Source organism: Cohnella boryungensis, assembly GCF_042651945.1.
GTDB lineage: Bacteria > Bacillota > Bacilli > Paenibacillales > Paenibacillaceae > Cohnella > Cohnella boryungensis.
The window spans coordinates 1-53,768 of record NZ_JBHSED010000020.1 but is presented as its reverse complement, the minus strand read 5'-3'; the positions used below and the strand labels follow the sequence as shown (position 1 = coordinate 53,768).

At 56.4% G+C, this 53,768-nt stretch carries 60 protein-coding genes and 1 riboswitch; of the genes, 51 read left to right on the top strand and 9 right to left on the bottom strand.

What is annotated here, in order from left to right; all coding sequences use genetic code 11:
- Nucleotides 1–108 precede the first annotated feature (108 nt).
- The 6 genes from ACFO1S_RS12530 to ACFO1S_RS12505 all read left to right on the top strand — a co-directional run bounded on the left by ACFO1S_RS12530 (nt 109) and on the right by ACFO1S_RS12505 (nt 8,473).
- Complete coding sequence (locus ACFO1S_RS12530) at nt 109–432, top strand: YflT domain-containing protein (protein ID WP_204606163.1); 324 nt, start codon at nt 109–111, stop codon at nt 430–432.
- A 123-nt stretch (nt 433–555) separates the two neighbouring features.
- On the top strand, nt 556–1,722 hold the full coding sequence (locus ACFO1S_RS12525) for a PP2C family protein-serine/threonine phosphatase (RefSeq protein ID WP_204606162.1): 1,167 nt from the start codon (nt 556–558) through the stop codon (nt 1,720–1,722).
- Entirely contained in the window at nt 1,700–5,392 is a 3,693-nt protein-coding gene (locus ACFO1S_RS12520; protein WP_204606161.1) for a response regulator, read from the top strand. The genes ACFO1S_RS12525 and ACFO1S_RS12520 overlap by 23 nt, the downstream gene beginning before the upstream one ends.
- The gene (locus ACFO1S_RS12515; RefSeq protein ID WP_204606160.1) at nt 5,389–6,228 is read left to right on the top strand and encodes a CheR family methyltransferase; all 840 of its coding nucleotides are present in this window, start codon (nt 5,389–5,391) and stop codon (nt 6,226–6,228) included. The genes ACFO1S_RS12520 and ACFO1S_RS12515 overlap by 4 nt, the downstream gene beginning before the upstream one ends.
- Nucleotides 6,229–6,250: 22 nt before the next feature.
- Nucleotides 6,251–7,933, top strand: coding sequence for a response regulator (locus ACFO1S_RS12510; protein ID WP_204606159.1), 1,683 nt, complete (start codon nt 6,251–6,253; stop codon nt 7,931–7,933).
- Between the two features lie 78 nt (nt 7,934–8,011).
- Entirely contained in the window at nt 8,012–8,473 is a 462-nt protein-coding gene (locus ACFO1S_RS12505) for a hypothetical protein (RefSeq protein ID WP_204606158.1), read from the top strand.
- 103 nt (nt 8,474–8,576) lie between these two features.
- On the opposite strand, the gene ACFO1S_RS12500 is transcribed toward ACFO1S_RS12505, so the two are convergent.
- The gene (locus ACFO1S_RS12500; protein ID WP_204606157.1) at nt 8,577–9,794 is read right to left on the bottom strand and encodes an NAD(P)/FAD-dependent oxidoreductase; all 1,218 of its coding nucleotides are present in this window, start codon (nt 9,792–9,794) and stop codon (nt 8,577–8,579) included.
- Nucleotides 9,795–10,132: 338 nt separating this feature from the next.
- Between ACFO1S_RS12500 and ACFO1S_RS12495 the strand changes: the two genes are divergently transcribed.
- The 4 genes from ACFO1S_RS12495 (at nt 10,133) to ACFO1S_RS12480 (ending at nt 12,138) form a co-directional block, all read left to right on the top strand.
- A complete protein-coding gene (locus ACFO1S_RS12495; RefSeq protein WP_204606156.1) occupies nt 10,133–10,462 on the top strand; it encodes an STAS domain-containing protein in 330 nt (109 codons plus the stop codon).
- Nucleotides 10,463–10,491: 29 nt separating this feature from the next.
- Nucleotides 10,492–10,932 (top strand): anti-sigma B factor RsbW, encoded by a 441-nt coding sequence (gene rsbW / locus ACFO1S_RS12490; RefSeq protein WP_204606155.1) that lies wholly within the window; start codon nt 10,492–10,494, stop codon nt 10,930–10,932.
- Nucleotides 10,929–11,705, top strand: a complete 777-nt coding sequence (locus tag ACFO1S_RS12485; protein WP_204606154.1) for a sigma-70 family RNA polymerase sigma factor — start codon at nt 10,929–10,931, stop codon at nt 11,703–11,705. The genes rsbW and ACFO1S_RS12485 overlap by 4 nt, the downstream gene beginning before the upstream one ends.
- Nucleotides 11,706–11,793: 88 nt before the next feature.
- On the top strand, nt 11,794–12,138 hold the full coding sequence (locus tag ACFO1S_RS12480) for a hypothetical protein (protein ID WP_204606153.1): 345 nt from the start codon (nt 11,794–11,796) through the stop codon (nt 12,136–12,138).
- 251 nt (nt 12,139–12,389) lie between these two features.
- Here ACFO1S_RS12480 and ACFO1S_RS12475 read toward each other — a convergent pair whose 3' ends face one another.
- Nucleotides 12,390–12,884: a hypothetical protein gene (locus tag ACFO1S_RS12475; RefSeq protein ID WP_204606152.1), complete on the bottom strand. Its 495-nt coding sequence runs from the start codon at nt 12,882–12,884 to the stop codon at nt 12,390–12,392.
- Between the two features lie 87 nt (nt 12,885–12,971).
- A complete protein-coding gene (locus ACFO1S_RS12470) occupies nt 12,972–13,304 on the bottom strand; it encodes a YtxH domain-containing protein (protein WP_204606151.1) in 333 nt (110 codons plus the stop codon).
- Between the two features lie 148 nt (nt 13,305–13,452).
- Here ACFO1S_RS12470 and ACFO1S_RS12465 point away from each other — a divergent pair, with 148 nt between their 5' ends.
- The 3 genes from ACFO1S_RS12465 to ACFO1S_RS12455 all read left to right on the top strand — a co-directional run bounded on the left by ACFO1S_RS12465 (nt 13,453) and on the right by ACFO1S_RS12455 (nt 17,398).
- On the top strand, nt 13,453–15,249 hold the full coding sequence (locus ACFO1S_RS12465; RefSeq protein ID WP_204606150.1) for a phospholipid carrier-dependent glycosyltransferase: 1,797 nt from the start codon (nt 13,453–13,455) through the stop codon (nt 15,247–15,249).
- Between the two features lie 15 nt (nt 15,250–15,264).
- Entirely contained in the window at nt 15,265–16,272 is a 1,008-nt protein-coding gene (locus tag ACFO1S_RS12460; RefSeq protein WP_204606149.1) for a glycosyltransferase family 2 protein, read from the top strand.
- 106 nt (nt 16,273–16,378) lie between these two features.
- A complete protein-coding gene (locus ACFO1S_RS12455; RefSeq protein WP_204606148.1) occupies nt 16,379–17,398 on the top strand; it encodes an asparaginase in 1,020 nt (339 codons plus the stop codon).
- Nucleotides 17,399–17,443: 45 nt separating this feature from the next.
- On the opposite strand, the gene ACFO1S_RS12450 is transcribed toward ACFO1S_RS12455, so the two are convergent.
- Nucleotides 17,444–18,322 carry an AraC family transcriptional regulator gene (locus tag ACFO1S_RS12450; protein ID WP_204606147.1) on the bottom strand — a complete coding sequence of 293 codons (879 nt, stop codon included), beginning with the start codon at nt 18,320–18,322 and terminating at the stop codon, nt 17,444–17,446.
- A gap of 235 nt (nt 18,323–18,557) precedes the next feature.
- On the opposite strand from ACFO1S_RS12450, the gene ACFO1S_RS12445 reads away from it, so the two are divergent.
- The 3 genes from ACFO1S_RS12445 to ACFO1S_RS12435 are packed head-to-tail and all read left to right on the top strand — an operon-like array spanning nt 18,558 to nt 22,337.
- Complete coding sequence (locus ACFO1S_RS12445; protein WP_204606146.1) at nt 18,558–19,739, top strand: galactokinase; 1,182 nt, start codon at nt 18,558–18,560, stop codon at nt 19,737–19,739.
- A 3-nt stretch (nt 19,740–19,742) separates the two neighbouring features.
- On the top strand, nt 19,743–20,729 hold the full coding sequence (galE, locus tag ACFO1S_RS12440; protein ID WP_204606145.1) for a UDP-glucose 4-epimerase GalE: 987 nt from the start codon (nt 19,743–19,745) through the stop codon (nt 20,727–20,729).
- A 15-nt stretch (nt 20,730–20,744) separates the two neighbouring features.
- On the top strand, nt 20,745–22,337 hold the full coding sequence (locus tag ACFO1S_RS12435; protein WP_204606144.1) for a UDP-glucose--hexose-1-phosphate uridylyltransferase: 1,593 nt from the start codon (nt 20,745–20,747) through the stop codon (nt 22,335–22,337).
- Nucleotides 22,338–22,531: 194 nt separating this feature from the next.
- Here ACFO1S_RS12435 and ACFO1S_RS12430 read toward each other — a convergent pair whose 3' ends face one another.
- Nucleotides 22,532–22,753 carry a DUF1128 domain-containing protein gene (locus ACFO1S_RS12430; RefSeq protein WP_204606143.1) on the bottom strand — a complete coding sequence of 74 codons (222 nt, stop codon included), beginning with the start codon at nt 22,751–22,753 and terminating at the stop codon, nt 22,532–22,534.
- A 166-nt stretch (nt 22,754–22,919) separates the two neighbouring features.
- On the opposite strand from ACFO1S_RS12430, the gene yyaC reads away from it, so the two are divergent.
- The 7 genes from yyaC to ACFO1S_RS12395 all read left to right on the top strand — a co-directional run bounded on the left by yyaC (nt 22,920) and on the right by ACFO1S_RS12395 (nt 29,389).
- On the top strand, nt 22,920–23,465 hold the full coding sequence (yyaC, locus tag ACFO1S_RS12425) for a spore protease YyaC (protein ID WP_204606142.1): 546 nt from the start codon (nt 22,920–22,922) through the stop codon (nt 23,463–23,465).
- Nucleotides 23,458–24,270 carry an alpha/beta fold hydrolase gene (locus tag ACFO1S_RS12420; protein WP_204606141.1) on the top strand — a complete coding sequence of 271 codons (813 nt, stop codon included), beginning with the start codon at nt 23,458–23,460 and terminating at the stop codon, nt 24,268–24,270. The genes yyaC and ACFO1S_RS12420 overlap by 8 nt, the downstream gene beginning before the upstream one ends.
- Entirely contained in the window at nt 24,263–24,925 is a 663-nt protein-coding gene (locus ACFO1S_RS12415; RefSeq protein WP_378126864.1) for a DUF6483 family protein, read from the top strand. The genes ACFO1S_RS12420 and ACFO1S_RS12415 overlap by 8 nt, the downstream gene beginning before the upstream one ends.
- A complete protein-coding gene (locus tag ACFO1S_RS12410; protein WP_378126860.1) occupies nt 24,922–26,109 on the top strand; it encodes a class I SAM-dependent methyltransferase in 1,188 nt (395 codons plus the stop codon). The genes ACFO1S_RS12415 and ACFO1S_RS12410 overlap by 4 nt, the downstream gene beginning before the upstream one ends.
- A 139-nt stretch (nt 26,110–26,248) precedes the next feature.
- Complete coding sequence (locus ACFO1S_RS12405) at nt 26,249–27,922, top strand: histidine kinase N-terminal 7TM domain-containing diguanylate cyclase (RefSeq protein WP_204606138.1); 1,674 nt, start codon at nt 26,249–26,251, stop codon at nt 27,920–27,922.
- Nucleotides 27,923–28,010: 88 nt separating this feature from the next.
- Nucleotides 28,011–28,097, top strand: a riboswitch (cyclic di-GMP riboswitch).
- Nucleotides 28,098–28,199: 102 nt separating this feature from the next.
- The gene (locus tag ACFO1S_RS12400; protein ID WP_204606137.1) at nt 28,200–28,898 is read left to right on the top strand and encodes a PilZ domain-containing protein; all 699 of its coding nucleotides are present in this window, start codon (nt 28,200–28,202) and stop codon (nt 28,896–28,898) included.
- A gap of 128 nt (nt 28,899–29,026) precedes the next feature.
- Entirely contained in the window at nt 29,027–29,389 is a 363-nt protein-coding gene (locus ACFO1S_RS12395; RefSeq protein WP_204606136.1) for a hypothetical protein, read from the top strand.
- Between the two features lie 77 nt (nt 29,390–29,466).
- Here the strand turns inward: ACFO1S_RS12395 and ACFO1S_RS12390 are convergent, their stop codons facing one another.
- The gene (locus ACFO1S_RS12390; RefSeq protein WP_204606135.1) at nt 29,467–29,772 is read right to left on the bottom strand and encodes a dehydrogenase; all 306 of its coding nucleotides are present in this window, start codon (nt 29,770–29,772) and stop codon (nt 29,467–29,469) included.
- 66 nt (nt 29,773–29,838) lie between these two features.
- On the bottom strand, nt 29,839–30,288 hold the full coding sequence (locus ACFO1S_RS12385) for a cupredoxin domain-containing protein (RefSeq protein WP_204606134.1): 450 nt from the start codon (nt 30,286–30,288) through the stop codon (nt 29,839–29,841).
- A 171-nt stretch (nt 30,289–30,459) separates the two neighbouring features.
- On the opposite strand from ACFO1S_RS12385, the gene uptA reads away from it, so the two are divergent.
- The 20 genes from uptA (at nt 30,460) to ACFO1S_RS12285 (ending at nt 43,491) form a co-directional block, all read left to right on the top strand.
- On the top strand, nt 30,460–31,071 hold the full coding sequence (gene uptA / locus ACFO1S_RS12380) for an undecaprenyl phosphate transporter UptA (protein WP_378126857.1): 612 nt from the start codon (nt 30,460–30,462) through the stop codon (nt 31,069–31,071).
- 35 nt (nt 31,072–31,106) lie between these two features.
- Nucleotides 31,107–31,673 (top strand): thioredoxin family protein, encoded by a 567-nt coding sequence (locus tag ACFO1S_RS12375; RefSeq protein ID WP_204606133.1) that lies wholly within the window; start codon nt 31,107–31,109, stop codon nt 31,671–31,673.
- A 10-nt stretch (nt 31,674–31,683) separates the two neighbouring features.
- Nucleotides 31,684–32,310 carry an MBL fold metallo-hydrolase gene (locus tag ACFO1S_RS12370; protein ID WP_204606132.1) on the top strand — a complete coding sequence of 209 codons (627 nt, stop codon included), beginning with the start codon at nt 31,684–31,686 and terminating at the stop codon, nt 32,308–32,310.
- Between the two features lie 184 nt (nt 32,311–32,494).
- Nucleotides 32,495–33,205 carry an SAF domain-containing protein gene (locus ACFO1S_RS12365; RefSeq protein ID WP_204606131.1) on the top strand — a complete coding sequence of 237 codons (711 nt, stop codon included), beginning with the start codon at nt 32,495–32,497 and terminating at the stop codon, nt 33,203–33,205.
- On the top strand, nt 33,202–34,038 hold the full coding sequence (locus ACFO1S_RS12360; protein ID WP_204606130.1) for a hypothetical protein: 837 nt from the start codon (nt 33,202–33,204) through the stop codon (nt 34,036–34,038). Before ACFO1S_RS12365 ends, ACFO1S_RS12360 begins: the two co-directional genes overlap by 4 nt.
- The gene (locus ACFO1S_RS12355) at nt 34,035–35,465 is read left to right on the top strand and encodes an ATPase, T2SS/T4P/T4SS family (RefSeq protein WP_378126854.1); all 1,431 of its coding nucleotides are present in this window, start codon (nt 34,035–34,037) and stop codon (nt 35,463–35,465) included. The genes ACFO1S_RS12360 and ACFO1S_RS12355 overlap by 4 nt, the downstream gene beginning before the upstream one ends.
- Entirely contained in the window at nt 35,459–36,397 is a 939-nt protein-coding gene (locus ACFO1S_RS12350) for a type II secretion system F family protein (protein ID WP_204606129.1), read from the top strand. Before ACFO1S_RS12355 ends, ACFO1S_RS12350 begins: the two co-directional genes overlap by 7 nt.
- Nucleotides 36,398–36,416: 19 nt before the next feature.
- On the top strand, nt 36,417–37,310 hold the full coding sequence (locus ACFO1S_RS12345) for a hypothetical protein (RefSeq protein WP_204606128.1): 894 nt from the start codon (nt 36,417–36,419) through the stop codon (nt 37,308–37,310).
- Between the two features lie 15 nt (nt 37,311–37,325).
- A complete protein-coding gene (locus ACFO1S_RS12340; protein WP_204606127.1) occupies nt 37,326–37,475 on the top strand; it encodes a hypothetical protein in 150 nt (49 codons plus the stop codon).
- Nucleotides 37,476–37,493: 18 nt separating this feature from the next.
- On the top strand, nt 37,494–37,640 hold the full coding sequence (locus ACFO1S_RS12335) for a hypothetical protein (RefSeq protein WP_204606126.1): 147 nt from the start codon (nt 37,494–37,496) through the stop codon (nt 37,638–37,640).
- Complete coding sequence (locus tag ACFO1S_RS12330) at nt 37,637–38,065, top strand: hypothetical protein (protein WP_204606125.1); 429 nt, start codon at nt 37,637–37,639, stop codon at nt 38,063–38,065. Before ACFO1S_RS12335 ends, ACFO1S_RS12330 begins: the two co-directional genes overlap by 4 nt.
- A 44-nt stretch (nt 38,066–38,109) precedes the next feature.
- Entirely contained in the window at nt 38,110–38,592 is a 483-nt protein-coding gene (locus ACFO1S_RS12325; RefSeq protein WP_204606124.1) for a hypothetical protein, read from the top strand.
- Nucleotides 38,593–38,690: 98 nt separating this feature from the next.
- The gene (locus ACFO1S_RS12320; RefSeq protein WP_204606123.1) at nt 38,691–39,896 is read left to right on the top strand and encodes a M24 family metallopeptidase; all 1,206 of its coding nucleotides are present in this window, start codon (nt 38,691–38,693) and stop codon (nt 39,894–39,896) included.
- Nucleotides 39,897–40,044: 148 nt separating this feature from the next.
- On the top strand, nt 40,045–40,593 hold the full coding sequence (locus tag ACFO1S_RS12315) for a sigma-70 family RNA polymerase sigma factor (protein ID WP_204606122.1): 549 nt from the start codon (nt 40,045–40,047) through the stop codon (nt 40,591–40,593).
- Nucleotides 40,562–40,909 carry a YxlC family protein gene (locus ACFO1S_RS12310; RefSeq protein ID WP_204606121.1) on the top strand — a complete coding sequence of 116 codons (348 nt, stop codon included), beginning with the start codon at nt 40,562–40,564 and terminating at the stop codon, nt 40,907–40,909. Before ACFO1S_RS12315 ends, ACFO1S_RS12310 begins: the two co-directional genes overlap by 32 nt.
- Nucleotides 40,893–41,129 (top strand): sigmaY antisigma factor component, encoded by a 237-nt coding sequence (locus tag ACFO1S_RS12305; protein ID WP_204606120.1) that lies wholly within the window; start codon nt 40,893–40,895, stop codon nt 41,127–41,129. The genes ACFO1S_RS12310 and ACFO1S_RS12305 overlap by 17 nt, the downstream gene beginning before the upstream one ends.
- A gap of 4 nt (nt 41,130–41,133) precedes the next feature.
- Nucleotides 41,134–41,328 (top strand): PLD nuclease N-terminal domain-containing protein, encoded by a 195-nt coding sequence (locus ACFO1S_RS12300; protein ID WP_204606119.1) that lies wholly within the window; start codon nt 41,134–41,136, stop codon nt 41,326–41,328.
- Nucleotides 41,329–41,330: 2 nt separating this feature from the next.
- Entirely contained in the window at nt 41,331–42,242 is a 912-nt protein-coding gene (locus ACFO1S_RS12295) for an ABC transporter ATP-binding protein (RefSeq protein ID WP_204606118.1), read from the top strand.
- On the top strand, nt 42,239–43,006 hold the full coding sequence (locus ACFO1S_RS12290; RefSeq protein WP_204606117.1) for an ABC transporter permease: 768 nt from the start codon (nt 42,239–42,241) through the stop codon (nt 43,004–43,006). The genes ACFO1S_RS12295 and ACFO1S_RS12290 overlap by 4 nt, the downstream gene beginning before the upstream one ends.
- Before the next feature lie 101 nt (nt 43,007–43,107).
- Nucleotides 43,108–43,491, top strand: a complete 384-nt coding sequence (locus ACFO1S_RS12285) for an ATPase (RefSeq protein WP_204606116.1) — start codon at nt 43,108–43,110, stop codon at nt 43,489–43,491.
- A gap of 122 nt (nt 43,492–43,613) precedes the next feature.
- On the opposite strand, the gene ACFO1S_RS12280 is transcribed toward ACFO1S_RS12285, so the two are convergent.
- Nucleotides 43,614–44,684, bottom strand: coding sequence for an EAL domain-containing protein (locus ACFO1S_RS12280; protein ID WP_204606115.1), 1,071 nt, complete (start codon nt 44,682–44,684; stop codon nt 43,614–43,616).
- A gap of 151 nt (nt 44,685–44,835) precedes the next feature.
- On the opposite strand from ACFO1S_RS12280, the gene gatC reads away from it, so the two are divergent.
- From gatC to ACFO1S_RS12245, 7 genes are all read left to right on the top strand, one after another.
- A complete protein-coding gene (gene gatC, locus ACFO1S_RS12275; RefSeq protein WP_204606114.1) occupies nt 44,836–45,123 on the top strand; it encodes an Asp-tRNA(Asn)/Glu-tRNA(Gln) amidotransferase subunit GatC in 288 nt (95 codons plus the stop codon).
- A 19-nt stretch (nt 45,124–45,142) separates the two neighbouring features.
- Entirely contained in the window at nt 45,143–46,603 is a 1,461-nt protein-coding gene (gene gatA, locus ACFO1S_RS12270) for an Asp-tRNA(Asn)/Glu-tRNA(Gln) amidotransferase subunit GatA (protein ID WP_204606113.1), read from the top strand.
- 12 nt (nt 46,604–46,615) lie between these two features.
- Nucleotides 46,616–48,049, top strand: coding sequence for an Asp-tRNA(Asn)/Glu-tRNA(Gln) amidotransferase subunit GatB (gatB, locus tag ACFO1S_RS12265; protein WP_204606112.1), 1,434 nt, complete (start codon nt 46,616–46,618; stop codon nt 48,047–48,049).
- 175 nt (nt 48,050–48,224) lie between these two features.
- Entirely contained in the window at nt 48,225–48,722 is a 498-nt protein-coding gene (locus tag ACFO1S_RS12260; RefSeq protein ID WP_204606111.1) for a GNAT family N-acetyltransferase, read from the top strand.
- A 123-nt stretch (nt 48,723–48,845) separates the two neighbouring features.
- Nucleotides 48,846–49,529, top strand: coding sequence for a DUF6677 family protein (locus tag ACFO1S_RS12255; RefSeq protein ID WP_204606110.1), 684 nt, complete (start codon nt 48,846–48,848; stop codon nt 49,527–49,529).
- A gap of 114 nt (nt 49,530–49,643) precedes the next feature.
- Nucleotides 49,644–50,075: a Fur family transcriptional regulator gene (locus ACFO1S_RS12250; protein ID WP_204606109.1), complete on the top strand. Its 432-nt coding sequence runs from the start codon at nt 49,644–49,646 to the stop codon at nt 50,073–50,075.
- A 250-nt stretch (nt 50,076–50,325) separates the two neighbouring features.
- Entirely contained in the window at nt 50,326–51,999 is a 1,674-nt protein-coding gene (locus ACFO1S_RS12245) for a glycosyl hydrolase family 18 protein (protein ID WP_378126845.1), read from the top strand.
- Nucleotides 52,000–52,056: 57 nt separating this feature from the next.
- On the opposite strand, the gene ACFO1S_RS12240 is transcribed toward ACFO1S_RS12245, so the two are convergent.
- Entirely contained in the window at nt 52,057–52,437 is a 381-nt protein-coding gene (locus ACFO1S_RS12240; RefSeq protein WP_204606107.1) for a YgzB family protein, read from the bottom strand.
- A 168-nt stretch (nt 52,438–52,605) separates the two neighbouring features.
- On the opposite strand from ACFO1S_RS12240, the gene ACFO1S_RS12235 reads away from it, so the two are divergent.
- Nucleotides 52,606–53,526, top strand: coding sequence for a nucleotidyltransferase-like protein (locus tag ACFO1S_RS12235; protein WP_378126842.1), 921 nt, complete (start codon nt 52,606–52,608; stop codon nt 53,524–53,526).
- Nucleotides 53,527–53,768 lie beyond the last annotated feature (242 nt).

Sequence of the window (53,768 nt, the reverse complement as noted above, 5' to 3'; positions counted from 1 at the left end):
TCAAGGAGCGATTCGCTGGAAATTTCAAAAGTTCCTTTCCAGCCCCTCGGGGACTGGAAACTGACTTAAAGATGCTTTCAAAAGATACTATACGAGGAGGAGAAAGCCATGAAAGCCTATGCTAAACTAGTAAACAACGGACTGGAAGCCTTCGATGTCGTGAACGATCTGCACCGGCAGGGATATACCGAGAAGGAAATCTACGTGCTGGCCCACGAGCGCGACCGTACGGATCGCCTGGCCGATGCCGCGGCCGCAAATACAGTAGGGGTCGCCGAGGAAGGGATGTTCGATACGGTTGCGAATCTGTTCCGCAAGCGGGGAGATGCTCTCCGCAGCAAGATCGAATCTATGGGCTTCGATGCCTACGAGGCCAGCATGTACGAAGCCGAGCTGGATAACGGCAAGGTTCTGGTCATGGCTCGTCACTAAGGCCGGGAGCATACGGGAATAAGGAATGAGGGCGAGAGGATCGCCGCTCATTCCTTATTCGCGTTTGTTGTTTGGCTTCACTCTGATCGTTATCCGATTATTCCGAGGAGACAAAGATAAAAAATGACCGTATTAATCGTTGACGATAACGCTATGAATGTTCTTGTGATACAGGAAATGCTCAAACGAGAAGGCTATGGGGATTTTCAGTTCGCTCACTCGGCGGAGGAAATGTTCGAGCTCCTGAAGGGAGAATGCGAAGCGAATCCGCCCAAGATCGATCTTATTCTGCTGGATCTGATGATGCCGGCCATGGATGGCATCGAAGCCTGCAGGAGGCTGCAAGCCGATGCTCGATACAAGGATATCCCCGTCATTATGGTTACGGCGATCGGAGATTCCAGGAAGCTGGCCGAGGCGCTCGATGCGGGGGCTAGCGATTTTGTCACCAAGCCGATCAACAAGACGGAGCTGCTCGCGCGAATCCGTTCCGCCCTTCGGCTCAAGCGGGAGCTCGACTGGCATAAGGAACGGGACGCCCGTCTGCGCCAGGAGCTCATGCTGGCCAGGCAAGTGCAGGAGTCTGTGCTTCCCGACGAGGTCGACGATTCCCGCGTTCGGATCAGAGCCTATTATCAAGCCTCCGAAGAGCTGGCCGGCGATCTGTACGCTTGGCACAGAATCGACGACAACCGCTGGGCCATCGCGATCATCGACGCGATGGGTCACGGCATTTCTTCATCGCTCGTCAGCATGTTCATCGCATCTATTCTCAAGGAGTCCATGCGGACGCTGTGGTCCCCGGAGCGGGTGTTTAACGAGCTGAACCGTCGCCTGATGGGGCTGCAGTGGGAGAATGAGCTGATCCACTACTATTGCACGGGCATCTATGTGACGATCGATCTGGAGCAGCTGAAGCTGGAGTATATTAATGCGGGACATCCGTCGGGCTTCGTATTTCGTTCGGACAAGGGCTCGCCGGAGAAGCTTGCGGTCAGCTGCCCGCCCTTGGGGCTGTTCGACAAAATCGAGCTGACGCCGACAATCGTTTCTTTGTCCCCCGGAGATCGTCTGTACCTGTTTACGGATGGGATTCTCGGTTCCTTCATCGGGACTGACGAGGCTCAGCTGGAGCAGCTGACGGTTTTCCTGCATCAGCATACGGATGAAGGAAATCTGGAGCAGCTCGTGGTACGCAATCCGCTCGATGGAAGATCCGACGATCGTTGCTTGGTGGAAGTCGAGTTGAAATCCGGAGGAGCGAATTATGAAAATCAAACGGAAGCTTAGCATCGGCTACGCGCTGCTGCTGGCGCTCCTTGTAGGCATTACTTCTTTTGGCTATTCGCAGCTCAGTCAAATGAATCATTCCTTGAATCAGTTTTACGAGAACCGCTTCGAGAAGGTCCGCATCGCGCTGGCGGTGCGCGGCGAAGTGAATTCCGCGGGACGAATCATGAACGATATCATGATCGGCGATCAGGATCCGCTCCAAGGAATAGGCGAGGTATCGGCGAGAATGTCTACGGCAGTGGAGCAATACGGCATGCTGTCCGAGATGAAGCTCAGCGCCTCCGAACTGGAGCTTGAGGATCGAATCAGCAGGCTTAACGACAGCTACATCCTATCGGTGAAGCAATTTGTCGCTTTCATCAACGAGGACAAGCTGGAGGAGGCCAAGACGCTGTATGCCGACAAGCTTCGCGGGCAGCAGCGGGAAGTCATCGATTCGATGGATGAGCTCGTTCGCCTGCAAGAGAACGTCATGAAGGAAGAAATGGCGAGCTCCAAGGAAACCTACGATTGGTCCGTGCGAATGGTAGCGCTGTTGACGATTGCCGGCCTGCTGCTTGGAGGGCTGATCGTTCTATGGGTGTTCCCAAGCATTACGAAGGGGCTTAACCTGCTGGGCCGAATGGCGGATCGTTTCGCCAAGGGACGTCTGAGAGGATTCGCTCGTATGGAGGTCGACTCCAAGGATGAGCTTGGAGAGCTGGCCCGGTTATTCAAGCAAATTGCGCTGGATCTGCAGGAGAAGAACGACCGGGAAGCGATGATGGCCGGGGTCCAGCAGCGGCAAGGCAGATTGAACGAGCAATTGGCCAGAGTGACGGAATTGCTGGAGAAGGGCGCGGACACGAAAGCCGTCGCGCAGTCGTTTATTTCGGAGTTTGCGCCGATCCTAGGCGCGTCTCATGGCCTTATTTATTTATCCGCTTCTTCGCGAAGCGTTCAATTGGAGCTGTCAGGGGCTTATGCACTGCAGGACGGTGAGGTTCAAGGGTCGGCCGCTCCGAATATTCTCCGTCCGGGAGACGGCTTGGCGGGGCAGTGCTTCATGGATGCCAGGCCGATCTATCTTCAGGAAATCCCGCCCGGATATTTCCGAATCGGCTCGGGATTGGGCGAGGTCGAGCCCAAATCGTTAATGATTCATCCGATCGTCTTCGATAACGCCGTTGTAGGCGTCATCGAGCTGGCCTCCATCGCCGGCTTCAGCCCGGAGAACAAGGAATTGCTGGCGGCGCTGAGCGAGAAGCTCGGAACGATCGTCAACAACATCCTGTCGCGTCAGCGGGTGGAGGAATTGCTGCGGGAATCCCAGGCCATGACCGAGGAGCTTCAGGTTCAATCGGAAGAGTTGACTTGTCAGCAGGAGGAGCTGAGAGAAACGAACGATAAGCTGGAGCAGCAGCGGAGCGACCTTAAGAAATCCGAGCAGCGCTTACAGCAGCAGCAAGAGGAGCTGGAGCATGCGAACCAGGAGCTTACGGTTAAGCAGCTCTCCCTGGAGCAGCACGTCGATCGCGTGGAGATGCAGAACAAGCAGATCGCGCAAGCCAACTCCGAGCTGGAGCGGCAAGCGCTGCAGCTGGCTCTGACAACGAAGTACAAATCGGAGTTTCTGGCCAATATGTCGCATGAGCTTCGGACGCCGCTCAATAGCTTGCTGATTCTGTCCGAGTTTCTGGCGGAGAACAAAGAAGGCAACCTGACGGACAAGCAAAGGGAATATATGCATACGATCCACTTGTCGGGGAATGACCTGTTGAAAATGATCGACGAAATTCTCGACTTGTCCAAGGTGGATGCCGGAAGGATGGATATTCACCCGGAGTGGATGGTGCTGGACGATATTTCGAATTTCTTGGACAACCTGTACATGCCGATGGCCGAATCGAAGCAGCTGAACCTATCCATCACGCGCAGCGAGGAAATTCCGGATACGATTCGAACCGACGGACACCGGCTTAAGCAAATCATGCGCAATCTGTTATCCAATGCGATCAAGTTCACCGATAAGGGCTCCGTGACGCTGACGATGCGCAGGCCGACGGAGAAGGAGCTGAGCTCTTCCCGGAGAGCGGAGGGCGTCTCCTATATCGCCTTGTCCGTTGCGGACAGCGGCATCGGCATCTCCGAGGACAAGAGCGAGTTGATCTTCGAAGCCTTCCGCCAAGCCGACGGTACGACCAGCCGCAAGTACGGCGGAACGGGTCTCGGCCTTACGATCAGCCGCGAGCTGGCTCATTTGCTCGGAGGCTGGATTCATCTGGAGAGCAAGCCGGGAAGCGGCAGCACGTTCACGCTGGTCGTCCCGGAACGAATGGCCCAGCGAGCCGACGCCTTCGACATCGGCAACGCGCCCGCGCCGGAGGCCGGCGCGTTCTCTGCGGAGCCTCCCATGGCCTACTCCGGAGGTTACTCCGCAACGGCGGCGGAACGAGCCTACGGCTTGCAGGCGGAAGCTCGGCCGGAGGATGACAGCGCCGTACTTACCCCGGATGACAAGGTGCTTCTGATCGTAGAGGACGATGTCCACTTCGCCAAGGTGCTGCTGGAGATGGCGCATTCGCGCGGCTTTAAGGCCGTCGTTGCGCTGAAAGGCGACGAAGGCCTGGAGAAGGCCAAAGCCTTGAAGCCCGACGCCATCATTCTCGACATCCAGCTGCCGGTAACGGACGGCTGGTCCGTGCTGAACGCACTGAAGAGCGATTCGGAGACGAGGCACATTCCGGTGCACGTCATTTCCGTCACCGAGCATTCTCCGCAAGGTTTGCGCATGGGCGCCATCGATCATCTGCAGAAGCCGGCTACCGGGGAGCAGCTGGAGACGGCATTCGAGAAAATTTCCAAGGTGCTCGATCTCAAGCCCAAGCGCCTGCTGCTTGTCGAGCAGGACGAGGACATGCGCCAGATCTTGACTGAACTGATCATGCACGACGACGTCGGCGTAACGGCGGTCGGCGATGCGGCGGCAGCCTGGGAGCGGCTGCAGGAGGAGCCTTTCGATTGCATCGTGCTGGACTCCGGCTTGCCGGAAGGCTCGGGCATCGAGCTCCTGAAGCGAATGCAGCAGTCCGCCCAGGCGCGGCGCATCCCGGTCATTGTTCACGTGGGCGGGGAGGAGGACGATCTTACGGTCAGGAAAATGAAGTATTTTGCCGATACGATTATTCTCAAGGACGTCAAATCCCCCGAACGCCTGCTGGAGGAAACCGCGCTGTTCCTGCACCGGGTAGAGTCCGAGCTGCCGGAGGACAAGCGCAAGCTGCTAAGCAAGCTGCACAAGGGCGGGGACACGTTCGAGAACAAGAAAATATTGCTCGTGGACGATGACGTCCGCAACGTATTCGCCTTGTCCAGCGTTCTGGAGCATCGGGACATGAAGGTCATCTATGCGGAGAACGGCAGGGAAGCGCTGGACAAGCTGGAGGAGGAGCAGGACATCGATCTGGTGCTCATGGACATTATGATGCCGGAGATGGACGGCTATGAAGCGATGAGACGCATACGGGAAAATACGCGCTGGAGCCATCTTCCGGTTATCGCGCTTACGGCGAAGGCAATGAAGGACGATCGCAATAAATGCATCGAGGCCGGAGCCTCGGATTATATCGCCAAACCCGTGAACACCGATCAGCTCCTCTCGCTGATGAGGGTGTGGCTGCACCGATGAACGAACGCGAAGGAACCGACTGCGAGCTGGAAAGGATCGAAACCGCTCTGCTGCTGGAAGGCATCTATCAGCGGTACGGCTACGATTTTCGCAACTATTCCTATCCGTCGATTCGGCGCCGCATCGGGCATCGGATGGGCATTGAGGGCATCAAAAGCATCTCTTCGCTGCTTGAGCGGGTGCTGCACGAGCCGGAGGTGTTTCACCGCTTGCTGGGCGATCTCGTCATCCCGGTTACCGAAATGTTTCGCGACCCGGAGATGTTCCGGGTTTTCCGCCGGGACATCGTGCCGGAGCTTCGCAAGCTGCCGTATATCCGCATCTGGCACGCGGGCTGCTCGACGGGCGAAGAGGTCTATTCGATGGCCATTCTGCTCCACGAGGAGGGCTTGCTGGAGCGCACGCGGATCTATGCGACCGACATCAGCGAGAACGCTTTGCAGCGAGCCAAGGACGGCATCATCCCGATCGATCGGATGAAGCAATACACGAAAAATTATCAGACTGCGGACGGAAAGCATGCGTTCTCCAATTACTACGCGTCGGATCACGGGATGGTGATGCTGAAGCCGTTCCTGCAGAGCAATATCGTATTCGCGCGCCACAATCTCGTGACGGACAGTTCGTTTAACGAATTTCACGTCATCTTGTGCCGCAACGTCATGATCTACTTCAATTCGGACCTTCGCAATCAGGTTCATCGGCTGTTCTACGAAAGCTTGGCGCACGACGGCTTCCTTATTCTAGGAGGCAAGGAGTCGGTATTCTTTACGCCGATGGCGGACAGCTATGAAACGTGCAACGACGCGAACCGGATATACCGTAAAGTGCTATAGCGGCAAGAAAGGAGGAAGGCAAGTGCCCAAGAGTCAACCCGTGTCATTGCTCATCGTGGACGATCATATCGAAAATTTGCTTGCCCTGGAAGCGACCTTGGCGGGAGAGGGCTATCGACTCGTCCGAGCGCAGTCGGGCGACGAGGCGCTGCGTCATCTGCTGCGCGAGGACTTTGCCGTGATCGTGCTGGACGTTCAAATGCCGGGAATGGACGGCTTCGAGACGGCGCGGCTGATTAAAGCAAGGGACAGAACGAAGGATACACCGATTCTGTTCATCTCGGCGACAAGCAAGGAAGCCGTTCATCAGTTCGAGGGCTATTCCGCCGGAGCGATCGATTATCTGGTCAAGCCGATTACGTCGTCCATTGTCAAAGCGAAAATCGCAGCCTTCGTAAGGCTATACCAGAGCAATCGCGAGCTTGAAAACAAACAGGTCGAGCTGCGCAAGCAGAAAGCCGAGCTGGAAGCGTTAAACGGCGAGCTGCTTCGCGTGACCTACGAGCTGACGACGGAAGAGGCCAAGTCCAGAATGATCTTCGATACGTCGATTGACGGGATGTTTACGTTCGATGAAGAGGGTGTCATTCTTTCGGTCAACCCTGCCATGGAGAGGCTGTTTGGATATCCGGCGGAAGAAATGGTCGGCTCCAACGCGCAGAAGGTGCTGCCGGATTTGCCGGGAATGAGGCGGCCCGGCGCTGACGGAGATTCGAATATTCGCTATTTGACCGGGCTGGTCAGCGAGATGAGGGCGATGCGGAGCAACGGCGGCGCCTTCGAAGCGGAGATCCAGCTTGGGGAATCGGTGATCAATCTGCAGCGTCTGTTCGCCTGTACGGTTCGGGACATTACGGAGCGGAAGAGAACGCTTCGCCAGCTGACCGACGCCAAGAATGAGGCAGAGCGGGCGTCCCGCGCCAAGAGCGAGTTTCTGGCGATGATCAGCCACGAGATCCGTACGCCTCTGAATGGCGTGATTGGAATGAGCGAGCTGCTGACGGAGGCATCGCTTCCGGAGGAGCAAAGCAAGCTTTCTCAAGCGGTCAGAAGCAACGCGGGCCGGCTGCTCGGCATCATGAACGACATTCTGGAATTTTCCCGGCTGGATGCGGGGAAGCAGGAGCTTGATTCGCAGCCCTTCTCCGTAGAGGAGACGATTGCCCAGGCAATCGCGGAATTCAAGCCGGCCGCCGCTCGAAAGGGATTGGCATTCACCTGTGACATTCGTTCCAGCGTGCCGGGGTGCGTCGTGGGCGATCCGCTGAAATACCGGGAGATTGTCCGAAGGCTGGTGGATAACGCAATTAAATTCACGGATACGGGAAGCGTCGACATTGTTGTTCAGGCCGAGCGCTCGGGACGTGCCGAGGAGGCAGACATCCGGCTGTCCACCGCGATTGCGGACACGGGTATAGGCATCCCCGAGAACAAGAAGGATTTGCTGTTCCTGCCCTTCTCTCAACTGGATTCTTCCCTGGCCCGCAGGTTCGAGGGATTGGGGATGGGGCTGGCGATGTGCCAAGCGCTGGCCAAGGCGATGGACGGGGAAATCCGCCTCGAAACGAAAGAAGGCCCCGGCGCGAAGTTCGTATGCGTCGTCGGGGTAGCGCCGTTCGATTGGAGCCCGCCTTCGACCTACTCCGAGTTGCCGCTAACGCGGGAGTACGGCGAGGAGTATGAGGAGGATGCGGCCAGTCCGTAACCCTCTCCGGTTCAAAGGCTTGCGTTCGGGGTATACCAATGATGTAGGTAAACGCGAGCTTGAATGGAGGGAATCGCGATGTCGGTAACCGTTGGCATATTCGAGCAAGAGGACCGGGTTCTGGAGGCCATCGGGCTGCTAAGAGATGCCGGAGCCTTGCAGGAAGAAATCCGGGTTGTCGTGAGCAGCCGGGAGGGGGCGCCTTTGCTTGCTTCCCGTCCGGAGGTCAATCTGGAGGAATTGTACGAGATTCAGGAAACCCGTCAAGGGCGGGACAGGGGAGCCGCCCCGGCAGCTTTGGCTTACCCGTTCGGCACCAGCACAATGATCGGCGGCGGCATGGTCGGCGCAGTATTCGAAGGAAGCGGCGAGGGAGCCGATGCGGAGAGGGTGCTGGAGGAGATCGGCATTCCCGGACGTCTTTCCGATCTTTGCGCGAATGCGGTGGAGAACGGACGTTACGTTGTCGTGGCCGATACGGCCTCCGAGATTGAAGCCCGTCCCGCGATGGAGAACGCGGGAGCCGTCGAGATCGGATAAGGTAAATCCGAATGAAGATTCAACCAATAAAGCGCCCCTTGGGTTGTACGCTCTGTGGAGCGGGACAATCCAAGGGGCTCTTGCTTGTGTACGGGGCAGCCCGTTAACCGACGACAACCGGACGGCTCGGCCGGACGATGCGGGCGACGGGATTATCCGCTCCGAGCAGCCGGTCGCGGATAATCTCGGCTCCCAGCAAGCTATAGATCGTGCCGTTGCCTCCGTAGCCGAGACAATAGTGCTGGCCCGGGCGATCAGGGTCTTCTCCCAGCCAAGGAAGTCCGTCCGCCGATTCTCCGAAGGTGGCGCACCATTGGCAGCGGATGTCCGGGGACAATTCCGGGAACAGCAGACGGAGCTCGGAGAGCAGCCGCTGGGAATGCGCGGCAAGCTCCATCCCGGATAGCACCGGCTGCCGAACGTTCTCGTCCAAGCCCCCGGCCACAATCCGATTGTCGTCCGTCGTTCTTAAGTAGAGATAGGGCCTGGCGGTTTCCCACAGCAGGAAACGTTCATGCCAGGAGGACAAGGAAGGAATCGGCTCGGTCACGATGGCATAGGAACGGTTCAGCGAAGACTGAATCCAACGTCCTCCGGCTTGTTCGGGGGTATATCCGACTGCATATATGACATGCTCGGCTTCGATTTCTCCGTCTGTCGTCTTGACTGCATAGCGGCCCGCACGCGGCTCGACGGCCAGCATTGCCGTACGCTCGTAGATTTGCAAGCCGTTATTCGCGGCATCCTCAGCCATGGCGTGAACGAACCGAAAGGGGTTCAGCTCGGCATCGCCGTGCGTCACGATCGCGGCTGCGCGGCGAAACGGTAAATGGGCGGCAATGCGTTCCTCGTCCCACCATTCCGAGCCAAAGCCGTTCCGCTCGAGCATCTCGTATTCCTTGCGAAGCGCGGGAACATCGTCGGCCGTTGAAGCATAGTAAAGGCTGCTTCGCCGCTTGAAATCGGAATCGCGGAGAAGCCCTTCGGCAATCAGGCCAAGCTTCTCGGCGGCATGCTTGCAGGCCCGATAGAACAGAACGGCGTTCCGCTCTCCCAGCGTGACGGCAAACTCGCTCAGCATCTTGTCGTTCGAGTATTGCAGCAGCCCTGTATTGGCGCTTGTGCTGCCTGAGGCGATCTGACCCTGCTCGATCAAGACGGCATCGATACCGCTTTTCGCAAGCGTATACCCGCATACGACGCCGGACATTCCGCCTCCGATAATGACGGCGCGAGCAGATATTGGCGCGTTCAAAACGGGATATCGCACAGGGGACGGGTAGGTTGTCGGCCAGAATAAAGATCCGTAATGTAACGGCATGGGGGTCTCCCTCTCCAATTTATCTTATGAACGCCCTGGATCCTGCTGCTGGCTGCGGTTGCTTGGCGGTCCTGCGGTCCTCAATGGGGATTAGCATTCCGCAAAAAAAAGCGGATATGCAACAATGGACGACGGCCAAGCAACGGCGTTCGCGGCAATCCGAGCCGTGTTCGATTACCCGGGCTTGCCGGGAATGAAACTTTTATCGTGCTGAATAACATTTCGTGTTTCAATCCGCTTAAATTCGGGTTATAACAGCATTGGAGAGTAGAATGAGACTAACGACAATGGGACGACTCTATGCCGTCCTCTTTCTAGATAATGGAGGGAGATTGGTTATGACAATGGATAAGCTTACGATTCGAACGGAGCATATGGACGGACAAGTGATCGTATACGTCTCCGGAGAATTCGATCTGGAGGTTGCCGGCCAGGTGCGCTCGGCCGTGGAGCCGCTGATTGAGCTTGCGGACCGCAGACTGACCTTGAACCTGCAGGATTTGAAATATATCGACAGCACGGGAATCGGCATTCTGATCTCTATCGTGAAAGCCCGCCATGCGCGAAGAGCCCCATTCGATGTCGAGCATGTTCCTGCCCATATCAAGAAGCTGTTCGATATGACCGGCATTACCCAATTCCTAACGAAGTCGGAATCGTCGATATGAAACCCAAGAAAGGAATGAGTAAAGATTCCATGACAAAAGAAAGAGTCGTAACGTTGACCGTTCCCGCTTCGCCGGAGTATGTCGACCTGATCCGGCTGACGTTATACGGAATTGCAAGCAAGCTTAAATTCAGCTTCGAGGATATCGAGGATATGAAGGTTGCGGTATCGGAGGCTTGCAACAATGCCGTTCTTCACGCTTACGGCGGAGAAGACGGGAAAATCGAGGTTCAATTCACGACCGACAACGAACAGCTGTCCATCTCGGTCAAGGATTTCGGAAGAAGCTTTACGGTGGAAGAAAGCAAGGAATCGCCTGCGATGCACGGGAAATCGATAGATGAAATCCAGTCGGGCGGATTGGGACTCTATCTGATGCAGGCATTGATGGATCACGTGGAGGTCACCCAAGAGGGCGGCACCACGGTCACCCTGACGAAGAAACGGATGAAGACAGAAGAGACCGCATGAGCCTATCCCATTTCGAGCGTTCGCCCGACGACGCGATTGAGATTTTGCTCGAATATCAGAAGACGATGAACAACGACCTGGCCGAAAGCCTGATCCGAAATTATCAGCCGATGGTGAAGATGGCGGCTAACAAGATGTCCCGCAACCGGCCGGATTTATACGACGATCTGTTTCAGGTGGGCCAGATGTCGCTGTTCAGGCTGCTGAAGCAATTTGATCCAGGGCTTGGCATGCCCTTCGAGCCTTATGCCATGAAAAGCATTATCGGTCATATGAAGAACTATTTGCGTGACAAATCGTGGTATATCCAAGTGCCTCGGCGCATCAAAGAAAAGGGGCTGGTTGTCCAGCAGGCGATTGACGAGCTCATGACCCGGCTTGAACGCTCGCCCAACATCGAGGAGATCGCTCTGCACCTGGACCTCTCCGTCGAGGAGACGCTGGAGATTCTGGCAGGAAGGGACTTGTATCACTACGTTTCGCTGGATACTCCGATCTCGGAGGATGACAATGCGGCGATTCTGGGGGAGCTGATCGGTTCGCCTGCCGATGATTACGGAGATCTGGAGCGCAAGCTCGACCTGCAGGAGGCGATGGACCAGCTCAAGCCCGAGGAGCGCAAGGTGCTCAAGCTGGTGTTCGAGAACGGACTGTCCCAGCGCTCGATCGCCGACGAGCTCGGCGTCTCCCAGATGAGCATCTCCCGTATTCAGAAGCGGGCGATCGACAAGCTCAAGCTGCTGATCCGCAACGCCAATGAAGCGCTCGAATAACGCATGACCCGGCCGTTTCAACTCCTTCGGCCGGGTTTAATAATGGATAACGGAAGTTCATCCTTTCCGTACAAAGGAGCTGGTTAAGATGACGGTCAAATATCAAATCGAGTTTTCTGGAAGCGACGTTCTCGTATTGGAGAAGGCGGACGGATTCCACCTTACGATTCGTTCCCGCGTCAATCCGTTAAGCTTCGGAAATAAACTGGCCGTTTATGTGACGCTCGGCAAGGCGATCGACGCCGCCGAGAAGTTCTGCAAGATGTACGCCTTAACAAAGGAGTACGGTTACCATCTTGAAGAGGACTGTTTCCATAAGGAGGGCATGCGCCCCATCTGCGTGCCGGAGCTTCTGGAGAAGGATCAATTTACCGTCGAAGCCATGAGGGAAGCTTTGGAGCATAACGCCAAGCTTCACGAAGCGAGAAGGTAAGCGCAGCGAAACGCCCAATAAATACGCTATAAGTTGCAAGCGACTGCCGCAAGCAAACGCCTTCCGACAGCCGGAGAAGCTTTGCGGAGACGGTTCAGAGGAGGATATGCGTGCAACTTATAAAGCCTGCATCGTTCAAAAAGGTTGAACAGCGAAGGGAGCTGTTCAACCTTTTACTGCGAAAACGTAAGCACGGCAAAAAAGCTCCCAAGCTCAGATTGCGGCTTGGGAGAGGAGAGGCTGCCGCCCGATCAATGCTGGCTCGGGTCGCTGACGAGCCCTTCTTCGTTCAGCTCCTGCTCGGTTTTCATCCGGTCCATCTCTCGTCCCAGCCTGCGCAAATCCGCGAAATCCTGCACCATGGAGCCGTTCATTGCCGTTTCGACCGGTCTGGAACGGAGCGGGGAGGACGGCTTGCGGTCGCCCCGCTCGGGCGAATAGGGCCGCGGCTTTCCGCTCTCGATTCGGGCGCGGAGGGCAAGCCATCTGTCCATGGCGTCGCCGATGATTTTCTCCGGCACGTCGCTGTCCGCAATTCCATCGAAGAAAGCCATCTCGCCATAGAGAGCCAGCACCCCGTCCGTCTCCTCGTACGGAACCTGAAAGATGTAAATTCCCGCGGCAGAATCCAGCTCCACGCGATAGGTCGAGCGGTGGACGTAATCCGGGAAAAACCCCGCTTGGGACAAAGCTTCCTTAATCGACAGAGCGGGACCGGAAATGAGCATCAGATGTTTGGTTTTCATGTTCCCTTCTCCCTTCGTGAGCGAATGAAGCCGTCATCGGCGAATAACGCCTAGACGGCTTGCGACTTTTATTAATAGACAAGCGGATCAATTGACCTTCTGGGCCTGCTTCGCTTCATCCTTGATCTCGGACTTGACCTCTTCCTTCCAGGATTGCGCCTCTTCCTTGGCGGTAGCCAGCACATTGCGCGTTTTGTCGACGATATCGGACGTTTTCTGCCCGACCTGTCTGGCCATCTCCTGTGTTTTGCTGCTGGCGTCCGAGATCATTTGCTTCGTACGGTCGCTCATGGAGGCGTAACGGTCGCGAATATCGCCGCGAAGCTCCTTGCCGGATTTGGGGGCCAGCAGCAGGGCCGCAGCCGCTCCGATGACTCCGCCGATGATAGCGCCTTTTATCGTTCCACGTGTTTCAGCCATTTGTCATTCCTCCTAGAAAGTTCATTGCGTCCTTGATTTCAAATTACCCGATTCGGGCAAATTGAAACGCGCTCTTTCCAGAGAACGGCGCTTCGACTACAATAGGGACAGGAAAAACGTGGACAACGAGGCGAAAGTGAGGACGGACATGGACTATCATGAGACCACTCGATCGGCTCCGCTGCAGTGGGGAAATGCGTCCCGGCACAGTCGGGAAGATCGACGGTGGACACCGTTAGATATCGTATGGGTGATTCTGTTGACGGCGGTTTCGGCCATCCTGACGTTTACGGATCTCGGCAACCGGACAGCGCCGCAAACGTATTGGATGCCGGACAAGGCGGGGGATCACTTTACCGTCGATTTCGGCGAGCTGAGGCAGGTTGACCGGCTTAATCTGTACGAGGGACCCGGAGCGAAGGGAGAAACTAAGATCGAGGCGTCGAAAGACGGCCAAACTTGGGAATCCTATGCAGAGGTCGAGCATAAGACCAATCGCGTATTTACATGGAAATCCGAAGATAAAACGGTAGAGGCGCGGTATATGCGGTTCACCACGGTACGTCCGGGTTACCGCTTGTACGAGGCGGCGTTTTTTACGAAGGGAATACAATCGAATCCGATTCCGGTCATGAATCTCGAAGCCGGCAGCGCCAACTCGGCCGCCTCGATCGGAAGCGGAGCGGAAGCGTTCGACGAGCAGGAGCTGGCGCCGTATCGCCCCGATTACCGCAACGGGATGTATTTCGACGAGATCTACCACGGGCGTACCGCTTATGAGTTCGTAGAACGGATGGAGCCTTACGAGAACACTCATCCTCCGCTGGGCAAGATCGTGCTGGAGCTCGGCGTCCGGATGTTCGACATGACCCCGTACGGCTGGCGCTTCATGGCGGGCGTGGTCGGCACGCTGATGGTATCGGTGTTCTACGCCGTGGCCAAGGGTATGTTCATGAGAACGAGATATGCTTTCCTGGCGACGCTGTTGCTTATTCTTGAAGGCTTCCATCTCGTGCATTCCCGCTCGGCGAATGTGGACATTACGGGAGTCACCTTCACGATCATTATGTTCTATGCGATGTATCGCTACGGAGAGATGCAGTGGCGCAACGGAGGGTTCAGGCGAAGCTTCGGCTATCTGGCGCTTAGCGGCTTGTTCTTCGGGGCGGCCGCAGCGGTAAAGTGGAACTACCTCTACGGAGGAGCGGGACTCGCGATTTTGCTGGCGTTCGCGCTGCTTCGCAGATGGCGGGAAGGGCGAATGGCCGGAGACTTCGACACCGCCAAGCGCATCGTTCTGACGCTAATGTCCTGCATTATATTATTCGTAGCCGTCCCGGCGGTCGTATACACGGCGACGTATGAGCCTTTTATCGCGTCGACGAAAGCGGAGGATAGCTACAAGGATGTGTGGCAATACCAGAAAAACATGTACGACTATCATAAGGGCGTGAAGGAAGAGCACCCTTACGGCTCCAAATGGTATACGTGGCCGCTCATGCTGAGGCCGGTCTGGTACTACGGAGGCAAGGATCTGGAGCAAGGGGAAGCGCAAAGCATCGCGGCGATCGGCAATCCGCTCATATGGTGGGGCGGGCTGGCGGCTCTGCTGGCTTCCTGGTGGCTGGGCTGGCGCAGAAGAGATCGGGTCGTGCTGACGCTTGCCGTCGCCTATCTGTCCTTCTATGTGCCGTGGATGGTGGCGCCAAGAAGCGTCACGTTCCTCTATCACTATTTTCCGATGGTGCCGCTTCTCATTCTTTCGATCGTATGGATGCTTCGCTGGTTCGAGGAACGGAGCTATAAGGGACGCCGCATTACGCTGGCGTTCGGAATTGTCGCAGCGGGCTTGTTCATCTGGTTCTATCCGATCTACACCGGGATAACCATCAGCCGCGAATGGATGAATATCGCCATCCGCTGGCTGCCTAGCTGGGGCTTCTAGAAGGGAGTTTCAATCGTGCAGAAGGGTTGTTTTCTTTCCGTCGTCGTACCGATGTACAACGAGGAAGAAGTCATTGAAGTTACCTACCGCCGCTTGAAGGCGGTATTGGACAAGCTTGGGGAGACCTACGAGATCGTGTTCGTGAACGACGGCAGCCGGGACAAAACCTCGGACATCGTGAGGGGGCTGTGCGCCGCGGACGAGAGCGTGAAGCTGGTGGAGTTCTCCCGCAATTTCGGTCATCAAATCGCGGTGACGGCGGGCATGGACCATGCCGGCGGACGAACGGTCGTGCTAATCGATGCGGATCTTCAGGACCCTCCGGAGCTTATCGCCGATATGGTGGCCAAGTGGCGGCAAGGGTATGACGTGGTGTACGGGAAGCGGATCGAACGCAAGGGAGAGTCCTGGTTCAAGAAAATGACGGCGGCGGCGTTCTACAGACTGCTGCGTTCGATGACATCGGTTAACATTCCCGTAGATACGGGAGACTTCCGTCTGATGGACCGCAAGGTGTGCGACGCGCTGACTTCGATGCGCGAGCGCAGCCGGTTCATTCGCGGAATGGTCAGCTGGGCGGGGTTCAAGCAGACCTCGGTCGATTACGTCAGGGACGAGCGCTTCGCGGGGGAGACGAAATATCCGCTTCGCAAAATGGTTCGCCTGTCGCTGGACGCGATGACCTCCTTCTCGACGAAACCGCTCAAGATCGCCAGCGTTCTCGGATTCGTGCTGTCGGCGGTCGGCTTCGTCTATCTGTTCGTCGTGCTCTATCAGCGGCTGTTCACCGATACGACCATGCAAGGCTGGACCTCTATGATTGCGATCAGCTTGCTCTTCCACGGAATTACGCTGTCTCTTCTGGGCGTGTTGGGGGAGTATATCGGGCGAACGTATGAAGAAGCTAAGGGGAGGCCGTTGTATCTGGTTTCGGATGCGGTGAATTTTCAGGAGAGCCGGGACGCTTCCCGCGAGCGCGTACAGGAGCGGGAGCGGGTCGCCGCAGGCACCGACAAGAACTGAGCGGCCGGTCTTCCGGCCGCTTGCCTGTTCGCAGGGAGGATTCCCTCTGCGGGGTTGCTCGAAGCGACGGCTTACAACATGCGAACGTAGAAGGAGCTAAACGATAATGGTGGCTAACGCGATGCCGGCAGACATCCCGCTCGCGCTGATGCGCAGGGGCGGGAAGGCGGAGAACGAGCACAGGGGAAGGATAAGCGTCGTATCGGCGGAAGACGGAAAGTCGCTCTATGCCTGCGGCGATGCGGCAGCTCCGGCTTATGTGCGTTCCACGGCCAAGCCGATTCAGGCTATTGCGTCCTTGCTCGACGGTATGGCCGAGGCCTATGGCTTCGAGACCCGCCATCTGGCGCTGCTGGCCGCTTCCCATCGCGGAAGCCGGGAGCAGATCGAGACGCTGGAGGAAATTCTGAGGCTTACGGGACTGAATGAGGACCTGCTTGCAGTTCAGCCGACTCTGCCGGTCGGAAGGCGCTCTAGGGACGAGTGGATCGCCTCGGGAGGCAAGCCGCGCAAGCTGCTTCACACCTGCGCGGGAAAGCACCTCGGCGTATTGGCCTGGAGCAAGCTGAAGGGCTGGCCGCTTGAAGGCTACATCCATGCCGAGCATCCGGCGCAGCGGGAAATCGTTCGCAGAATCAAGCTGTGGTCTCAAGCGGACAATGAGTCCGTTACTCTCGGCAAGGACGGCTGCGGCTTTCCGGTTGCAGCGATGCCGCTAAGCAGCCTGGCTCTCGCGTATGGCCGGCTGGCCGCTCCCAAGCTCGCAGAGGATCGCCTCTCCGCGGCAGCGGCGGGCCGAATGGCGGCGGCGATGAACGCCTGCCCCGACCTGGTCGAAGGCCGGGGCAGGCTTGCCAGCCTGCTGCTTCAGGACGAGAATGTCGTCGCCAAGAGCGGAGCCCACGGCGTATTCGCCTTCGGCTTGCGCAAGGAACGGCTTGGGGTAGCTCTGGCGGTATCGGACGGGTCGGAAGTCGCCTGGCCGCATATCGTCAAGGCGTTGCTGGAGCGGCTCGGGGGGATTTCGGACAAGACGCGGCGCAGCCTGGAGCAGGCGTTTCCCCGCGAATTCCGCAACGATGCGCTGGAGGCGGCGGGCTCGTGGGAGACTGTGTTTGAATTGTAGGCGCATCGGCATCCGGCGGCAGCAGCCGGAGCGGCTGTCCCGCTCTCAGGTGTTCATAGGATTCAAAGCGTCGCCCACGGTCATTCGATAAGCCGTGGGCGATTGTCCGTACCAGCGGCGGAATTGCTTGGAGAAATAGAGGGCATCCTGGAATCCGACCGATGAGGCGACCTGCTCCACGGTAAGCTCGGGACGCTCCCGAAGCAGAAGTCTCCCCCGATCGACGCGCAGCTTCGCAAGGAAAGTCGCCGGAGAAACGCCCGCGTGCTGTTTGAACATTCGCGACAAATACGCGCGGTTGTATCCGAGGGTTTCCGCCATGCCTTCGATGGTGATCGGCTCGGCGTATTGCGTAGACAAATAGCCGATGACTTGCCGGGCCAGCTCCTCGCTGTGCGTATCCGGGCGGGACGGAGCCGGAGTCCCGCCCGCCGCCGCTTCGCGCAAGCTCGCAAGCAGCAGGTGCAGGTGGCCGCTGGCAGCGAGGGAGGCCGAGGCGGACCGCTCCCGCAAAGCTTCGAAGACGGCCCGGCAGCTATCGCCGGGAACCGCGCTCCGCCCTGTGTGCGCGACGGGGCTCTCCAGACGAAGCCCCGCCTCTCTGACTAGCTCGTCCGAGCCCGTGCCGGTGAAGGCGACCCACCGGTAACGCCAAGGCGCATTCTCATCGGAGACGTAATGAAACAGCTGGCCGGGACAGATAAGGAAGCTGTCGCCTTGGCCCAGCTCCGCATCGGTTTCGCCCATGCGAAACCGCCCTCGTCCGGACAGAATATGATGCAGCAAGTAGTAATTGACAACCTTCGGCCCTATACGATGGAGAGGGTTTGTTTGGCTTTCTCCCGCGAACAGCACCTTAAGCCTGCTGTTCTGATCGCCGACGACAGGGTTGGAGACGATGCGGTATGTTGCGGCAACGCCCATGGACGGGGCCTCCTGCATTCGGGAATTGTGATCGAGTCGCGCGCAATACGATTGGCTTTGCGGCCTATTGATCGTTAAGCGGCTTTGACTTGATTATAGCACGAAGCCTCGCAGCTCATCCTCTCTATAGTCACATTTCTCCATGTCCTAAGCACTTCATGCCATTTCTTAGCTTGAGCGGTATTCGTTATAATGGGATCAACTACGAAGCAATCCAAAGGGAGATGAACTTCATATGGCACAGCTTGCACAGTTGAAGCAGCGGTTTATCGAGCAGTTCGGAGGGAATGAAGCCGATCTGTCGGCTTTCCAGGCGCCGGGAAGGGTTAACCTGATCGGCGAGCATACGGACTACAACGGCGGAGCGGTATTTCCCGCCGCGCTTACTTTCGGCACGACGCTGATTATTGCGCCGAGGGCGGACCGCAAGCTCGGCTTCGCTTCGACGAATTTTCCCGCGACGAAAGAAATTCCGCTCGACGGCGTCTCGTTCGCCGAAGAGGACGACTGGGCGAACTATCCGAAGGGGATCGTGTGGGAGCTTAAGCAGCAAGGAATCGAACTGAGCCGGGGATATAATCTCCTCTTCCACGGGGAAATCCCGAACGGAGCGGGCTTGTCCTCTTCCGCTTCCATCGAGGTCGTGACGGCTTACGCGCTGTTGACGCTCGAAGGAAAGCCGACGGATACGGTGAAGATCGCGCTCTGGTCCCAGCATGCGGAGAACGAATTCATCGGCGTAAAATGCGGAATCATGGATCAGTTCGCCGTTGCCAACGGACGCAAGGACCATGCCATTCATCTCGATTGCGATACGCTGAAATACGAGCTTGTGCCGTTCCGCTCCGGGGAGTACAAGCTGGTCATCGGCAATACGAACAAGCGCCGCGGATTGGTGGATTCCAAATATAACGAACGCCGCGCCCAATGCGATCAAGCGGTGCGCGAGCTTCAAGCGGCGTTTCCCGAGCTGACGCTGCTCGGCCAATTAACGCTGCAGCAGTTCGAAGCCAATGAGCAGCTTATCTCGGACGAGACGGTCCGTAGTCGCGCGCGCCATGTCGTCGAGGAGATCGACCGCGTCGAGCGCTCGATCGAGGTGCTGAAGAACAACGATCTGGCCGCCTTCGGCCAGCTGATGAACGCCTCCCACGACTCGCTGCGCGATTTGTACGAGGTGACGGGAGCGGAGCTTGACGCGATGGTTGACGCCGCGCGCTCCGTGCCGGGCGTGCTCGGCTCGCGCATGACGGGAGCCGGCTTCGGCGGGTGCACCGTATCGCTCGTGCATCAGGATTCCGTGGAGCGCTTCATCGTCGACGTAGGCGACAAGTACGAAGCGGCGACGGGGCTTAAGGCGGAGTTCTACGTGTGCGATATTGGCAACGGCGTAGGGGAATTGAAGGGGGAGGCGTAACCTATGGCGGTACTTGTTACGGGCGGAGCGGGCTATATCGGCTCGCATGCGGTTGCGGCGTTGCTTGAAAAGGGAGAGCAGGTCGTTGTGGTCGACAATCTGTATCAAGGCCATCGGGCCTCGGTGCTCGGAGGCAAGCTGTATGAGGGCGATCTGCGCGATGCGGAGTTTCTGGCCGGCGTATTCCGCGAGAACGACATTGACGGCGTCATCCATTTCGCGGCCAACTCCCTGGTCGGGGAAAGCATGAAGGACCCGGGTAAATATTATCACAACAACGTGTACGGCACGCTCTGCCTGCTGGAGCAGATGCAGAAGGCGGGAGTGTCGCGCATCGTATTCTCTTCGACGGCGGCGACCTATGGCGAACCGGAACGGGTGCCGATCGACGAATACGACCGCACCGTGCCTACGAATGCATACGGCGAAACGAAGCTGTCCATGGAGAAGATGATCGGCTGGTTCGATGTTGCCCACGGCATCAAATACGTCTCGCTGCGATATTTCAATGCGGCCGGAGCCCATGAGTCGGGCAAAATCGGGGAGGATCACAGCCCGGAAACGCACCTGGTTCCGCTCGTGCTGCAGGTCGCTCTCGGTCAACGGGAGTTCATCTCGGTATTCGGCGACGATTACGGCACCGAGGACGGCACTTGCATTCGCGATTATATCCATGTCAGTGATCTGGCGGACGCTCACATTCTGGCTCTGGAGCGGCTTCGCCAAGGGGGCGACAGCGGCATTTACAATCTGGGCAGCGGCAACGGCTATTCCGTAAAGCAGGTAATCGACGTTTCCCGGGAAGTCACGGGACATCCGATTCCGGCCAAGATCGAGGCGCGCAGAGCGGGAGACCCGGCCGTGCTGATCGCTTCCTCGGAACGCGCCCGCAAGGAATTGGGCTGGGCTCCCAAGCGGGAGAAGCTGGAGGACATCGTCAAGAGCGCTTGGGAGTGGCATCGCGCCAACCCGAACGGTTACGAGAAGTAAGGGGAGGCTTGCCGCATGAATGAAACGACAACAATCCAAGCGCAGGCTGCCGAGGAATCGCTTGCGCTGGCGATAGAGAGGCTGCTGCTCTTCGCGCTTCGTCAAGGCATGATCGAAGGGCTGGATGTGGACGACGCTCGCAATCGGCTGTTGGATCTATACGGGCTGAAGGAGCCCGCGAATGAACAGCCGGACGACCGGGAGGGGCTGCCCGAAAGCCCGGTGCCGTTGCTGGAGCCGCTGCTGGATGCCGCCGTATCGAAGGGACTTGTTCCGGATGATACGTTGACCTATCGGGACTTGTTCGACGCCCGGATTATGGGGATGCTGATGCCTCGGCCCTCGGACACGTATCGCCGCTTTTTCCAACTGGCAGAGGAACGGGGCATCGCGAGCGCTACCGATTGGTTTTATCAATTGAATATAGATTCCAACTACATTCGTATGGATCGCATCCAGAAAAACGGCTATTGGAAGCATCGTACGCCGGACGGCGAGTTGGAGATTACGGTTAATCTGTCCAAGCCGGAGAAGGATCCGAGAGAGATCGCGCTGCTCAAGACGCTGCCGCAGTCGAATTATCCCAAATGCCTGCTATGCAAGGAGAACGTCGGTTACGCCGGGCGTCCCGATCATCCGGCGAGGCAGAATCTGCGGATACTGCCCGTGCCGTTGAAGGGAGAGGTATGGTACTTCCAGTATTCTCCCTACGTCTATTACAACGAACACAGCATCGTGTTCCGTGGCGAGCATATTCCGATGAAGATCACTCCGGACACCTTCGTCCGGCTGCTGGATTTCGTCGAGCAGTATCCGCATTATTTTATCGGCTCGAACGCCGATCTGCCGATTGTGGGCGGTTCGATTCTGAATCATGACCATTTTCAGGCAGGACGCCACGTCTTCCCGATGGAAACCGCTCCCGTCGCCGATTGGAGACGCTGCGACGCGCAGCCGGAGGTCTCCGCGGGTATCGTTCAATGGCCGATGTCCGTCTTGCGTCTGCAATCCGCAAGCAAGGAAGCCATCTTGGGCGCGGCTTCCGAGATCCTGGCCAAGTGGCGGGGATACAGCGATCCTGCGGCTGATCTGCTCGCCTTCAGCGAGAAGGAGGGCGAACGGATTGAGCATAATACGATCACTCCGATCGCCAGGCTTAAGAAGGACGGCGGCTACGAGCTGGACCTCGTCCTTCGCAACAACCGGACGAGCGCCGAGCATCCGGACGGCATCTTCCACCCGCACCGCGAGCTTCATCATATCAAGAAGGAAAATATCGGCTTGATCGAGGTGATGGGGCTGGCCGTGCTTCCGGGCCGGCTGCAGACCGAGCTGGAGCAGATCGCCGACATTCTCGCGGGACGCGCCGCTTACGACGAAGCTGCGCTGACGGCGGCGGAGCATCCGCTGAACAAGCACGCGGACTGGATTGCCGCTTTAGTCGATCTGTATGGAACGGACGGTCCCGACGAATCCGTGCGCTTGCTGCTGCAGGCGGAGGTCGGAGATAAGTTCTACGCCGTGCTGCGGGACGCCGGAGTGTACAAGGCGGACGACGCGGGACGGGCGGCGTTCGATCGGTTCCTTTCGTCCTTCGCTTCAAAGTAGATGGGATGGCCGCAGGCCATTGCTATTGCGGTCTTCAAATGCAAATGGAGGTGCAGAGTTTAATCTGCACCTCCATTTGCATTGCTTGAACGATCAGATAATAAAAGGTCTAGATCTCCTTATCCTTATCTGATAGCCCGATACAAAACGCCCGCCGCCAAGTCAAGGGCGTAAGAGCCGTTTTTACTTGGCCGTCAGCCTCTAAGCTTGCCGAGCTCGGATACCAAAGCCTCCACTTCGCTGATGCTGAAGCGCTCCTTGGAATTGACCATGTCGTAAATATCCTTCAGATCCTCGTATTTATCGACCGTAAAGCTCGAAGCCTGCATGGCCGAGCCGGTAGCCATGCGGAGCTTGGTTTTGATGGTTTCAATCATATACTCCACGTTTTGTTGCGTCGGTTGATTCAAGTCCATTCGGCTTCTTCCTCTCCTGCGTCATAAGGGATGGGGTTATTGTACCATAGCGGCTCCCATTACGCTCGTATTGAAGCAGGGCTTAGCCGAATTGGCATTTCGCTTGCCGGAATGTTAACCTTGAGGAAACAGCCGGAAATAGATACATAGACAGGGGGGGAGCCGGATGATCGACCTGAAGCCGACGGAGGCCGAGCGGGTTGACAGTCGGGAGCTTCTGACTTTCCTGAAGGACATTGTCTCCAGCCATGCCGGGGAGCAGCTTCTGTTCCTGTGCATCGGTACGGACCGTTCCACGGGAGACAGCCTGGGGCCCTGGGTCGGCACCTTGCTAGAGGAGCGGGGGCTTGATGGCGTGATCGGCACCTTGAGAAATCCTTGCGATGCCAACACGCTTGCCAAGATTGTGCGCGAGCTGCCGGAGAAAGCCGTTGTCGTCGCAATCGACGCTTGTCTCGGACGCGCGGAGAATATCGGGACCTTCCTCGTCAGGCGAGGACCGCTCGTGCCCGCCCGCTCGGTGAATCGTTCCTTCGGTCCGGTAGGAGCCTACAGCATCGCCGGCATCGTGAATGCCAATAGTTTAAAGCCTTACTGGACGCTGCAATCGACATCTCTTTACCAGGTCATGGAGATGGCCAGGGAGATCGCGAACGCCATCATTGGCGCGATGAATCCGACAAACGAGGAGAGGATGAACGAAGATGAATAAAATACAGCTGTCAACGGGAATTGTCGCCGCTTACGAGGAAGAAGGGAACGGGGAGCCGATCGTGCTGCTTCACGGCTTTTGCGGGAGTCGGCTTTATTGGGAGAGCGTCATTCCTTCTCTTGCACCCTATGGCCGCGTGATCGCTCCTGATTTGAGAGGCCACGGGGAATCCTCTTCGGCGGGCAGCGAAACGGAGTATGACATGGAGCGATTAGCGGACGATGTCGCGGCGTTGCTGGATGCGCTGGACATTGAGCGCGCGACGATATTCGGCCATTCTCTCGGCGGCTATGTCGCTTTGGCGTTCGCGGAGAAATATCCGGCACGGCTCCAATCGCTCGGGCTGGTGCACTCGACGGCTTACGGAGATACCGAGCAAGCGAAGGACAATCGCCTGAAGGCGGTCGATACGATAAGAGAGCAGGGCGTCGTCGCTTTTGTGGACGGGCTTGTTCCGAAGCTGTTCGCTCCCGCCAATCGGGAGAACCGTCCGGAATGGGTTGAGCAAGCGAAGCGGATCGGCTACGGAACGTCGGCAGAGGGAGCGGCGGGCTGCGCGCTTGGCATGCGGGCAAGACCCGACCGGGTGTCGGTTCTGGAGAAGCTGGAAGTGCCGGTCCTTCTCCTGGCAGGGCAATCGGACGAGGTCATTGCTCCCGAGAAACGGTTTCCCGTTGCGGGGCCGAACGTGACGGCCGTCACGCTGGAGGCTGTCGGCCATATGAGCATGCTGGAGGATGCAGCCGCTCTGGTCGACAGCTTGGGCGCATTCCTGAAGGGGGACCGGGGTGGGAAGGATGTTTGAACGGGACTATCTGATTCGGCTGCTGACGCAAGCCGGGCTTGTTCTGGGCAAGGCGATGAGGCTGAGAGAGCAGCAGAAGCAGCAGGAGGCGCTTGATCTGGTCGACGAATTTCTCGGCAGGGAGCTGCGGCTTCGCTCCCGTCTGGCAGTGGGGCTGAGCGATGAGGATTTGCTGGCGATGCTGTCGGTGACGGGCAGTCCGAACGCGGAGTCGGTCGCCGTCGTAGCGGCGTTCCTGCAGCAGGAGGCCGACTTGCTGGACGATCTCGGACAGCCGGAAGAAAGCGTGCCGAGATATGCGAAGGCTCTTCGGCTTAACTTGTATCTCATTCGTCACGGGATGGAATTCGAAGGCTGGGACGTACGCAGCAGGGTCGATGAATTGCTGAAGGCGCTGGAGCGCTACGAGCTCGATCCCGAGACGAAAAAGGCGCTTTGGCTGTGGCACGAATTCGAAGGTAGATGGGCCGAAGCGGAGGATGCGCTTTACGAGCTCGCGGACGAGGACGCCGTTACCCGGACCGAAGGAGAGGCGTTCTACGACAGGCTCTCCGCCAGCGAGGATACGGCGCTGGAAGCCGGAGGTCTGTCGCGCGAGGAGTTGGAGGAAGGCCGCAAGCAATGGGCGACGTTAATGAAGGAGAATGTATCGTGAACGGAAAGATCACTCGGGAGCAATGGGAACGGTTCCTGGAAAGTCTCGCGGCGGACGGAAGTCTGCTTCAGGCTTCCTTCAGCGCTCCTCGAAGCAAGGACGGGACCCTCTCCCGCAAGCTGAGCGTCAGGCCCGTCAAGCTGAAGAACGGGCTTCATTATCAATTCGAACGATTGCTGGATAACAAGGCTTATCATGAGAACGTCGGACCGGAGGAGCTGAAGGAGCGTCTTGCGACGGCGATGCAAAGCTATAAGCAGGCGCTGATCAAAACCTCGGACGAGGATATTCAGGTGCTGGCGAACAAGAAGGGCGAGCTTGCGCTGATGAGCCGTGCCAGCGGAGGGAAGCGGGAGTCCGAGCCCCAGACGCACAATCGCAGCAAGCGCTATATCCTGCCGGAAGGCGTTCCGGTTCCTTATCTCGTCTCGCTGGGCGTCATGACGGAGGACGGCAAGGTGCTTAAGGCGAAATACGATAAGTTTCGCCAAATCAATCGTTTCCTCGAGATGATCGCGGATGTCGTCCCCGATTTGCCGCAAGGCAAGCCGCTGACGATCGTCGACTTCGGCTGCGGCAAATCCTATCTGACGTTCGCTTTGTATCACGACTTGGCCATTCAGCGGAAGCTTCCCGTTCGAATAATTGGTCTGGACCTCAAAAGGGATGTCATCGAGACGTGCGCCAAGCTGGCCGAGAAGCTGGGATGGGACAATCTCACGTTCTCCGTCGGCGATATTTCGGATTACGACGGGCGGGATTCGGTGGATATGGTCGTTACGCTGCACGCCTGCGATACCGCAACGGATGCCGCATTGCTTAAAGCGGTCGGCTGGGACGCGAGCGTGATTTTGTCCGTTCCCTGCTGCCAGCACGAATTGTTCCGTCAGATTTCCCAGCCCGCGCTGGAGCCGCTGCTGAAGCACGGCATTCTCAAGGAGCGATTCGCGGCGCTTGTCACGGACGCCGCCCGGGCGAATTTGCTGGAGCTGGCGGGGTATAGAACGCAGCTTCTCGAGTTTATCGATCTGGAGCATACGCCCAAAAACCTGCTCATTCGCGCGGTCAAAACCGGCAAGCCGGACAGGGAAGCGCTGAGTGCCGAGTACGAGCGCTTTCGCGACTTTTTATCTATCTCGCCGTACATGGAAAGGAACTCGCGATTAATGAGTCCAAAGTCCTAACAAAATGAGGATTAAAGACCTTGCTTCAAGTGAGTAAATTTATAAAATAAAGTCTTTTGGTGGATATTCGGTTGTCTGAAAAAGCGGCGATATGGTAAAATCAAACATGTCCTACCGCGTGTTTGAATAAAGCCCTTTTATGAAAAAGGTGAATGCCTTGGGAACGCAATGGATTGATTTTTCCCTCTTTATTTTGCTCTTTATCTTATTTGTTTGCGTCATCGCAATGAATAGAATTACGACGACTCACAAGGTTTATTTGGCCTTTCACTTTATTATGATGCTGTGGCCGCTCGGGCAATTTTCGGTAAAGCTTACGGACTTCCCCGACGTTCAATTGTTTTTGATCAACCTGTCGTTCGTGGCTATGGGGATGCTCGGACCGGGATGGCTTTTCTTCGTCTTCTTCCTGACGAACAGGTCGCTGCAGTTGAAGGGCCTTCGAGTATTCGCTTATATCGTTCCTGCGGCGCTTTGCGTAGTGGCGGCATTGTGGAACCCCGACGGACTATTCATGACCCCCGTCGGGGACAATTACGTTGAGCGGGTATACGGGCCGTTGTTCTGGCTGCTCGTGCTCGTCCAATTCGCTTACCTGTTCGTGGCGCTGATGAACATGTTCCATGCGCTGAAAACGGTCAGTTCCATTAACTTGCGCAAGCAACTTGCAACCGCTTTAATCGGCATGTTCGTGCTGACGGGATTCGGCCTGCTCGATGTGATGGTGAACGTGCTGCTTACGGAATGGCTGCCCGTGATCCCCGGAATGCTGGCGCTCGGCATTCTGCTGTCCGATCTCTGCTTCGTCATCGCCATCTATCGCTATGGCATGCTGGACATTCTCAGTCTCGCCCAAAGGGATATCATCGATCATATGACGACCGGCGTCATCGTGGTGGACGAGAACGACAAGGTGCTCGAAGTGAACCGCGGCGCTTCTCCGCTGGTGCAGGTTGTGCAGGGGGAAACGTTCGAGATGGAGAGATTTCTGGCTCCGCTTCAGGTGAGGGGCGAGGTCTACGAGTTTCTATATCGCTACAACAATCATCCGCAAGAGAAAATGCAAATGGAGTTCTCCATGCAGGACCCCGTCGGCCGGCATATTTCGATTCAAATCTCGCCGGTGCTGGACAATCGAAAAACCTTGCTCGGCCGCATTATTACGTTTCATGACGTCAGCGAGCTTCGCAAGCTGGTCGTGGAGATGAATCGCAAGAACGAGGCGCTGCACGAGCGGAACCTGGAGCTGATCACGATTCAGGAGGAGCTGTTCCGGGTCAACCAGAAGCTGGAGCAAATGGCCGTCACGGATGGGCTGACCGGATGCTTCAACCGCCGGTACCTGATGCAGCAGCTGGAGCATGAAGTGCTGCTGAATATGAGATATCAGATTCCATTCTCCATCTTCCTGTTCGATATCGATCATTTTAAGCAAATCAACGACAAATACGGTCATCTCGTCGGGGACGAGGTCATTCGCAGCACGGCCAACATCGTTCGTTCGATGCTGCGCAGGACGGACATTCTGGCGCGCTATGGGGGCGAGGAGTTTACGGTATATTTGCCTCATACCAATCGCGAGCAATCCGAGCTGCTTGCAGAAAAAATCATGCAGGCCGTGGGGGAGAATCGCGTAGATGCGGGTTCGGAGAAGGTTCATGTGACGATCAGCATGGGGGTTCTGTCCGAATCTAGCGAGGATTTGCGGTTCAACGATCCGAAGGAATACTTGCGCGAGGTGTTCTCCAGCGCGGATTCCGCCCTGTATAAAGCGAAGAACGAAGGACGCAACCGCGTCGTGATGGCCCTATAACGAACGGGGAGGGTAGGGGCTGTCCGGCCAAAAAAGAAGTTACGTCCCTTGTCGAAATATGGTACAATCGACGCAACAGACAATGTGATCGAGGCAAGGGCAAACTTGCTGAAAAGCAGGGACGCAAAGCTACAGGGTCTAATGTCCACAGGACGATGACAGCCTGGCTGCCGGTTGTCCCTACATGGATGAATCAGGCGAAACAGGCTGTCCCTATCGGGATGTGCCTGTTTTTTGGTATCAGGATCAAGCAGAACGAAAGGTGGTTGTGGCGGAAATGTCTCAAGCAGGCGACAACAATACCGGATTATCCGATCTGGAAAAGGATTTGCTGCCATTAAACGTGCTGCTGCACTGCCGAACCGTCGTAGAAGGAAAAAACTTCGTTACTACCGGCGTCATGACCCATGTGGAAGGCGAGCTGTTCGAGGTAGAGCTGCATGAATTTGACCAGTTCGAGCTGGGAGAGCCCGTCAAGCTGACGGTGTATTCCCCGGCGGGCATCCAACCGATGTCTTCGATCGTCTTCGCCAAATACGAGGGAGCGATCGCGGTTCTCCAGCCGCCTGACATGCATAAGCGCTTTAAGGAGAGGCGCGAGCATCCCCGGGTCGACATCGAGGGCAGCGCCGAGATCGTGAGAATATTGAACGCGGCGGGGGAAGAGATGCCGCTCGGAGACTCCGTCAGCCTCGCCGTTCATGATATCAGCATCTCAGGGCTCAGCTTCTCCGGGCCGGAAGCCCCGCACTTTATGAACAAATCAAGGCTGACGGCCAGAGTGGAGATCGGATTTGCGTTCGAATGCGAGCTGGAGATTGTCCGGCGCGAGCGTCAGGATAATCTCCTCCATTGCGGGGCCAAAATGCACGTGCTCGAACCCGAGATGCTGCGTCCGCTCCGCGCCTTGATCCTGCGTCAGCAGGTTCAGAAGAACGCGAAGACGCGTCAAAGCATAGGCAAGAAACGTACATAGCCGGCACTGCCCGATCATCAGCAGACCGGCCGAGCACAAAGTTGGGCGAAGCGCTGGGAAGCTGTCCGGAGAGTCAAGCTCGAATGCCGCATACACTGGAGCAAAAGCGGCAAAGGAGTGATGAATGGATGGCAATCCTGTATCCTCCGCCACCCAAAGGAGACTCGAAGCGTTCCCGCGTTCTGAAGCGGATCAAGCTTTCTTCCAGGAGCAGGCGGATTATTAGCGGACCCACCTTTAGCCGATTGACCGTCGTTTGGGTTCAGAACAACGGCGTGCCGTTCGATACGACGGGATTTTTCGCCCGCCTCTCGCGGGGCGGCGTTCTGGTCAGCACGGCCAGCTTTGATCGTTTCGGAGTCGTTCGATTCAACAATATCCGCACGCTGACGAACGCCACGTTTACGATTAGAGTATTCAACTTCAATGGCGTGCTGTTCCGCACGCGCACCATTCCTGCGGGCGTGCAGACGTTCGCGATTATTGGCTGAGTTCCCGACATACAAGACGTTGAAAGAAGGGAAAGGCACCGCATGCGGCGCCTTTCCCTTCTTTGTCGGTATGGCGATCAGCCCCCGAAGGCGTCGCGAAAAGCTTTGGACAGCCGATCCCGGTCGACGCCCCACAGCTCGGCGATGTCGCCGCAGATTTCCTGATCCCACCAATCGGCGAGCAGCTTGCGATTGCTTCGGTTTTCCGCGATCCAGATCAGATGGCCGATTACCCGCTTGTAGTAAAGTTCCTCGGCTTGCCGAACGAGAGCTGCGGGAACGTGGCGCTTCAGCCTCTTGAGGGTGCGATAGAGCTCGTTGGAGCACGTTCTGCGGATGCTGCGAGGCGTCGGCAGGGCGGAGGAATGCTTTTCCTGAAACATCTTCAAAGGCTTCACCTGCCTTTCTTTTCCCACCTTATGCACAGGAAAAGAAAGAGGTCACCTTATTTATTGAACGACGAGATATCCGACCATCGGGCCTCCGGACTTCGGATCGGCATGCGTCTGACAGACGATAGAATAGATGCCGGCTTGTTCGGGAGTAAACCGGACGACCGTCGTTTTGCCTTTGTTGATAGTGCCGCTGATGTTAAGCCCCTCGATGACGAAAGGATGGGATTGCCCGTTGATACCCGAAATTCTCAGCTCAACGGGTACGCCCTTCTTGGCCACGACGGTGCCCGGAGAGAAGAGATACGTTTCCAGCTTTTTGCCGCTGTCGGAGGTTGCCGTGAATTCTCCGGTCACGAGATGGAACACCTGCGCGTTCTCGCCGATCGGCGCCGTGGCCGGCTTCGTCTGCTGCCAGCCGATATAAGCGCCGGCAAGGATCACTACTGCTGCAATTACTGCGTACAACTGAATTTTTTTGCGGTTCAGGATCACGATTTTATTCATCACGTTCGCTCCTCTTCAACTTTGTCCACCTATCGCAGTCTATGCCGGGGCCCGTCCGGTCATGACAAGCCTGCAACGATTTTGCGGGAAGTTCGTATAACTGGAAGAAAGCCGTGAAATTGTGCTAGAATGAAGACGGTTTATCAAGGGGGAGAAGGCGGGTTACATACGATGATGGATACATTGCACGAGTGGCTGGGGCAGCTTCTGACCTGGATGGAGAGCTTGGGGTATTGGGGCATTATTATCGGACTTGCCATTGAAGTCATCCCAAGCGAGATTGTGCTCGGTTACGCGGGTTATCTCGTCTATCAGGACATTATCTCATTCCCGGTGGCCGTCCTGTGCGGCACGATCGGGGCGATTCTGCAGCAATGGCTGTTGTATGCGATCGGCAGGTACGGGGGAAGGCCGTTCGTTGACAGGTTCGGCAAGTATTTGCATTTGAAAGCCAAGCATATCGACCTGGCGGAAAGATGGTTCGAGAAATACGGTTCGATTATCGTGTTCACGGGGCGATTCGTTCCCGTTATGCGTCAGGTGGTGTCCATTCCGGCCGGCATGGCGAGGATGAATCTGTGGAGATTCACCTGGCTGACGACGCTCGCTTCCATCCCGTGGTCGATTCTGTTTGTTTGGCTCGGCTCCTCGCTGGGCGAGAACTGGGAGAAGATTGACGAGAAGGCGTCGCCTTACGTGCAGCCGGTCATTCTGATCGCCCTTGCGCTGCTCGTCGTTTTTTTCCTGTATCAATATTTGCGCAAAAGAGGCAAGAGCATCTAAAATAAAGACCATGCGAATAGGAAAGGGGCTTGAACATGAGTCAATTAATCGCCGGAAAATTAAATAAGGGGCTATCCCCTCGCGAGTTTATTGAGAAAATGACCAAGAACCAGGATCAGTTCCAATCCTGGCTGCAACGCTTCCAGTGGGACGGCGCGGAGCTGGAGGAGTTCTACGACTCCTTGAACAACCGGGATGATCTGCGTTGCCTGATTATCGCCGCAGACTGGTGCGGGGATGTCGTCCGCAACGTGCCTGTCGTGTTCCAGGCGATGGAGAAGGCCGGCATACCGACGGAGGTACTCATTATGGAGGAGCATCTGGATCTGATGGATCAGCATCTGACGATGGGCGGCCGCGCGATTCCCGTGGTGCTGTTCACGGATACCGGCGGACACCTGCTCGGCAAGTGGGGAGCGCGTCCGAAGTACGTCCAGGAGGTCATGAACGCGTTCAAGGCCGAGAATCCGGACCGGGAAGCGCCCGACTATCAGGAGAAGATCGCGATTGCCAGACAAGAGATGGGACGCCGTTACGGGGAAGATACGGGCTATCAAACGGTCATTTTGCAGGAAATCCGCGATATTCTGTCCGGAGTGTGAGGCTGCTCCGATGCTGACATTTCAAAGATTCGCGCTCGGCGCGCTGCAGACGAACGCTTATGTAGTCGTGAATTCGGAGAAGACGGGCGCCGTAATTATCGATCCGGGCACAGCTGACGGTGCGTTGATGCGCAAGCTGGACGGATTAAAGGTCGAGGCGATCCTGCTCACGCATGCGCACTTCGATCATATCGGCGGGGTAGATGCGTTGCGCAGCAAATACGATTGTCCCGTCTATCTCCATGCGGCCGAGAAGGATTGGCTGACCGATCCGGCGAAGAACGGCTCCTTGCGCTGGGCGGAAGTGACTCCGCCGGTCATGACCAGGCTGCCGGAGCATGGGCTGACGGACGGCCAGGAGCTGGAGCTGATCGGGCAAACCTTTCATGTGAAGCACACGCCGGGACATTCTCCGGGCAGCGTCAGCCTGCTGGTCGGCGATCTGCTGTTCGCGGGGGACGCGCTGTTTCGCCGGTCGATCGGCAGAACCGATCTGCCGGGAGGGAATCAGGACCAGCTCCTTCGCGCCATCCGCGAGAAACTGTACACGCTGCCGGACGACGTGCTGGTGCTTCCGGGACATGGACCGGAGACGACGATCGGCGAGGAACGCAGGGAAAATCCCTATGTGCGCTAATGCCTGAAGGATCGACTGCTATTAAATTGTCATAAAAAGGCTTTACAGCCAGTTTTGGATTTGATATAGTGAGCCTAATCAAGCCAATAGGCTTATGATCGAACGCTGCGAAGAACGCATGCGATGGAGGTAACCCTCTATCCGTGCGTTCTTTTTTATTTTCCGGAGATGAGGTGCCAGGGTTATGCACAGACGTAAGCAAGCCGTCATCAGCCTGACGGCGGCGATATTATCGGGAGCGCTCGTATACGGCGTCTACATGCTTCAGCTGAGGCAGATCGAGCTGCAGGAGACGGCGGAGGTGGTCGCGCCCAGGCAATTCATCGCCACGGGCACGAAGCTGGAGGAGTCTCAACTCATGAAGATATCCTTGCCGCGCTCCGTCGTTACCGACGAGATGGTGACAACCATGTCCGAGGCGGTCGGCATGGAGGCTTCGATGCCGCTTGGCGGCCAAGAGCCCCTGCTGCGCTGGAAGGTAGACAAGTACCGCCTGCTGCCGCGAGCCGGTCAGTCGACTTTCCAGATTCCAAGGGAATACATCAAGTCGATATCCAACGGCATTCGCGCGGGAGATGAAGTGCTCGTCTACCTGTCCGACGAGGAGACGGCTTCGCGCAGGCTGTTTTCCGAGGCGATCTCGGTGGCGGGCGTCAAGACGGCGGCCAATCTGGAGATCGACAATCCGAAAAGCTCGAATCTGCTGGCGATGGCCAATGACAACAAGGACGGTATGTACGCTTCAAGAAGAGACGCCAATGGCACGATTGACGCCATTAACCTGAATTTGACCGACGATCAATGGCTGGCGCTTGACGCCGCCTGCAAGAGCGGAACGGCGAAGCTAGTGATCGCCTTCCAGGCCTCCTCGATCAGAGAGGAGGAGCGCCGATGACGGGCAAGCTGGCTACTTTCATGGGCTCCACGCCGAATATCGGCACTTCGCTGATTGCATTCGGCACCGCCCATCGCATCGCTTCCCTCGCCGAACGGACGGTCGGGTTTTTGTGCTTGAACCTGAAGAGCGCCAAGACCCATCTGTACCTTGGGGTCGACAAGCCGGATGTAACGCTGGACGGGGTTCGGCCGGAGCTGAGGGCGGGAACGCTGACGGGAGACAAGCTAAGGCGCTACGCCTACCGACCGCCGAAGACCGAGAGGCTGCACGTTCTCTTCGGCAATTTGTCGAGGGACCAGGCGGAATATTACGAGCCGGAGGACGTGCAGAGGCTGCTGGCGGCCTCCCGGGAGGCGTTCGATCTGACGATTGCCGACGTCAGCGCCTACTGGGACAATGCCGCAACCATCTGCGCGATGCGGGAAGCGGAGGACAGGTTTCTGGTGACGACAGGCCATCTTAGCCATTTTCAAGAGGATATACAGCGCTGGAGCGGCTCGGTCGGCCCGCATTTCGGCATTAAGCCGGAGCAATTTCAATTATTGCTGCTTCAGGGAAGCCATCGAACGACGGGGGGATTTGGGATGAAGGAAATTCGTAAGGAAACGGGCTGCATGGAGCTAACCGAAATGAAGCTGCTCGAAAGCGTTCATCTGCAGCTCGACAGCGGAAGGCTGGACGAGTGGCTTGCTGCCGAAGAGAGGCATGCCGCAAGCTTCGATCCGGTGGCCAAGCCTTTGCTGAATCGGCTGAGCTGGGCACAGCGCTTGCAGAAAACGGATCGGCCTTGGGTGCGCAGGCTATTGATGCACAGGAGGAGAGGGAAGTGAGCGAGGAGCGTCCGTCCAGACGCTTCTCCCCCGCAGCCTATGCGGCCAGTCTGCAAGCTTCTGCCTCGGTGCCGCCGACCGTTGCTTCTGAAGATCGCGTGCGTTCAGATGCGTTACACCGCCTGAGAGCCTACACGGAGGAAGTTCGTCAGATGCTGTCCACGCCGCGGGGGTGGAGCGAGGAGGAGCGTCGTCAGTACGCGGAGAAGCTGAATCGGGCGATCATCGGATTTCCCCAGGAGCGGGCAGAGATGCTGGCGATTATCTCGGACTGGATCATTCGCAAGCGGCTGCAGCACGTCTCCTTCGGCAGCGTTCCCTATGGGACGCTGGCGGAGGCGCTGTTCGCGGAGGTGATCGGGATGAACGTGCTGGAGCTGATATTGCGCAATCGGGAAGGACTAGAAGAGGTGCAGGTCGTCGGAACTCGTATTTTCGAAGTGAGGGACGGCCAAGCTGCAGCTTCTCCCTATCGGTTTCAAGAAATGAGCCAGGTAGAGAGAATCCAGCAAAATCTCGTTCTGTTCAATAACGATCGGATCAATCCCCGCAAGCGGTGGGCAGAGGTGCTTCTGCTGGACGGCTCCCGGGTTACGATGACAGGCTTCGGTTTTACCGCGCAGCCGACGCTCACGATTCGGCTATATACGGTGAAGCGCTTCAGCCTGGAGACGCTGTGCCGGCCGGAGTATCGGACGATGGATGAGGGCGTCCGTCAATTGCTGATGAGCGTTGTCCGGGGCCGATTCAACATGGTCGTGATCGGAGCAACGAACACCGGCAAAACGCACCTGATCAAAGCCCTCATCTCCGCTATGCCGGACGAGGAGCGGATCGTTACGATCGAGAGTCGATACGAGCTTATGCTGGGCAGGGATTTCCCGGACAAGAACGTCGTGGAATACGAGGCGGAGGAGGACGATCCGCTTCATGGCCCCCGGCAAGCGTTCAAGCTTGCGCTGAGGCAGTCTCCGCGGAGAATATGTCATGCGGAAATCAGAGACGAGGACGCGAATATTTATGTTCGCGCTTGCACGCGCGGACACGAGGGCAGCATCACTTCCGTTCACGCCAGCGGGCTGGAGGATGTGCCTGCGACCATTACGGACATGTGCATGCTTGATGGCAGAGGCATGAATCCAGCCTCGCTGATTCGCAGAATCACGGAGCATGTGACGCATATCGGATTGGAGATGCGTATGATCGGAGGCGTGAGAAGGCTCGCCAGAGTCGGAGAGTTCGAGTGGGTTAACGGGGAGGTCCGGGTTCGGGAGCTCGTTCGTTACGATGAGCAATCGGCTTGCTGGACATACCCGGAGTCTTTCTCCGAGAGGGCGCTGGAGAGAATTCAGCGGGCGGAAGCCTCGACATGCGGAGCTTCCGGGGAACGGAAATCTGCCGAGTCCAGGGAGGGAGCGTCTTGCTAAAGCTGGCTCTGGCTGGTCTGGTAGCGATACTGTTTCTCCTTCTCTACGCCAGCGTCCACTTCGGCTTGCTGGCTTGGTGGGAAGGTCAGGCACGCAAGCGCAGATTGCGGGGACAGAAGACCGAACAGCGACATGGCCGGGAGCAGACGCTTCGGTGGAATCGACTGAGCAAGCCTCGCCGACATCTATCGGATTTGTTGCTGGCGCTGGGGTGGCGGATGACCCCGTTGGGTTTTGTCGTCGTTACGGCGGGGATGGGCTTGCTGGGAATCGCAGCGGGCTCCGTTCTGTTCCAGACCTTCCATTCCGTGCTTATCCTCATGTTCATGCTAAGCAGCTCGCCCTACGTGCTGCTGCGAATGGCGTTGATGAATCGCCATATGTCGACTCGGCTGGAGTTCCTTCCCGCCGTTGAGCTTTTCTATCAGAGCTATCTCGTTACGGGAGGGCGGCATATCCGGATTGCTTTGCAAAGAACGGTGGAGGAGCGGAGATTGCCGGGCGAGGTTCAGGCGGTATTCGAGCAGCTGTATCGCAATTTGTCCGTCAAGGGAGATGATGAAGGGAGTCTTCGACGATTTTCTTTGTCCTTCGGCAGCATGTGGGCGGAATATTTCGCGAATATCTTGAAAATCGCTTTGGAAGAAGGGAATAACGTATCGGACAACCTGAAGGAGCTGATCTCCGATATGCGCAAAGCCCAGCTCGCCAATCAGATCGAACGGCACCGGCTTCTTGAAATCCGGCTGGCCAATTATACGCCGGTTCTGTTTCTCATTCTGTTCATGGGGGTCAACTTCAAGCTCAATCCTTCCGGAAGCTATCAGTACTATGTGTTGGATCCCGGCGGACGCGGGATGCTCTTGAACGCCGTGCTCCTGTTATTCGGCTCCTTTATGATGGGGCTGTACCTGTCACGCAAAAAAATGTGAGAAAGGCGGGCTGCCTGAAATGTCGGAGTACATGAATTCGCTGATGTTCGGGCTAAGCTGGCTCTTTCAATTTGCGCTTCTGTTCGGCGGCGTGTATGCGGTAATGAGGCTGTTCATTGCTCCGAGCAATCGTTGGCGAATCCACCTGCGAGGGTGGCGGAAGCGGCAGGCGCCCCTGTGGTGGCATAAGCTCTGGCGCACGGACAGGGAAAGCGTCAGCCTGCAAGAGCGGAGAATGCTGCTGGCCGGGTGCGGAATCCGGTACTCGCCCGAGTCGTATTTGTCCATTCGGAGGTGCTTGCAGACGATGCTGCCGCTCGCGGCGATATTCGCCTATCTATTGCAGGCATGGGGCCAGTTGTCAGCGTTGGTCGGCTGGAACGCGATGCTGGTTTTTGCAAGCATTACGGTCGTCGTGACGGCCGATCGCTCCTTGCTTCAAGCCATTCGCCGATATCGCACGGATCGGATCAGACGGGAAATCGTCGTCGTGATCAGCCAGATGCTGTATTACACCGGATCGCGGCTGCACCTTCACGGCAAACTGATGAAATGCTTGTCTTTGACCCGTCACATCCGTCATGAGATGGGGCTGCTGCTTAACGAGTGGTACCACGATGCCGATGCTGCGCTTAAACGCTTCAAGGAACGGCTGGGTACGGATGAGGCCTATGGCTTTGCCGAATGCGTCCGCTCGCTTCGTCTGAGCGAAAGCGACGAGATTTATGACATGATGCGGGAGATCGTACGGGATTATAAGGCCCAGATCGAGCTTGCCAAGGAAAGCCGCAAGGAGACGACCTCGTACTTGCTATTCGTGCTTGCCGGGGTGCCCATCTTGTATACGTTTCAAATCTTTCTGTATCCGTGGGTTCAGGAAGCAGCCAAGCTCTTCGATGCGCTTAATCCCTAGGAAGGAGGTGTGGGAATGAGAAATATTCTAATCACCGTCATGATGCTGATCGTGGTTGCCCTCATGTTTAATTCAATCATCTCTCAAGACAATACGGGGACGCGCGCTCGTATTGAAACGCACGGAACCACAGCCAATACGACGCTTGGAAATCTGGAGCCGTAAGGAAAGGAGAAGGTGGACGTGAGACAACTGCTGATGAGCATGCTGCTCATCATTACGGTCGTGCTGCTGTATACGACAATCGCGCAAGGGGACGAAGGAACGAACGCGCGGATAACCTCGTCCGGCAGCTCCATGGCGGAACATCTTTCCCGGATTAGCCCGTGAAGCAGCTGCTTGTTTTTGTATTGTTTTCCGCCCTGTTCTGCTGGTTGATGTTTTCGCCGATCTACAAGCATGTGCTCGTGATCCGTCAAGCGTTGCTCCAGCAAGAGGTCGATTACATGCTGGAGATCGGGGCCAGCGGAAGATATGGCTATATCGACCGAGAAATGGTGGACGATTCCCGCGGTCGGTTAGCGGAGTATGGATTCACGTCCGCCCTGCTCGAATACGAGATTGAATCGACATCCGGAGCGGATAGCGGAAACTCCATGCTCCCCTTGCCGAGAGGCACGGGTATTCGCTTGCGCATCTCGTATCCTTACGAAAACCTGCTTGACATCGACCGACTGATCGGCCTTGCTCGCCCGTCGGAGGATGCACGTATATCCGGACGAGGGATGAAGATGAGCGAATACGTTCCCGACTAGACTAGACTAGACGGGCGTTCAAGACAGGCAGGGGAAACGAGCTTATGGCTAAGCTGGTATTCAGCGTGTTGATGATTGTCGTATGGTGGATGCTTCACGCGCTGCAGATTGATGAAGAAGTCGCCATGCAGACCGTGCATGAAGCGAAGCGGGCGGTCGACCGCGCGGCTCATGCGGCGGCGCAGCAGGTGGATCGGGAGAAGCTGGAGATGGGGATCATCTCGATCGATTCCGATCTGGCCGCAGAAGCCGCTATCTCTTATTTAGGGAATAATCTGTCTTTGGATGCAGACCAGCAGCCATTGCCGGGCAGCTTCCTGAGAGATCCGGTCGATATCATCGCCTTCGAGATCATGAACGAAGATGTGGTCTATCCCTATACTTACCGCAACCTGGAGTATGATTACGAAGTGACGCTGGATCGACCGGGTGTGGTTCTGATCGTACACGTCAAGTATCCTCGGCTTTTCGGTGTACTGGCTCCTGTGGAGTGGGACTTGAAGGGGGCGGCGGAATTGGTGTTCTGATTCCGGGGACGTACGGCTTTCCCGACTCGGTTGACGGCGGGCTTGTGCTTTGCTCTAATGGTTACTAGTAGAAGGAATTGCCGAAGGAGCTGCACGCTATGGATAATCTTCCGTCACCGGACGAATGGGTCCGCCGTATTGCCAAGCTTCAGGAAAGGTTAGCCTTGGCCGATTTATCGGGTTGCCTGATTACTCAGAATGTCGGCATATATTATTATACGGGTTCGATGCAAGCGGGGTATGTGTTCATTCCGGCAAGCGGCGAGCCGACCTATTACGTCAGAAGAAGCGTCGTTCGGGCGCTGGCGGAATCGCGAATCAGGGCGGTGGAGCTGGTCGCTTTTCGGACGTTCGGCGAGCAATTGCAACGCGATTATCCGGCGGTCTTCGCCGGGAAGGAGCGTTCGGCGAATATTGGCGCAGATTTGGACGTGATGCCCGCGCAGCTGTTTCTGAAGCTGGGAGAAGTCATTCCTGGCGCGCGGTTCACCGACGCTTCCTCAATTCTGCGACAGATGCGAAGCGTGAAATCCTCTTATGAGGTAGAGCGCATCTCCCGCGCCGCTGAAGCTGTGGCTGCCGCTTTGGAGGAAGGGCTTGCCGAGCTTAGACCCGGCTTGACCGAGCTGGAACTGATGGCGATAATCGAGAACGGCCTTAGAAGAAGAGGTCATATCGGCCTGATGAGAATGCGCGGCTACAATCAAGAGATTATGACCGGGATCGTATCCGCCGGCGAAGCGGCAGCGGAGCCGTCGTATTTCGACGGTCCGGCCGGGGGCAGGGGGCTGTCCCCGGCGTCGCCCAAGAGCGTGAGCCTTCGTCCGATCGGTCGCGACGAGCCGATTCTGCTGGACCTAGGCTGCTGCATCGACGGCTACGTGATCGATCAGACCCGCACAGCGGTCATCGGCAAGCTGGAGCCCGCTCTTGAGGCCGCTTATCGTGTCTCCGAAGACATCATCAAAGCCGCTGAGGGGCTGCTTCGTCCGGGCGCGACACCTGAGCAGGCGTATTTCCGCGCGCTGGACATGGCGAAGGAAGTCGGTCTCGCCGAGCATTTTATGGGCTCCGGGAAAGACCAAGTCAAGTTCCTCGGCCACGGCATCGGGTTGGAGATCGACGAGTGGCCGGTGTTGGCCAAGGGGTTCCGGGACCCGTTAGAGCCGGGAATGACGCTGGCCGTCGAACCCAAATTCACGTTTCCGGGCTTGGGCGTCGTGGGCATCGAGAACACCTATCTGATCACCGAAGACGGTTGCCAGGCGCTGACGCTGTCCCCGGAAAAATTGTACGTGTTATAGCCAATGAAGATTTCGCCGAGAACAGGTATAAGTTCCGGCGATTTTTTTTGCGCCGGCTGAACGATTCGTTGCGGCCGAACGTATAAATTGCGTTCGCGATTGCTGCACACCCTAATCGAAACGGCCAAGGAGGCGAGAAGCGCACGGCATGACACGACCCGATAAACGCTCTCGCTCCGAACCTATGACGGATGGCGAGCTGGCAGGGAAACTAAGGGAGCACTACGGAATGGTGTTCCATTATTTGTTGAAAGTGACGATGGACCGTACTCTTGCGGAGGATTTGACGCAGGAAACGATGATCCGGGCGATCGAGAAAATCGGAACTTACGACGATCGCTTCAAATTCTCGACTTGGTTAATCACGATAGGCACGCGATTGTTCCTCGATCAGCTTCGCAAAAGCAAGCGCGAGCGGCGGCTGATCGGGCATTCCTCCCGCATGTCCGGTTTGCAATGGGAAACGACCGCGCGCGGAACGGAATGGACGGCGCTGATGGCAAGCTTGGAGCAGCTTTCGAAGGAAGAGAGAATGCCGCTTGTCCTTAAACATTATTACGGTTACACATACGAAGAAATCGGGGCCATGATGTCGCTGCCGTCCGGCACGGTTAAATCCCGAATTCATAACGTCATTACAAAGTTACGGGAGGAGAGGGACGAACATGAAGCCAACCGGGCGGAAAATCGACGATAAGCTCGTTGAGGAATTGAAGGAAACCTGGAACGCCATGGAGGCGACGTTCGGGGCGTCGCCTGCTCCTCAGGAAGATTGGGTTTCCTTCGTAAGCGAGCGAAAAGCGCTGGCGAAACGGCGCTTATGGCGAGAGCTGATTCTGTTCTGGGCAATCGCGATTCCCTTGCTCGCGGCCATGCTGTTGCTGGGCTCGGGACTGCCTGCATGGTTTTGGATCGGCCAAGGACTATTTGCCATCGCCGGCATTCTTCTATTCTTCAGGGAGCTAAGAGACGACAGGGACGAAGGAGGCGCCGAGCATGAACGAAGCCGCTAATCTTCCATGGTGGCTATGGACGATAGTCGGATTGATCTTGCTCGGGCAAGGGACGGCCTTGTTTCTGCATGCCCGAAGGATAGGCAGAAACGCCTGGTTCTGGGGAGTATGGGGATTGATTCAGTTTCCGACACCCTCCCTCGTTTACGGCTTGTCCCTTTGGTGGAGAAATCATAAGCGGAAAGCGGCTTCCGCCGACCGCTTCGATAAGGAGCGATGAAGAGATGAGTCAAGCGGAATGGCTGAAAGTGCTGATCCCGGTTATTCTGGTTCAAATCGCGCTGATGGTAACGGCGCTCGTCTATCTGTTCCGGGCCAAAGCCGTGCGCGGCAATAAGTGGATCTGGGTTCCGGTCATCGTGCTCGTCAATATCGTGGGACCGGTTCTATTTTTCGCCTTCGGAAGAAAGGAGGAATAACGATGGCACTACTTGCCGCGGAGTGTCTATCTCGCCGATACGGACGGACGGAAGCGCTCAAGGAAGCGAGCTTCGTTATCGGCGATAGGCGATGCATCGCCTTGCTAGGGCCCAACGGAGCGGGAAAAACAACGACGCTGTCCATTCTGGCCGGTTTGTTGAAGCCGACATCCGGCAAGCTTGAGGCGGATGGCCGACTGGCGGCGGACCGCCGGCAATGGATGGGCTTCCTCCCCCAACAGCCCGCATTTTTCGGCTGGATGACCGGCTTCGAGACAATGGTATCCGCTGGCCAGCTATGCGGGTTATCTACCCATGAAGCCAAGGAGCGGGCCGAAACGCTGTTGAAGACGGTCGGTCTGAGGGAGTCCGCCCATCGGCGCGTGTCGGGCTATTCCGGCGGAATGAAGCAGCGCTTGGGGCTCGCCCAGGCCGTCGTTCATCGTCCGCGCTTGCTGCTGCTGGACGAGCCGGTCTCGGCATTGGACCCGATCGGCAGACGGGACGTGCTGGATATGCTGGCAGCGTGGAAAAAGGAGATGACCGTTTTGCTCTCCACTCATGTTCTTCACGATGCCGAGCAAGTATGCGACGAACTGATCCTGATGAATAAGGGGCGGGTTGTCATGCAGGGGGATATGGATGCCTTGCGCGAAACGACCGGCAGGCCGTTCCTGAAAATCGTCGTCGAAGACGACGGTCCGTCTATCCGTTGGCTGAAAAGCTTGAAGGGGCTGCCGGGGACGACGATAGCGGAAAGCGGGACCTTCCACTGCCATCTGATGGCGGAGGACATGAATGCTCTCAGGAAAACGGTGCTTCGCGGGGCATTGGAAGAAGGGGTGAAGCTTCAGGCTTTCGAAATGGCCCGGAAGTCTCTGGAGCAATGGTTCATTGAGGCGGTGAGAGCATGAGGGCCCTTGGCGCGTTGCTGCTTAAAGAGTGGCGCGAAGCGTTGCGTACCGGCAAATTGATCTGGCTGCCCGCGGTCTTTCTCTTGCTCGGTTTGATTCAGCCGATCTCGGCGAGGTTCATGCCGGACATTATCGCTTCCGCGGGCAATCTGCCGGAAGGAACCATCATCGACATTCCGATGCCGAAGCCGGGCGAAGTGATGGCGCAAACGTTAAGCCAGTTCGGGACGATCGGCCTTCTCGCGGTGTGCTTGGCGTTCATGGGGACGATCTCCGGTGAAAAAAGAAGCGGAACGGCCGCATGGATACTGGTCAAACCCGTGAATCCGCTTGCTTACGTTGTGTCAAAATGGATCGTTCAGAGCCTGATCGTCGGAGGCTCCTTCGGACTCGGCTACGCCGCGGCATGGTATTATACGTCCGCGTTGATCGGTGATCCGTCGACAGAGGGGGTTGCGGCTTCGGTTGTGCTATACGGCGCTTGGCTGGCCTTCATCGCAACGGTCACGCTAGCGGCAAGCGCCTTTCTCAAGGCTCCGTCGACAGCAGCCTTCTCCGCCTTCGGAGCGGCGCTCGCGCTGCAACTCGTGTATGGCCTTTTCGAAAGCCGCTTGTCCTGGCTGCCGGCAGGGTTGAACGTGGCGGCGGTTTCCCGCGTGAACGACGGCTTGGCCGCAGGCTGGATTCCGTCGGCGGCGGTAACGGCGGCCGTCATCGCGACGCTCCTATGGATAGCCGCCCGAAAGGTAAGCGGCGCGAATTGATTACCTCCTCCTGCGTAAAGCTTGCTAAAGGTATTTGCATACTAGAATACTTTTTTGTAGGATAGTAGTATTACCGGGAGCATAGGGGAGGGAACAACGATATGCTGCAGCTGGGAGAAAGAATCATCATTGTGGATGACCGGTTCGAGCAGAATTTGCCTGTGGGCGAATATGGTTATGTTATCGCCTATGATCGCAATAACGACAGCGCGTTCGATTATATTATCCGCGTTCCGAAAGCGAATAGACAATATTATGTGCCTGCCGAAGATATTGAATTGGAAAGAACGCTGCTAGAGCTTGAAGCTGATCGGATCGAGAAGGAAGCGTTAATCGATTTCGCTCTGGATACCCGCAACGAGGAGCTATTTAGAAGAATCATGAACGGCGGGCTGGCGGAGGAATCCTCCGGCGAAGAGGCGAGCAAAGAAGTGCTCAGCCGCGAGGAGTTTATTCGTCAAGTGAATCTTAAGGCATGGATATAAGAGCTTAATCGCCGACAGATTCTCAATCGACGGAATAGAAGATTCGCAGCAAGAACAATGGCGGTATGGGAGGAGCATCTCCCGTACCGCCATTGTTCTTTTTCGCGAGCTTGGATTGCCATTCAGCCTACTGCGATAGGTGCAGAGGAGGGAACGGGCATCGCCCGGCCGAACAGGTAGCCTTGAAACAACGGCACGCCGATTTGCTTCAGGAACGTCCACTCTTCCTGACGCTCGACGCCTTCCGCCAGCACGACGCCATGAAAACGGGACACCCGGTCCATAATCTGTCCGATATATCGCTGCTTGGCAGGCTCTGTATCGCAATTGCTGACCCATTTGCGGTCTATTTTTACGTAATCGGGCTGAAGCCGCTCCACCACATCCAGAGTCGCGAATCCTTTTCCGACATCGTCCAATGCAAGACGTATGCCTTCGCTTCGGTAAGCCTCGAACACGTTCAGCAGCTTCGGATCGTCCAGAGGCTCGGATTCCATCACTTCGAATACGCAATCGCCGGGGTCCGTCCCCGTTTGCCTGATTTCGTCAAAGGTGCCTCTCAGGCACTGGTCGGGTCGATGCAAGGACGAGGGCAGGAAATTGACGAAGCGCTTGAGCCCCGGTGCGAGATGGGCAGCCCCCAGTCGGATCGCCGCCTGCCGGGCGGCTCGATCAAGAAAGGCGTGAAGCCTGGATTTACGAGCTTTCTCGAAGAGCTCGCCGGGACGGAAGGGCATCTGATCCGGCAGCGGCCGGGTCAGAAATTCATACCCGACAGCTTCTCCGTTCGGCTTGACGACCGGCTGCAGATGAAGCGTGAAGTTCCGGTGCAGAATGTAATCGGGAATGCTCGTTCCGCCGATGTCGCCGAATAGCTCAGCAAGGGGCATCCAAGCCAGCTCTCCGTTCTCCTCGTCGCCGATAGCGGCAGCTTCCGTCTCGTAATACACCCTGAATTGAATTCGGCTCGCATCCTTGGAGGGAAAACGTTTCTGAAGCTTGCCGATTAATCTAAGCAAGGGCTCCTGCCGTTCATAGCGCATGGCCAGCGGCTGCCGTTCCTCTTGCCGAGTGTCCAGCTCCCCGATCGTATCCTCCAGAACCTTCCTCAAGCTTTGATCCTCGGCGGCGAATTCGACAAGACCGTTGTCCCTTAAAGGCGAGAAAGAGCATGCTTGGTGGTAGCAAGCCATAAGACCCCTCCATTCCGAATATTCGTTTCGGATATTCATGATTACCCGTGCCGCGGCCGTTTCAAGCCAGCGCAGAATCATTGAGTTCCCTTAGTTTGTCCGATATAATAAAAAGAATGAGCTGAAATGGGAAATAGGGAGGTTAAGGCTAATGAGCATTACGATCAAAGACGTCGAGCATGTCGCCAATCTGGCCCGCCTCGATCTGTCCGACGCGGAGAAGGAACAGTTCGCGGGGCAACTCAACGCAATTCTTAAATATGCCGAGAAATTAAACGAGATCGATACGAACGGGATTGAACCGACCAGCCACGTGCTGCCGCTCGCCAATGTGATGAGAGACGATGCGGTGAAGCCTTCGTCGCCGATTGAGAAAGTACTTCTCAACGCTCCGGAAGAAGAGGACGGCCAATTCAAAGTACCTGCGGTACTGGATTAAAGAACAGGAGGAGCACAGCATGTCGGTTTTCAACCTTAGACTGTCCGAATTACATAATCGTCTTCAAAATAAGCAATTATCGGTGTCGGAGCTCGTAGAAGCCTCCTTCAAGCGAATACAAGACACCGACGGCCGGATCGGAGCTTTCCTGGCGTTGAATGAGGAAGGGGCTCGCCGGGAAGCGCAGGCATTGGACGCCGGGCTGGCTGCCGGAGGCGAAAGGGGCTTGCTCTTCGGCGTTCCTGCCGGGATCAAGGACAATCTGGCGACTGAGGGATTGCGCACGACCTGCGGAAGCAAATTTCTTGAAAATCACGATCCGATCTATGATGCGACGGTTGTCTCCAAGCTTCGCTCGGCCCAATCGGTCACGATCGGCAAGCTGAACATGGATGAATTCGCAATGGGCGGCTCTAACGAGAATTCCGCTTACGGCGCCGTTCGCAATCCGTGGGATCTGGAGCGGGTGCCTGGCGGCTCCAGCGGCGGCTCGGCCGCTTCGGTAGCGGCGGGACAGGTGTATTTCTCCCTGGGCTCCGACACCGGCGGTTCTATTCGCCAACCGGCCGCCTATTGCGGCGTGGTAGGGCTTAAGCCGACTTATGGACTCGTATCGCGCTTCGGACTCGTCGCGTTCGCGTCTTCGTTGGACCAGATCGGCCCTATCACGAAAAACGTCGAGGATTCGGCTTATGTGCTCCAGGCTATCGCGGGTCACGACGAGAAGGATTCCACTTCCGCAAACGTGGAAATACCGGATTATTTGTCCGCATTGACGGGCGATGTCAAAGGGCTGCGCATCGGCGTGCCCAAGGAGTACCTGGGCGCGGGCATCGATCCCCAAGTCAAGGAGCAGGTGCTGGGGGCCCTTAAGGTGTTTGAGTCGATGGGAGCCGTCTGGGAGGAAGTCTCTCTTCCGCATACGGACTATGCCATCGCGACTTATTATTTGCTTGCTTCCTCCGAAGCTTCCTCGAATCTGGCGCGGTTCGACGGTGTCCGGTACGGAGTTCGCGCGGCCAATCCGGCCAATCTCCTTGATTTGTATCGGCGTTCGAGAAGCGAGGGCTTCGGCCCCGAAGTAAAAAGAAGGATTATGTTAGGTACCTATGCGCTAAGCTCGGGCTATTATGACGCTTATTACAAGAAGGCCCAGCAAGTTCGGACATTGATCAAGCAGGATTTCGATCAAGTGTTCGAAAAGTTCGATCTGATTATCGGACCGACTGCGCCGACTACGGCGTTTAAGCTGGGGGAACAGGTCGGCGACCCGCTGACGATGTATTTGAACGATATTTGCACGATTCCCGTCAGCCTTGCGGGAGTTCCCGCTATCAGCGTTCCGTGCGGCCTGGCCGACGGGCTGCCTGTCGGTCTGCAAATTATCGGCAAGCCGTTCGACGAATCGACGGTTCTTAGAGCGGCGCATGCATTCGAAAGCCAAACCGGGTTCCACGACCTGCGTCCGGCACTGTCTTAGGAGGAGCTCATCATGTCCAAATATGAAACGGTCATCGGCCTTGAAGTTCACGTCGAGCTGCACACCAAATCGAAGATTTTCTGCGGCTGTTCGACGTCCTTCGGAGCGCCGCCCAATACCCATACCTGTCCGGTGTGCCTAGGCCATCCCGGGGTTCTCCCCGTGCTGAACCGCCAGGCGGTTGAATATGCCATGAAAGCGGCGATGGCGATTAATTGCGAGATTGCCGAGTGGTGCAAGTTCGATCGCAAAAATTATTTCTATCCGGATTCGCCCAAGGCGTATCAGATCTCGCAGTACGATCAGCCGGTCGGCGAGAACGGATGGATTGACATTGAAGTCAACGGAAAGACGAAACGCATCGGGATTACCCGTCTTCATCTGGAGGAGGACGCCGGCAAGCTGACGCATATCGACGGCGGTCTGGGCTCTCTGGTCGACTTGAACCGCGTCGGCACGCCGCTTGTCGAGATCGTATCCGAGCCGGACATTCGTTCGCCGGAAGAGGCGAAGGCTTATCTGGAGAAGCTGCGGGCGATTATGCAATATTGCGACGTATCCGACGTGAAGATGGAAGAAGGCAGCCTGCGCTGCGACGCCAATATCAGTATTCGTCCTTACGGTCAGGAGAAATTCGGAACGAGAGCCGAATTGAAAAACATGAACTCTTTCCGTGGCGTACAGCGCGGATTGGAATACGAGGAGCTGCGTCAAGCGGATGTGCTGGACGGCGGAGGCGCTGTCGTGCAGGAGACGCGTCGTTGGGACGAGAACCAAGGCAAGACGATCAGCATGCGCGGCAAGGAAGAAGCGCATGATTATCGTTATTTCCCTGATCCGGACCTCGTTCGGCTGCATATCGACGACGAGTGGAAAGCGCGCGTCCGCGCTTCCATTCCGGAGCTTCCGGATGCTCGCCAAGCGCGCTACATGGAGCAGTTCGGCCTATCCTCCTATGATGCGGGCGTGCTTACGGCTTCGATGAAGCTTGCCGATTTCTTCGAGGAAAGCCTTAAGCATACGAACGATGCCAAAGCCTCCGCGAACTGGATCATGGGGGAGCTGTTGGGTTATCTGAATGCGAACGGCCTCGAACTGGACGGCGTGAAAATTACGGGTCAAGGCTTGGGCGAGATGATTCAATTGATTGAAAAAGGGACAATCAGCAACAAAATCGCCAAAACCGTCTTCAAAGGAATGCTGGAGTCGGGCAAAACTCCGCAGCAAATCGTTGAAGAGCAAGGGCTGGTGCAGATCAGCGACGAAGGAGCGATCTCGGCTATCGTCGATGCCGTCATTGCCGCGAATCCGCAATCCGTCGAAGATTTCCGCAACGGCAAGGAAAAGGCGATCGGATTCCTTGTCGGTCAGATCATGAAGGAGTCGAAGGGCAAGGCCAATCCGGGCCTTGTAAACAAGCTGCTGGTCGACCGGTTGAAAGCATAAAGGCGTACAAAACGACAAATTCGCATGAGCGGATTTGTCGTTTGCCTATTTCACCCTATCAGAAAGGTTAAAATTTGGACTTCTTATCCCATCTGATAGCACGATACAAAACGTCTGCCGCCGTACCCAAGGACGGCGAAGTCGTTTTTACTTGGACAGTAAGGCGGTGTTCACCATGAGTATATCCTCATTGGATATTCGTAAGCGAGAAACATCCGAGGAGGTGTGGGCGCTTCAGCATCCGGCCTATCGGATGGAAGCGGCATTGATCGGGGTGGCGAATTTGCCCCCATTGCAGGACACGGTGCAAACTCTCCAGAGCTGCGGCGAAAGCTTTCTGGGCTTCCGCAGCGAGGACGGAGAGCTGGTTGGAGCCGTATCCTACGAGCGGGAGCAGTCGGGCCATTTTGCGATATGCAGACTTATGGTTCATCCGGACAGTATGCGCAGAGGAATCGGGACGCTACTGCTGCAAAGCCTGATCGATGCGGAAGCGGCCGGGACGGTCTGGAGCGTCACTGCCGAGGTGCGGAATTATCCGGCCATTCGTTTATACGAGCGCTTCGGATTCGAGCGTCGGGAGACGTTTAAGCCGATACCGGGCATCGAGTTGGTCCGGATGCTCCGAAGCGAAGTCCCGGTTAAGGGGCAGGACAATCAGCCTCCGACCTAAGCCTAGGTTTGACCCCGTCCGAAAACCATTGTTGGCGATTTTTTGCTTATGCTACAATGATGAAAACGAGTCGGACGAAAGCAAATGCGTGAAGTCGGCTATGAAAAAGTCGGAGGGATAGGGATGAAAGAATCGGATAATTGGAATCGCGCGGGAGATTACCCGCTGCCTCCCAGTCCTGATGCGGAAAGTATGGGAGAAGCGGCTCAGCGCCCGGTTTGGCCGGGGCCAGGCTATGACATGCCTTCGCCATATCCAGACAAGCATCCTGCGCGGAAGCCGAAAAAGAGATGGGTTGCGGGCTTGTTGGCGTTTCTCATGCCCGGGACCGGGCATATGTATCTGGGATTGATGGTTAAAGGGATCGTTATGATGCTGCTGCTCGCCCTGGATATTACGGCCATCGTTCACGTTCAATCGGGAGAGAATGTTTTGTCCGTTGTTTTACTCAGCTTGCTGATACCGATCATTTATTTTTACAATCTGTTCGACGCGCTGCAAAGCACGGATGATGTCAACGAACGCAAACAGATGCGTTTCTGGGGACAGCGTCCGCCGGGCTGGGAGTGGAGAGGTGGAAGCGGCGCCGCTTCGACCGCAGAGGAGCAAATATCCCGCCGCCTTCCTCCGATCGGCATTCTCCTGCTCGCCGGTACGGGAGTATTGATCATCCTGCTGTCCGGAACGAACTGGACTCACTGGTTATTCAATTCGTTCGGCTCAGCTTTCGGAGCGGTCGTGCTGATCGGGGCGGGCGTCGGATTATGGTTCTGGGAGAGTCGCAGTCACCAGCGCAAAAGGGATTAATGGCGGGGGATTGCGGCGCGGAGAGCTTCTTCCATTGACAATGACGGAATGCGAACCGTAGAATAGGTTAAACGCGCATCATTCCACATTCGTTATAGGAAAGGCTGTGAGAGCATGGAATCCAAGGTTGAGCATGCCGTGGACCAGCTCAAATCGGGAGGCATTCGGTTAACTCCTCAACGGTACGCTATTTTGCAATATCTGATTAAATCCTTTACTCACCCGACGGCGGATGATATCTATCGTGCGCTTTCTCCGCAGTATCCGAGCCTGAGCGTTGCGACCGTATACAACAATCTTAAGGTGTTCGTAGATGCGGGACTCGTTCGAGAGCTTACGTATGGCGATGATTCCAGTCGGTTCGATGCCGATATGTCCGATCATTACCATGTGACCTGCACGAATTGCGGGACGATTGTCGATCTTGATTACCCTCCAGTGAAGGAAGTGGAACGCGCCGCGGCTTCCCTGACCGGCTTTAGCGTTCTGGGTCATCGTTTGGAAATATACGGCCTCTGTCCAACTTGCAAAGGCATGCACTCTTAATGAATCGAACAGGATGTAACATCCATCAAGCACGCAGGGGTTTTTGCCTTGGCGTGCTTTTGTTATTCCGCCAAAGAATGCCAGGCTTCGCTTCGTTCGATTACGCAACCTTGAACCCCATTGGATCGTTGTTTAAGAGAGCCATCATTGCAGCCTCAATAACAGAAACGGAGAGTGAAAGGAATTGTCTACGGAACGTACCCCCGGGTCGCGATCAGACCGCAAGCGATCCGGCAGGTGGATATATTACTTGCTGCTCTTTGTTGCAGCCGCAGCCGCCGCGCTATGGTGGAGGTCTTCCCATTCGGCCAATACTTCTTATACAGTGCCAGATTATATCTCGAAGCCCAACCCGATCATGGTGGAGGGAAAATGGACCGAGGCTTACGCAGAGGGAGAGAAGCAAGGCTTGCTCATCCCGCTGTCGATCGCACAGCGTCTTCTGGGAGACGGTGTGAGGTACGAGGAAAAAACCGAGAGCATCATTATGACGACAGATACGAAAGTGCTGTTCTTCAAGACGGACGAGCTGGATGCGACCTTAAACCGCAAGCCGTTTTCCTTGCACTTCGCCGCCAGAAAGGCGGGAGGGACATTATATGTTCCGGTAGCGCCATTAGAGCAATTATTCGGAATTCAGATAGAATACGCCGAGCCGTCGGGCATCGTATCGCTGCTGCTGCCGGGCAAATCGGTCCAACGCGCGGAGGTGCCCGCGAAGGCTTCCAAAGGCATCAAGCTGCGCGAAGGACCCAATAAATCTTTTCCCATTATTGAAGATTTGGCTGCCGGCACGAAGCTGCGGCTGTGGGGAGAAGAAGAAGGCTGGTACAAGGCGCAGTCCGCTTCCGGTCATCTCGGTTACGTGGCTAAAGAATCAGTGTCCCTTACCGCGATCGAGACGATTCCTTCTGCGGAGACCGCTGAGGAGCCGTTCACAGCCTGGAAAATGAAAGGACAACGAATCAACCTGACCTGGGAGGCGGTCTATTCGAAAAACCCGGATACGACAAAGATCGGCGAGCTTCAAGGCGTTAATGTCGTCAGTCCGACCTGGTTTGAGCTGATGGACGGAAAAGGCCGCATTCGCAGCATCGCCGATGCCGGCTATTCCGAGTGGGCGCGCGGCAAGGGCATTCAGGTATGGGGATTGTTCAGCAATGGCTTCGAACCGGATCGCACGCATGAGGCGCTCTCGACGTATGATACGCGTTATGTCATGATCCAGCAGTTGCTGGCCTACGCCAAAACCTTCCGACTTCAAGGCATTAACATTGACTTCGAGAATGTGTACACCAAGGACAAGGACAATTTGGTGCAGTTCGTTCGCGAGATGACTCCGCTCTTGCACGAACAGAATCTGGTCGTGTCTATCGATGTGACGCCCAAGTCGAACAGCGAGATGTGGTCGGTGTTTCTCGACCGCCAAAGACTTGGAGCAAGCGTGGATTTCATGATGCTGATGGGATATGACGAACACTGGGCTTCGAGCCCGGTCGCAGGCTCGGTTTCTACGCTACCCTGGGTGGAGCGCTCCATTCAGCGCATTCTGGACGAAGACGGGGTCCCGCCGGAGAAGCTTGTGCTGGGAATTCCGCTGTATACGCGAATCTGGACGGAGGAGCCGCAGGAAGACGGACAGCTTAAGGTATCCTCCAAAACGATGAGCATGGATGCCGTTAAGAAGCTGATTCAGGATAAGAAGCTGAAGCCGGTTTTCTCGGAGGAAGCGGGACAAAATTACGTGGAATTCAAGGAGGGCGAGACGACCAAGAAAATCTGGATCGAAGATGCGGTGTCCATTCGCGCTCGCGCCGAGCTGGCCAAAGCCTACAACTTGGCGGGAGTCGCATCGTGGCGGCGGGGCTTCGAGACCTCCGATATTTGGGCAGAGCTGGATAAGACGCTGCAAAGCCGGCCCTAAAATACAAAGAACCCTCCGGAGAATAGCTGCCGGAGGGTTCTTTGCAACCCGAGGAATTTACGATCGGGACTGGAGCGGGACTTCGCCCCCGTCGGCGGTTGCATCGGGCGAATCCGTGGCTTGCGCAGGATCCCAGGTCAATATCGTATGACAATACATACACCGGTCGGTCGTTCCGAGCATTTTCGTTCTTTTCCCGCACTGCGGACAATCCAGAACGGGAGCGCTTGTGGACAGCATGCCTACCCAGAAGTAGATTCCCATGCTGACAATGCAGCTGATCATTCCCAGCACCATGAAAATTGCGGCAATGATTTTGCCGACCTCGCCGAACAGCAGGATGCCGCTCGTGCCGAATACCATAACTCCCATGCCGACGAATACTAACAGAAGCCCCCATGTTCGCATCGTCGATATTTTGCTTGCTCTCCACTTCATGTCTTAATCTCCCATCTCTCATGAGCGCCGGCCGGGATTCCGCTTTATTATTGGTGCGATTGCGAAGCAGGAAACGAGGCCGACGTTGTAGAACTAGAGCATATCTAGATTTTATTATAGCTCACATTTTGCGGAGAGACTACCTTAGGGAGGCCTCACAGAGCCGGAATGCAGAGCAAAGGTGTGGATATGATGGCGCAAGTCGAGACAAACATCTTAGGGTTGGATCAGATCAGCCGGGAGCCGGGCGTTGTCGGCCTCCTTCTGGTGAACAATCCATTTTCCCATCAGCCTAGACTTGACGGATTGGACCGTCTGGCTCTTGTCGTCAAGGAAGGCGAAGTGCCCGAGAAGGAGATTGAGCACTGGCTCTGGAAAGACTCTCGGGTTCAAGTTCGACGCGTATCCAAAGAACAATTGGAACGCTGGATCGTCGGCAGCTCCAATCGGGGCAGCGCCTATTGGATGATCCAAGGAGAGATCCTAATGGACCGCGACGGATTCTTGAACAACCTTCGCGAGCGCCTGTTGAATTGGTCTCCTCTTATTCGCGAGCAGAAGCTGCTCAGCGAATTTTCCAGGTTCGTCAGAGCTTACCTGCAGGCTAAGCAGGATATTCAGGACGGCCAGGTGCTGGACGCCTACTCCAACGTATTGTCATGTCTTCATTACTGGGCTCACATTGCTTTGGTGGAAGAGGGGATGCACCCCGAGCTGACGGTATGGGAACAGATGAGAAGAGTTAACCCGGGCATCTATAAGCTGTTCGAGGAGCTGACCACCAGTTCCGAGTCGTTGGAGAAAAGGGTGCAGCTCGTGCTGCTGGCCTGCGAGTTTTCTATTCTTCATAAGATGGAGTCCTCCTGCTCGCTTCTCATTCGGCTTATCGAGAGCCGGGAGGAAGCGTGGACGCCTGCGGAGCTTTCGCAGCATCCGGATTTGGCGGGACTGTCGATCGAAATGTCCGTGCTTCTATATAAGCTCGTAAGCCGGGGATGCATTCGCGAAATCGCCAAGCCTTCCGCTTCTTCAGGCAAGGGCGTTATGGAGCTGAAGTACGCTTCCGCAAGCCAAGCAAGAAATAAATAAAAAAATGTCGAAAAGCGGTTGACTAGCGCTAACGAAATGTGATAAATTATATCTCGCCGCTGAAAAAGCAGTACGACGCGGACACAGCGAAAACAAAAAAACAAGCAAACTTAAAAAAAAGTGCTTGCAATGATGATAGTAACTGTGATATATTATAAAAGTCGCCGTTAGCGCGGCGGACGCAAGAAGAAACACCGAATGGTTCTTTGAAAACTGAACATTGAGCGTAAGAAACAAAAACG

What these genes read in the sequence shown, in the direction of transcription:
- ACFO1S_RS12280 (WP_204606115.1), bottom strand. Translation starts at nt 44,684, where the DNA reads ATGGCTTGCTACCACCAAGCATGCTCTTTCTCGCCTTTAAGGGACAAC.
- ACFO1S_RS12250 (WP_204606109.1), top strand. Translation starts at nt 49,644, where the DNA reads ATGGAATCCAAGGTTGAGCATGCCGTGGACCAGCTCAAATCGGGAGGC.
- uptA (WP_378126857.1), top strand. Translation starts at nt 30,460, where the DNA reads ATGATGGATACATTGCACGAGTGGCTGGGGCAGCTTCTGACCTGGATG.
- ACFO1S_RS12455 (WP_204606148.1), top strand. Translation starts at nt 16,379, where the DNA reads ATGGTGGCTAACGCGATGCCGGCAGACATCCCGCTCGCGCTGATGCGC.
- ACFO1S_RS12470 (WP_204606151.1), bottom strand. Translation starts at nt 13,304, where the DNA reads ATGGCTGAAACACGTGGAACGATAAAAGGCGCTATCATCGGCGGAGTC.
- yyaC (WP_204606142.1), top strand. Translation starts at nt 22,920, where the DNA reads ATGATCGACCTGAAGCCGACGGAGGCCGAGCGGGTTGACAGTCGGGAG.
- ACFO1S_RS12240 (WP_204606107.1), bottom strand. Translation starts at nt 52,437, where the DNA reads ATGAAGTGGAGAGCAAGCAAAATATCGACGATGCGAACATGGGGGCTT.
- ACFO1S_RS12515 (WP_204606160.1), top strand. Translation starts at nt 5,389, where the DNA reads ATGAACGAACGCGAAGGAACCGACTGCGAGCTGGAAAGGATCGAAACC.
- ACFO1S_RS12340 (WP_204606127.1), top strand. Translation starts at nt 37,326, where the DNA reads ATGAGAAATATTCTAATCACCGTCATGATGCTGATCGTGGTTGCCCTC.
- ACFO1S_RS12480 (WP_204606153.1), top strand. Translation starts at nt 11,794, where the DNA reads ATGACGGTCAAATATCAAATCGAGTTTTCTGGAAGCGACGTTCTCGTA.
- ACFO1S_RS12320 (WP_204606123.1), top strand. Translation starts at nt 38,691, where the DNA reads ATGGATAATCTTCCGTCACCGGACGAATGGGTCCGCCGTATTGCCAAG.
- gatA (WP_204606113.1), top strand. Translation starts at nt 45,143, where the DNA reads ATGTCGGTTTTCAACCTTAGACTGTCCGAATTACATAATCGTCTTCAA.
- ACFO1S_RS12285 (WP_204606116.1), top strand. Translation starts at nt 43,108, where the DNA reads ATGCTGCAGCTGGGAGAAAGAATCATCATTGTGGATGACCGGTTCGAG.
- ACFO1S_RS12485 (WP_204606154.1), top strand. Translation starts at nt 10,929, where the DNA reads ATGAGCCTATCCCATTTCGAGCGTTCGCCCGACGACGCGATTGAGATT.
- ACFO1S_RS12405 (WP_204606138.1), top strand. Translation starts at nt 26,249, where the DNA reads ATGAAAAAGGTGAATGCCTTGGGAACGCAATGGATTGATTTTTCCCTC.
- ACFO1S_RS12525 (WP_204606162.1), top strand. Translation starts at nt 556, where the DNA reads ATGACCGTATTAATCGTTGACGATAACGCTATGAATGTTCTTGTGATA.
- ACFO1S_RS12400 (WP_204606137.1), top strand. Translation starts at nt 28,200, where the DNA reads ATGTCTCAAGCAGGCGACAACAATACCGGATTATCCGATCTGGAAAAG.
- ACFO1S_RS12295 (WP_204606118.1), top strand. Translation starts at nt 41,331, where the DNA reads ATGGCACTACTTGCCGCGGAGTGTCTATCTCGCCGATACGGACGGACG.
- ACFO1S_RS12465 (WP_204606150.1), top strand. Translation starts at nt 13,453, where the DNA reads ATGGACTATCATGAGACCACTCGATCGGCTCCGCTGCAGTGGGGAAAT.
- ACFO1S_RS12500 (WP_204606157.1), bottom strand. Translation starts at nt 9,794, where the DNA reads ATGCCGTTACATTACGGATCTTTATTCTGGCCGACAACCTACCCGTCC.
- ACFO1S_RS12430 (WP_204606143.1), bottom strand. Translation starts at nt 22,753, where the DNA reads ATGGACTTGAATCAACCGACGCAACAAAACGTGGAGTATATGATTGAA.
- ACFO1S_RS12365 (WP_204606131.1), top strand. Translation starts at nt 32,495, where the DNA reads ATGCACAGACGTAAGCAAGCCGTCATCAGCCTGACGGCGGCGATATTA.
- ACFO1S_RS12300 (WP_204606119.1), top strand. Translation starts at nt 41,134, where the DNA reads ATGAGTCAAGCGGAATGGCTGAAAGTGCTGATCCCGGTTATTCTGGTT.
- ACFO1S_RS12325 (WP_204606124.1), top strand. Translation starts at nt 38,110, where the DNA reads ATGGCTAAGCTGGTATTCAGCGTGTTGATGATTGTCGTATGGTGGATG.
- ACFO1S_RS12520 (WP_204606161.1), top strand. Translation starts at nt 1,700, where the DNA reads ATGAAAATCAAACGGAAGCTTAGCATCGGCTACGCGCTGCTGCTGGCG.
- ACFO1S_RS12255 (WP_204606110.1), top strand. Translation starts at nt 48,846, where the DNA reads ATGAAAGAATCGGATAATTGGAATCGCGCGGGAGATTACCCGCTGCCT.
- ACFO1S_RS12235 (WP_378126842.1), top strand. Translation starts at nt 52,606, where the DNA reads ATGCAGAGCAAAGGTGTGGATATGATGGCGCAAGTCGAGACAAACATC.
- ACFO1S_RS12420 (WP_204606141.1), top strand. Translation starts at nt 23,458, where the DNA reads ATGAATAAAATACAGCTGTCAACGGGAATTGTCGCCGCTTACGAGGAA.
- ACFO1S_RS12395 (WP_204606136.1), top strand. Translation starts at nt 29,027, where the DNA reads ATGGCAATCCTGTATCCTCCGCCACCCAAAGGAGACTCGAAGCGTTCC.
- ACFO1S_RS12345 (WP_204606128.1), top strand. Translation starts at nt 36,417, where the DNA reads ATGTCGGAGTACATGAATTCGCTGATGTTCGGGCTAAGCTGGCTCTTT.
- ACFO1S_RS12495 (WP_204606156.1), top strand. Translation starts at nt 10,133, where the DNA reads ATGACAATGGATAAGCTTACGATTCGAACGGAGCATATGGACGGACAA.
- ACFO1S_RS12530 (WP_204606163.1), top strand. Translation starts at nt 109, where the DNA reads ATGAAAGCCTATGCTAAACTAGTAAACAACGGACTGGAAGCCTTCGAT.
- ACFO1S_RS12260 (WP_204606111.1), top strand. Translation starts at nt 48,225, where the DNA reads ATGAGTATATCCTCATTGGATATTCGTAAGCGAGAAACATCCGAGGAG.
- ACFO1S_RS12415 (WP_378126864.1), top strand. Translation starts at nt 24,263, where the DNA reads ATGTTTGAACGGGACTATCTGATTCGGCTGCTGACGCAAGCCGGGCTT.
- ACFO1S_RS12435 (WP_204606144.1), top strand. Translation starts at nt 20,745, where the DNA reads ATGAATGAAACGACAACAATCCAAGCGCAGGCTGCCGAGGAATCGCTT.
- ACFO1S_RS12445 (WP_204606146.1), top strand. Translation starts at nt 18,558, where the DNA reads ATGGCACAGCTTGCACAGTTGAAGCAGCGGTTTATCGAGCAGTTCGGA.
- ACFO1S_RS12505 (WP_204606158.1), top strand. Translation starts at nt 8,012, where the DNA reads ATGTCGGTAACCGTTGGCATATTCGAGCAAGAGGACCGGGTTCTGGAG.
- ACFO1S_RS12305 (WP_204606120.1), top strand. Translation starts at nt 40,893, where the DNA reads ATGAACGAAGCCGCTAATCTTCCATGGTGGCTATGGACGATAGTCGGA.
- gatC (WP_204606114.1), top strand. Translation starts at nt 44,836, where the DNA reads ATGAGCATTACGATCAAAGACGTCGAGCATGTCGCCAATCTGGCCCGC.
- ACFO1S_RS12360 (WP_204606130.1), top strand. Translation starts at nt 33,202, where the DNA reads ATGACGGGCAAGCTGGCTACTTTCATGGGCTCCACGCCGAATATCGGC.
- rsbW (WP_204606155.1), top strand. Translation starts at nt 10,492, where the DNA reads ATGACAAAAGAAAGAGTCGTAACGTTGACCGTTCCCGCTTCGCCGGAG.
- ACFO1S_RS12385 (WP_204606134.1), bottom strand. Translation starts at nt 30,288, where the DNA reads ATGAATAAAATCGTGATCCTGAACCGCAAAAAAATTCAGTTGTACGCA.
- galE (WP_204606145.1), top strand. Translation starts at nt 19,743, where the DNA reads ATGGCGGTACTTGTTACGGGCGGAGCGGGCTATATCGGCTCGCATGCG.
- ACFO1S_RS12315 (WP_204606122.1), top strand. Translation starts at nt 40,045, where the DNA reads ATGACACGACCCGATAAACGCTCTCGCTCCGAACCTATGACGGATGGC.
- ACFO1S_RS12290 (WP_204606117.1), top strand. Translation starts at nt 42,239, where the DNA reads ATGAGGGCCCTTGGCGCGTTGCTGCTTAAAGAGTGGCGCGAAGCGTTG.
- ACFO1S_RS12390 (WP_204606135.1), bottom strand. Translation starts at nt 29,772, where the DNA reads ATGTTTCAGGAAAAGCATTCCTCCGCCCTGCCGACGCCTCGCAGCATC.
- ACFO1S_RS12375 (WP_204606133.1), top strand. Translation starts at nt 31,107, where the DNA reads ATGAGTCAATTAATCGCCGGAAAATTAAATAAGGGGCTATCCCCTCGC.
- ACFO1S_RS12450 (WP_204606147.1), bottom strand. Translation starts at nt 18,322, where the DNA reads ATGGGCGTTGCCGCAACATACCGCATCGTCTCCAACCCTGTCGTCGGC.
- ACFO1S_RS12475 (WP_204606152.1), bottom strand. Translation starts at nt 12,884, where the DNA reads ATGAAAACCAAACATCTGATGCTCATTTCCGGTCCCGCTCTGTCGATT.
- gatB (WP_204606112.1), top strand. Translation starts at nt 46,616, where the DNA reads ATGTCCAAATATGAAACGGTCATCGGCCTTGAAGTTCACGTCGAGCTG.
- ACFO1S_RS12370 (WP_204606132.1), top strand. Translation starts at nt 31,684, where the DNA reads ATGCTGACATTTCAAAGATTCGCGCTCGGCGCGCTGCAGACGAACGCT.
- ACFO1S_RS12310 (WP_204606121.1), top strand. Translation starts at nt 40,562, where the DNA reads ATGAAGCCAACCGGGCGGAAAATCGACGATAAGCTCGTTGAGGAATTG.